Here is a 57,273-nt window from a genome sequence, read left to right on the forward strand (position 1 = left end):
GATGATCTGTTCTTCGCTGTATCTCGTTCGCTTCATTGTCCGTCCCTTCGTTGGGTCGGACTCTAATTCCAAATGGAGGAAAAATCCCGTGGCAGGTCAGGCCTATGCCGCGCGTGGCGTGCACGGGCAGACGATCTATGTCGATCCGACGGCCGAGATGGTGCTGGTCCGGCTGGCATCCTATCCGCGCGCCCAGAACGGGTTCATCGACCCGACCTCGCTGCCTGCGTATCAGGCGCTTGCGGAGTTCCTGATGTCTAGGGAACGCTGACCACCGGCGGGACGTCTGCCGCGGGCCGTGCGCCGGTACGGCGCCGCACGACCGGCCCGGCCTGAAACCCGCGGCATTTGCCGGGGACAAGGGGGCGATTCATTGCTACCGTGGCGGGTGTTCTGACCCGGAATCGAGATCCAGATGCCCAATTTCGCAAGCTTGCCGCCCGACCCGACCGTTGCGGATTTCAGGTTCGATCCGCCGCGGTTCCAAGCCCCGGCGGTCGCCGATTTCCTTTCCGGGACGTACGGAATCGACGGGCAGCTCACGCCGCTTTCCGGCGAGCGCGATCAGAATTTCCGGCTGGAGGCGGAGAGCGGCGTGGCCTACGTCGTCAAGATTTCCGGCCCGCGCGAAACCGGCGCCGCGGTCGACTTCCAGAACCGGGCGCTCGAACATATCCGGTGCGCCGATCCCGGGCTGGGCGTGCCGCGCGTGGTGCCTACGCATGCCGGGGCGCCGCGTGCCGCGATCGCCGAAGGGGACGGCCCCGCGCATCACCTCCGCCTTCTGACCCATGTGCCCGGCGTTCCCCTCGACAGTTTCGACGCGCCGTCAGAGGCGTCCCTGCGCGCCGTGGGCGTCCTGATGGGCCGGATGGACCGCACGCTCAAGACCATGCCGCCGCCCGTCCCGCGGGAGTTCCTGCCATGGGACGTGATGAACGGCCTTGCCGTCATGGACGGGTTCAGGGACCGGTATCTGCCGAGCACCCTGCGAGACATCTGCATGCCGTTCCTGCGCCGGTTTGCCTCAGAGACGCTGCCCCGGTTGCATGACCTGCCGGAACAGGTCATCCACAACGACCTTCACGCCGGAAACGTGCTATGCGATCCCGACGACCCGGAACGGCTGACCGGGTGCATCGACTTCGGAGACATGGTCTGCAGGCCCACGGTGATGGAGCTGTCCTCCGCCCTCGGGGAATTCGCGGGGATAATGCCCGATTTCCTTGCCGGTTGCCGGGCCATGCTGGGTGGCTACCGGTCCGAGGCCGAGTTTTCCGATACGCTTCTACCGCTGCTTTACGATGCGGCGCTGGCGCGGGCCGTCCTGTGTGCGCAGCTGGCCATGTTCCGGCGCGCCCATGCCAACAACGATCCCGCCATCGAGACGGTCCACTTGCCCGGCGCGGTCGACGCGGTGCGGGCGATTGCCGCGGTCGACCGGCGCGATTTTACCGACGCCCTTGCGGCGGCAACGTGAAACCGGGTTCTTTCAAATGCAGGGAGTGGACCATGCCGCGCCGAACACTTGAAGACCGAAGGGCCGGCGTATTGCCGCCCGACGCACCGCATTTCTTCGACGAGATCCTGCACGTCGTCAAAGGCGAGGGCATGTGGTTGTGGGACGCGGAGGGGCGGAAATACCTTGATTTCTACAACAATGTCGCCTCGGTGGGGCACTGCCATCCGCGCGTGGTCGAGGCGCTTGCCGCGCAGGCGGCGACGCTGAACATCAGCACGCGCTATCTCAACGAGCGTATCGTGGAATTCGCCGAGGCGCTGAAGGCGAAACTGCCCGGTCACCTCGATACCTGCTACTTCGCCTGCACGGGCACGGAGGCAAACGACCTTGCGATACAGGTGGCGCGTCACGTCACCGGCCGGCACGGGGTTCTGGCGGGAGAGTTCTGTTATCATGGCACCTCGACGCTCGTGCTGGCCCTGTCCACTGACAGCTACCCGCCCGCGGACCGCCCCGACTGGCTTGCCACTTTCGAGGTGCCGGATCTTTACCGCGGATCGTTCCGTGAGGACGATCCGCAGGCCGGCGAGAAGTATCTCGCGCAGGTCGTGGAACAACTCGACCGGCTGGAGGCCCGCGGGCACAGGCTGGCCGCCGCGCTGATCGACTGCTCTTTCGACAATATCGGCGTGGTGCGCCCGCCCGATGGCTTCATGAGCGCGCTTTTCGCCGAGGTGCGCCGCAGGGGAGGGCTCCTGATCGCGGACGAGGTGCAAGCCGGATATTGCCGGATGGGAACGCATTGGTGGGGGTTCCAGCATCACGGGATGGAGCCCGACATCGTCACATGCAGCAAACCCATGGGCGACGGACATCCGATTTCCGTCATGGTGGCACGTCGGGAGCTTGCCGAGAAATTCGGCGATACCTACAGCTATTTCAACACGACGGCCGGCAGCCCGGTCGCGGGCGCGGTCGGCAAGGCCGTTATTGATGTCTTCGACAAGGAAGGGCTGCTTGCCCGTGCGACCGACACGGGGGCCTACATGGCCGACCGCCTAGCCGAGCTCGCCGGGCGTCACGCCATCGTCGGCACGGCACGCGGGTACGGCATGTTCCAGGGGCTCGAGATCGTATCCGACGTGTCGGCCAGAACCCCGATCACCTCTGCACGGGCACGCCACCTCACCACCCTGATCGCGGCGGAGGGGCTGATCACCGGCACGTCCGGCATTCACGGCAACATCATCAAGATCCGCCCGCCGCTCATTGCCGAGCGCACGCATGTCGACCGGGCGGTCGCCGCGCTCGACCGGGCGCTCGCGCGGTTTGCGCGGGAACAAGCGGACGGATCCGCATAGCCTGCCATTGCCGCCCCGAAGGATAGCCCGATGAGGATCAGATCGATCACGCCCTTTCTCGTGGCCGCACGTCCCAGCCCCGACGGGTGGTCTCGCGGCCGCATGACGGTTTTCGTGAAACTCCAATCAGAGGCGGGTTTGGTCGGCTGGGGGGAGGCCTACGCGCTCGACCACAGGCAGCGCGCGATCCGAGAGATCATCGTGGCTTTGGGGGACGCGCTCAGGCAGATGGAGGAGGCAACCCCGCGCGGGTTCCTGCACCGGGTCGCCAAGCCGATGGACAGCAAGCATCCGGGCATAGATTATGCCTGCGCCACGAGCGCCATCGAGATGGCGCTGTGGGATCTGCTGGGCAAATCCACCGGCCAGCCGCTGCACGCGCTGCTCGGTGGTGCCCTGACAGAGCGGGTTCCGGTCTATGCCAACGCGTGGGACAACCCGGTGCAATCACCGGCGGCCGTGGCCGAACGCTGTGCAATGATGCGTGCACAGGGTTACAAGGCGGTCAAGATCTACCCGTTGCGGCAGCCGACGCTGGCGGAGGCCGAGGCCAGCGTGCGCCTGACGCGCGAGGCGGTCGGACCCGAGACGGACCTCCTCCTCGATTTTGCCATACAGACGGATCGGCGCCATGCCTTGCGCGCGGCGCGCATGTTCGAGCCCTACGATCCCTACTGGATCGAAGAGCCGGTCGCCGCGGATGACCTGGCCTCTATGGCCGAGTTTCGCGCAGCCACCCTCAGCCGTGTCACCACGGGCGAGCGGCAGGCGGGGCTGCGCCATTACCGCGATGTGCTGCTCGCACGTGCGGCCGACGTGCTGAACCCTGACATCGCCGGGGCCGGGGGGCTGCTGGCCATGCTCGAGATCGGTGCGATGGCCGATGCCCATGGCGTGCAACTTTCACCGCACAGCTGGAACAGCACGACGGTTGCCTTCATGTCGATGCTGCATGTCTGCGCGGTAATGCGCAACGCGGGGTATGCCGAACTTTTCCACGACTACCTGGATCTCGGGGCGCGGCTTGCCGAGTGTGACACCGTGATCGCCGACGGTCATGCGCGCCTGCCCCGCAAGCCCGGGCTGGGCGTGGAGATGAACGAGGCGGCGCTTGCCGCGCTGGCGCCCTGACCCCCGCCGCTCAGCCGCCGAGCTCGAGGTCATATTTCACCGTCTTGAAGGGCACGCCGTCCGGGTCGACGGTCGTATCGAATTCCTCGGCATAGCGTCGGCCCTCGTAGACGGCGGCGGCGATGGTGGCCGGCGCAAGGCAGTCGCCGATGCGGCGCACGGACTGGATACCCGCAGTGGCAAGATCCTCGCGCCGGGCCATCAGTTCATGGTAAAGCGCGTCATCGGGCAGCCGCATCGTCACCGTCACCAGCGCGCCGCCGCGCTGCACCGCTGCCCCGGTCACCATGTCGACGAGCTGGACGCCCTCATCGGTGGCCGAAACCAGCGCGTGGCGCGGCAGTATCTCCACCCCGAGACCGACCAGCCGACGCTCGATATGGCCCTGCTCCAGCGTGTATTCCGTCCAACTGCTCACGCACAGGCCGGGCGTTGCCAGTGTGACGGTGTAGCCGTCGCTGGCCAGCAGGTCGGCCATGACGGAGCCCATGTAGTAGTGATCGTCGTCGAAGATCACGACATGCCCCTTCGGCGGGCGTTTGCCATCCATGATGTCGTCTGGGCTCAGAACGTGCGCGCCCCCGGAAACGGCGACCGGGTCCCGCACGGCGCGGCCGACGCCATCGCGCCGCCAGGAGGCGCCCGTGGCGATCACGACATGATCGGCGCCGAATTCGAGCACATGGTCCGGCATGAGCCGGCTTTCGAGAAAGAGCTCCACGTTGACCATCTCCGCGATCCGGCCAAGCCGGTAGTCGCGGACGCGCGCCCATGCGCCCAGATTGGGCAGCGCGCTCTCGCGGGTCACCCGCCCGCCCGCCTCGGCCCCGGCCTCGGCGAGCGTGACGGTGTAGCCGCGCCGACCCAGCCAATGCGACGCCTCCAGCCCGGCCGGCCCGCTGCCCACCACGAGAATGTGCGCGTCAGACGCGTTCGGCGTTGCGGTTTCGGGGTGCCAGCCCTTGCGCCACTCCTCGCCGAAGCTGGGGTTCTGCGTGCAACGGCTCGGGGCCGAGACGTTGTTCCACGCGGCGCATATGTTGCAGCCGATACATTCGCGGATCTCTTCGATCCGTCCTTCTTCGATTTTCCTTGGCAGGAAGGGGTCCGCGATGGATGGGCGCGCGGCACCGATAAGATCAACGATGCCCCGCCGGATGGCCGAAACCATCGCATCCGGTGACGTGTAGCGACCCACGCTCGAGACGGGCTTCGACGTGACCTGCTTGACGAAGGCCACGTACTCTTCCTGGTAGCCCTCGGGGGCAAACCTGGAGGTCATGGAGTCATTTTCCCAGTTGGACACGTTCACGTCCCACATGTGCGGCAGCTCTGCCATCATCTCGATCGCGTCGCGGCCTTCGCCGGCCCATTCGAGCCCGTCGGGGCCCATCATCTCGTCCACGGCGAAGCGCGCGATCACGCCCATCGTGTCGCCCACCGCGTCAAGCGTGTCCTCCAGAAGCTCACGGTAGAAGCGCAGGCGGTTCTCCAGGCTGCCGCCGTATTCGTCGAGACGCTGGTTATGACGGCGCGACAGGAAATGCGAGGGCATGGCCCCGTCATGCCCGGCATAGACCACGACAAGGTCGAACCCGGCCTTCTTGGCGCGCAGCACGCCGTTGCGATGCCAGCGGCGATAGGCGCGGATGTCGTCGAGGTCCATCGCGCGCGCCTGCACCGGATGGTTGAGCCAAGTCACCGGGCGATGCATGGGACCGATCGGCACCTCTCGGCTGTAGAGATTGCCGGTGTCGTGACCGTTGTGCACCAGTTCCACCGCCGCAAGCCCGCCATGCGCGTGAACCGCGTCGCACATCCCGGCGAGGTAGGGGATGTCGTCGTCGCTCCACAGCTTGGTTTCGCAAAAGGGGGTGACATCCGCGCTCGGGTGGAAATCGCATTGCTCGGTCGAGACGATTCCCCAGCCACCCTCTGCCTTCATGCCACGCATGGCGGTCATGCTGTCGGGATACATCCGCCCCATGCCGTTGCAGTGCGGCACCTGGTAAAACCGGTTGGGCGCCATGACGGGGCCGATCTGCACGGGTTCGAACAGGATGTCGTAGCGGGGATCTCTTTTCATGCGGGTTCACTCCATCCCTGTTTCGTGCCGCTCTGCGGCCGGTGCCGGAAAACCGTTGCGCAAGTACGCTTCCGGCGCTTTTCCATGCCTGACACGGCGTCGGGCAGCGCGACCTTCGGTTCTTGGAGCGGTCGTGTCAAACTGCAACGGCCAACCGCCGCGCCGCGACCCGGCAAACAGGTATTTTTCGCACGTGCGGAAGAACCGGCGCCGCGCAGGGCCACGTGCAGGATCGTCGAGCGTTACTGCGGGTTTTGCAGGCAGGTAATGCGGCCGGGATCGCAACGGCCCTTCGCAAGATCGGACAGGGCCAGAATGTTGCCCTTCAGCCGCCCCCGGTGATCGACCCATTCAAGGGGGAACAGGCTGTACCGCAGGTTCGCGACGATGTTCCGGCTCATCCGGTTATACATCGCACCTGCAGTGATCGATCCCTTGCGCTTTAGGTAGACAAGATTGGCAACCTGCGAGTAACCGAATTTCACGCCCGGTGTCCGGCCCGTTTTCGTGCCCAGATGCACACCACGCAACTGCTCGGCACGCACGACCCGGCCGAACTTGCCGATCCGGACGGAAAAATCGACATCCTCGAACCATCCGTAGAGCGGCAATGCCTCGTCAAAGCGCAGACCGTGTTCCAGAGCCGGTTCCATCCGGATGGCCATGTTGCAGCCGTAGCCATTTCGTACGGGTATCACCGCGTTGCCCGCGGGCTGTCTCAAACCGGCCTCGAGCGCCGCCTGACCCTGGTCAAAGTCCATGCCCGGCCCGAGGATGCCATCCGCCAGAACCTTCCCCGTCGCCACGACGATATCCGGCTCGTCCCGCATCAGGATTTCGAGCTTTTCAAGGTAATCAGGCGAGAGCAGGAAATCATCGTCCATGAGCAACAGCACATCGGTTGGCGACAGCGTCTCGATTATGGTGTTGCGTTGTGCGCAAGACCCCTTTGGTCCGGTCAGGAAACGGACCGGAAACGGAAGGTCCGCATCGGGCAGGCTGCCGAAATCGGATGCCTGCGTCCCGCTCACGTAAACGAGGTCGGGCGGCCGGGTTTGCTTGGCGATGGCCCGGACGACCGGAGTGACGATGCTGCCGCGATCAACGGTGGCGATCCCGATTATCAACCGCGCCGGTTCGGGGCCGTTTTTCATGGAAAACCAGTTTCTACTCTCATCTCATCCAAGGCGACAAATTTTGTCCCAGTGGATTGCAAGAAGCCCTTCATCGGCGGACGCGAAGCGCGCACACGAATTGCCAGCGGGACAAGGCAGTGTAGATGGCGTTGACTTATCTGTCGGAATAGGAACCCATTTTTTCGACTCCGTCAAGCGCGCTCGCGGCCCGGGAAACGCCGCGTCAAGAGGAACTCGGTCAAGAAATCCCGCGTGCAGCAGTCTTGGACGACCCGGGCAAAGGCGGGTGGTCGGGCGGGGCGGCTATGCGCACCAATGAGACAGGTCACGGCCCAGAAGGTCGGACAGCCTGTCCACGTCGGAACGGAAAAAACCCTTGAGTTCGCTGACAAACCCGTCTGGCAGCGGTTTGCGTTTCTCGGCGACGGTGTTGTGCCGCATCACGAACTCGCCGACGCCGAACCTCTCGATTCCGAACGCCTTCTTGACGGCGTTGCGCGATCGTATGAGCCATGGCGGCTGGTTTATCAAGAACGTGCCCAGCGCGCGGAACCTGTGGCGTCGGCTTTGCAGCGCCGGTTGGAAGCTGTCGCGTCCATCGTCGGGGACGCCGAGAAATTCCAGCAGGTCGCGATACACCTTGCCGGTGTCACGTTTGAAGTCGTCGAATATCACGATCCTGACCTGATCACGCGGGAAAGTGTCTAGCAGCCGTTCGATCTGGCCGGAGTAAAGCGCGATATCGGCGTATTGCAGGAAGCGCGGCTCGCGACAATATCGCGGGATCTGCAGACCCTGGCGTCGGGTTGGTTGCAGCGCCCACGCCTTGACGAAATCGGGCTCGACCTCGTACCGCCTGTGGTACAGTTCCTGGTGCATCGAATAGACTTGGGAAACCGGGTTGCGCAGCATCACGATGATCCTTGCGCCCGCGTCGTAGCGATGGATGTTCCCGATAGCCTCTTTCGAGTAGAGATACCAGACCGAGCCATCGCCGATGGCGCGGTGCTGCGCGCCGGCAGGTGTGAACAGCGCGGCATAGTCCTCTTCGGACGTTGCAAGGCGTTGCCCCGGGAAATCCGTGCAGAAGAAACAGGGCTCCTTGGGTTTGCATACAAACACGTTGTCGTGTTCATCGAGATACTGGGCCATGGCGGTCGTACCGCTTTTCGGGGCGCCGACGATAAAGAAGTTGGGCTTTCTTTCCTGGGGCATCATGCACGAAATATCCTGTCGAGGAGCGCGTCGGGCAGAAACCGTGTCCTTCGGCTGAAACGCCGGGCATCCTTGCCGGCCAGGTATCGGCTTTTCGGCCTGGCGTCGGTCATGGCGCGCACGACCGCCGTTGCCACGATTCCGGGCGGGTCCTTGTGCAGTGGGCCGTGCCTGCCGTCGGCGTTCCTGTGAAAACGCTTGCCATAGATGCGCTGCGCATGATCGGGGAAGTCGCCCTCGAGCGCCTTCGCCTTGTTGTAGGATTTGTCCCAGATGGCTGTGTCCATGTTCCCCGGCTGGACCACCGAAACGGCGACCCCGGTTGGTTTCAATTCGCGCCTCAGCGCGTCGCTGAGCCCTTCAATGGCGAACTTCGATGCGCTGTAAGCCCCGAAATAAGGGAGCCCGACGAAGCCGCTGATCGAGCTTATATTGATGATCCTGCCTTTCGCCGCCCTCAGCTTGGGCAGAAACGCCTGGATCATCGCGACATGGCCGAACAGGTTGACCTCGAACTCCTGCCGGATGTCATCAAGCGGCAGGAATTCCACCGGCCCCAGAACGGCCGTGCCGGCGTTGTTCACGAGCCCGCGAATGTCCAGCCCTTCGCATCGCGAGACAAGGGCGGCTATCTGGTCGGGTCTGGTTATGTCCAGCATGACCGGGTGCAGCATGGAATTGCCCAAACCATTGAGTGCATCGGCGTCCGACTGCCCGCGGATTCCCGCGAGGACGTGAAAGCCTGCCTCGGTCAGGGCCGTGGCGCACTGCCGGCCGATCCCCTTGGACGCGCCGGACACGATGACGTAGTTGTTCCGGCCCGGTGTGGTCATGACGGCGCAGGCGCATGGGCGCTTGGCCCCTCGTCACGGAAGAACGCAGTGCCGTAACGCCGTGCGCGGTGCCGACGGAACGCGATATAGGGCTCGCTGCCCCAGTAGGTGCGCCACCAGTGCGGCGGGGTATGCACGCGGGATTCCTCGTAGATCCGCCGCAGGTCATGGGGGAAGGGGGTCAGGCCGTACTGCGCGGTGAGCTTGACACGCAGGTCCAGCTGCATCCCTTCGATCAGAAGCACGGCCCGCGGCGCCATCAGGCCGACGAGATTGTCGAAGGCTTTGGCCACGTCATCCGGGGCAAGGTGAAACAGCACGTTCTGCGCGACCACCAAAGGGGAACGGCCGAACTTCTGGCGCAAAAGGGCACCGTCGAGAAGGCTGGCCTGCGAAAAGCTGACATGCTGGCGGATCTCGGGGCGCACGACGTAGCGCCCGTCGGTGAAGTGGAACGTGTCGTCCAGGAACTCCCGCGACATGTAGATGCTGTGCAGCACCTCGTCGCGGGAATAGGTGCCGGATTGCGCGCGCGCGATCATCTCCTGATGCAGGTCCGAGGCGTGAATGTGAAAATCTAGCTCGGGCCGGTGCATGCGGAGCCATGATGCAATTGTGTAGCTTTCGGCGCCGTTCGAACAGGCAAGCAGGACGATGTCCAGCCGGCCCTCTGGTTCGATGAAATCCATGACCGGACCCGACAGCAGCGCCAATTGCGACGGGGCCCTGAGAAAACAGGTATAGGTATGATCGTCCCGCCGCGGCATTCTCCGCAATAGCCTGCGATGCCGGAGCAGCGCGTATGGCAAGAGCAGCTTGTCGTACAAGACCCTGGTTTTCAGCGTCTGCATCAGCCCGGGCGCGGGCGCGCGGCCGTGATCGGGCAGCGGTTTCGCCGTGTAGTCCTTGTAATCGGGTGTAGCGGGTAGCGCCTGCGGCTTTTCGGTCACCTTGTCGGCCGGCGCGCTACCGGCCGCATCCCGGTTCAGTTCGACGTCATCCTTCATGTTCCCTCTCCTCGGTTGGGAAACGCTCCCGCGTTGGCCGTAAAAACCGCGATGATACGCGCTCGCGGGATGCGGCGGCGCGGCACCCTTTGGTTATGCGGTGTGTGCAAGCTGCGAAACGACCCCGCGCAATGCCCGCAGCTGTGTCCCGTGGTAGAATCAGCATTTCAATTGAAACAGTTCCCTTTTGCGCGGGAGAGATTGAATGCGTTTTCAAAAGGTTATAGTCGGGCTCGCCGCCGTGGCGGCGCTCCTCGCTTTCCCACCCGCCGCGCGGGCGCAGGAGGGCGGACCGCGCGCCGTGCCGGAGGAGTTCCGTCTCTATGTCCAGACCCATTTCTCGCAGGGCTGGTCCCTGGGGCTGCTTGACCTCTTTCCGAGGATCAGCGCGCCGGGCTTTCGCGACGGCATCTACTGGCGATCGGTGGAGAAGGAACCGGGACAGTACGATCTGAGCCGCTTCGCCCCCTATTTCGAGGCGGCACGGCGGCAAGGTCTTGAGCCACTGGTGGTTTTCGCCGGCGCGCACCCCGCCTACGATGACGGCACCACGCCTTACACCGACGAAGGGCGTCGCGCCTTCGCGCGTTACGTGGCGGCCGTCGTCGCCGCGTACCCGGACGTGATCCGGCGACTGGAAATCGGCAACGAATACAACACGAACGGTTTTCTCTCCGGCCCCTTCGAGGATGATCCCGGCCGGTATTTCGGGCCGCTGGCCAAGGAGGTTGCAAAGGCGGTAAAGGCCGCGCAGCCCGACACCGAGATCATCTGCACCGGGGCCCATTCGGTCGCCACGGGTTATTTGCGCAAGGCGTTCGAAAGCGGGGCGCTGGAGCACTGTGACGCGATATCCTTCCATCCCTACCGGGATGCGCCCGAGAACGTCGATGTCGAGATTGCGCGCCTGCGCGCCCTGATGCGTGAATTCGGCGGCGAGAAGCCGCTTTACGTCACCGAATTCGGGGACTGGTTCGAAGATCCCCGCGACGCGCCGGATTTCATGCTGAAGATGGTCAGCATGATGGGCGCGGCGGGCGTTTCGGGCGCGTACTGGTACGCGCTTCTGGATGAAAAACACTGGCCCAACATGGGGCTGTTCACCAGCGACCTCGAGGAAAAGCCGGCCGCCGCCACCTTTCGGCTGCTGCAGAACGAATTGCTGCCACTGGGCCGCCCGGTGGCGCGTGGCAAACGGCGCGAGGACCATCTTTACGAATTCGGCCAAGGCGGGCGGGCCTTCGTGGCCTGGGGCGCACCGGGGGAATTGCATGTCGAGGGGCCGGCGGCGTTTTTCGACAGCAAGGGCCGGCGCATCGACCCGGTCCGGCAGCTTTCCGATACGCCGGTGGTGATCGTGGGGGAGGGGATCAAGGTGTCGATCCACCGTGACCGCCCCGTTCACAGCGCGTTCCTTGGATACGGGGCGGCGCCGTGGTCCTACTTCGCGGTTTCCCGGGATGCCGAGATATGGCCGTTCAAGGTGATGGACGGGAACTGGAATCCGTATCTGGGCCATCCCGATCTTGACCGCATGTCGGTGACGCCGGTCAAGGTTGTGACGGGCTACCCCTCGGGGCAGCCGGCACACGTGGTCGAACGGTTCACCGCGCCGCGAAGCGGGACGTATGAAATCCACGGCCGGTGGTTTCGTGAAAAACCGGACGCGGACGGGGCGGATATCCGGATAAGCCGCAATGGCGAGGTGCTGGCCACGGGCGTGGTGAGCGACGCGCCGTTCGAATGGAGGGTCAGCCGGTTGGAACTGGAGGCCGGTGACACACTCGATTTCGCTGTGGGTCCCAACCGCGATTGGGGCGGTGACTACGTGAGGCGGGAGATCACGGTGACAGGGCCGTAAACAAACCGGGACGCGCCAAGCAGGGCGCGGGCATCGGTCTCGGGTCTGATCACGGGCCGGGCGGTGCATCTTGCGGTCATTCCGTTTCGAAAAACCGCGGCTACCAGCGGTTCGAACGTGCCAGCTGGCTGAACCAGCTGGCGTTGTGGTCGCCTTCCGCCCAGAACGGGTGACGCGCGCGCACCGGATCGCGCGCCTGCAGGAACTGCAAAAGAAACCGGCTGCGATCAGGCCGTGTGTCAACGTCCAGCACCTCGACCTTGCCCGGGTCCGCGCTCATCACCGGGCCCCGCGCGCTGCGGGCGAGGCCCGAGACCTGCTGAATCGCGTCGCGGTAGATCGTGAAGGCCCGGCGGAGGGGAACCTCGAAATAGTGGCGCGGGCCGGTGTCGCGCTCGATGAACATGTAATACGGATGAATGCCCATGGTGACCTGTTCGCGCCAGTTGCGTGCCCAGATATCCGGGTGGTCATTGATCCGGGCCAGAAGCGGGGCCTGGCTGTTGAGCGTCGCCCCGGCATCGCGCAGGCGCCGGATGGCGCGTTGCGCGATCGAGTTGTCGAGCTCGCGCCAGTGATTGACATGCGCCATGACGGCGAAATTGCGCCCCTTTCGCGTGACCTTTTCGATCAGGCGCAGAAGCGCGTCGGCATCGGGGTCGGTCACGAATCGCTGTGGCCAGAAGGTCAGGCTCTTGGTGCCGACGCGGATCGACTGAACGGTGTCGAACTCGGGGGCAAGCAGCGGTTCGATATGCTCGGCCAGGTGGTGCGTGGCCATGATCATCGGGTCGCCGCCCGTGAACAGCACGTCGCTGATCTCGGGATGGGCGCGCAGGTAGCGGCGAAGCGCCTCAACCTCCTTGCTGGCGAATTTCAGTGCAGGGTCGCCGACGAACTGGGCCCACCTGAAACAGAAGGTGCAATAGGCATGGCAGGTCTGGCCGCGGGCAGGGAAATAGAGAACGGTTTCGCGATACTTGTGCTGAAAGCCCTCGACGGGCTCGCCGTCGAGGCTTGGAACATTATGTTCGCGCTGGCCGGAGGGGTGCGGATTGAGACGGGCACGTATCTGGTTCGCGGCAAGAGAGATCGCGCCGGCGGACGCACCGTTTTCGACCAACTGTTCGATCTGGCGGAAATCCTCGGGCAGGAGCATGTCGCGGGCAGGGAACACCAGCCGGAACACGGGATCGTCCGGCGCCGAGTCCCAGTCGATCAGATTGGACGTGACATGCGTGTTGACCCGGAACGGAAAGACCCTGGACACGACATTGAGAGCGTGGCGGGTTTGCTCGGGCAGGCGGTTGGCCTGGGGCAGACGGTGCAGCGCCTCGGCGCCTATGGCTTTGTAGCGATCAGCTATCGGGGTAATTTGCATGGCATGTATCCGGTGATGATCTGGAATACGCGCCCCGGACCTCGTGGGCGGTCCGCGGTGGGGTGACGCGGGAAGCCGGGCGAACGAAGGCGATCCGCCTCGGCGAACCGGGAAATGGCGCGCTTGCGCAGTCGGTTGAGGCGTGTTTCGACGCGAACATCTGCAGGTTTCCCGGGCCTGTCTGCGCAGGCCGATGCAGCCCAATAGGGCCTATAAAATAATTTAAAAACAAGGGCTTGCAATCTGGACAGGCAGAGGGTGGAGCACGTACCATTGGCTGTTGACCAACGCCACGGGCAAACGCGCCGTTGCTCGAAAGTCGTGAAAGGGTTGTGCCATGGACCGTGAAACTTTCGTCATGTTGCTGGGCAACTACCGGCCAACCGTGGCGGTGGCCCGGAGCCTGGCGTCGCTGGGATACAAGGTGATCGTGAGCCGCGATGCCGGGGGGTTGGCCGCGGTGTCGCGGTCCGTGGCCGAGGTCTGGGATGCGCCGAAGGCAGCAGGCGACCCGGGCTTCTTTGACTGCCTTGCCGATTATCTCGAACGGCGTCCCGAAATCGGGGTCGTTGTCCCGGTGGAAGAGAAATACGTGCTGGGACTGGCGCACAACCGCGCGAAACTGCCCGGGGACCGCGTCTACGCGACCCCAGCCGACGAAACGGTAAAGACCTGTCTCGACAAGGTCGCGATGCTGCGCGTTGCCGACAGGGCCGGGGTGCCGTCGGCCCCGGCCGAGGTGGTCGAAACGCCCGCGCAGATTTTCGACGCGGCGGCGCGGATCGGCTTCCCCGTCATCGTGCGGCCGCTCTCTTCCAGCCGGCCGGTCGCCGGGCGAAAGGCCTTCATCACCCGCAAGGAGGGGGAGCTGCGCGCCTCCCTTGCCGTTTGGCCGGAGGGACATGACCAGCTGATCGTGCAGCGCTTCGTTCAGGGGCCGCGCTACAACGTGGATTTCGCCGCCCGCAATGGGCGTGTCATCCGCTCGGTGGCGACGCGGATCCTGCGCACCGACGCGTTCGACGGCACGGGAATCGACGTGTGCGGAAAAACCCTGCCCATGCCCCGCGATCTGCGCGACTACGCCGCCCGGATGGCGGCCGAGCTGGATTACACGGGCGTTGGGCTGATCCAGTTCATGGTGGATCGTGACCGGGACGAGATCACTTTCGTAGAGCTCAATCCGCGTTTCAACGGGAACACCGCGGTGCCCGAGCGGGCCGGGCTGGAATTGTGCAGGCTGGCGATTGATCTGGCTGCCGACCCCGACCTTGCGCAAGACGTGTTCGAGGCGCAGGGCGGGTTGCGGCACGCCTGGTTCTACGGAGACCTCCAGGGCATTCGCAGCTCGCTTGGGCGCGGCATGATGCGCCCCGGCCAGGTGCCCGGTGCGCTCTGGCGGGCGGTCAGCGACGCGATGACGGCCGATTTCCATGTCATCTGGCAATGGAGCGATCCCCTGCCGGGTCTTAGCCAGTTTTCCAACACGTTCAGAAACGCGCTGCGCGGCAAGGCGTCCTGACGGGCGCTCGTTTCCGGCGCGCCCGCGACGGGCGGCGTTTGCGCCCAGGTTCCGGGTCCACCGGCATGATCGCGCCCGAGAATGCGGCGCAAAGGGGTAGAGGGATGACATTGCATACGACAGAAGGCAGGATATCCCCATGCGTGGTCCGACGGATGCGGGTTCACGCGATGGCCCTTTTTCGTCTTCAGGGCCGAGAATAACCGGCGGCTGAAGTGCGAGAACTACTGATCGAAGAAAGCGCATGTTTTTCCAGAAACAGATATCGGCCTGCACGCACTGGGTACGCGCCGCCCGGCCACAAAAGCTGCGTCTTGTCGTGGTGATCGCAACCGCAGCGTTCTGGCTGATGGTGGTTGCGGTCGTGCTGACACGGTGCTCCGACGAGGCCATCAGCATGCCCCTTCACGGGTCAGCATCACCTTGACGGTTTTCAGTATGATCGACAGATCGCGCCGGAACGGCCGGTTCCGGATATAGTCGACGTCCAAGGCGACCCGCTCTTCGTAGCTTACGCCGCTGCGGCCACTGACCTGCCACAGGCCGGTGATGCCCGGCTTGACCGACAGATAGTCCTGCAAGTTATCCCCGTAGTGGTGTGCTTCGTCGGTGACGATCGGACGGGGGCCGACAATCGCCATGTCGCCTTTGAGGACATTCAGGAATTGTGGCAACTCGTCGAAACTGGTTTTTCGCAGGAACAGCCCCAGGCAGGAAACGCGCGGGTCGTTTTCGAGCTTGTGCTGCGTTTCCCATTCGTGCCGTGCTGCCGGGTCGCTCTCGAGCAGCCGGGCAAGCCGCGCGTCGGCGTCTTTGGCCATCGTCCTGAACTTGAGGCATTTGAACGGAACACCGTTCCTGCCGATCCGTGTGTGACGGAACAGGATGGGTCTGCCTTCCCTGACGAGCAGGAGGATCGTGATGGTGAGCAGGAACGGCGCGAAGAATGTCAGCGCCAGCAGCGCGAACACCCTGTCGAAGCATGCCCTGGCATGGTCTTTCCAGCAAGTGGTGCGATGTGCGTCCGTTACGTATCGAATGGCGACGGATTTGCCATCGGGTCCCCCACCCGTATGTTCAATCGGATCAATTGTATCTTGAAGCCGCATAAAGTCCTACCTGCCCCGGCAGACATGGCCGAAGGTACGGGTGACCCCGATATCGCGCGTCGGGACCGCTTTTCGCGCCGCACCCCTTGCCGGCAATGACTGCCAGAGCCCCCCCTGTATTGCCGAAATGAAAATGATCTGCAGGTCCCGGCCGCGTCGCCGCAATGGGATCCGCAGGTCCGGCAGGAACACCCGCCCCGAAAGACTTGGACCCGGACAGATCCGACTTGGCGAAGTTCCGCGTGACGGGGCAAACCGTCCCCGTCGAGCGTCCGGCGGCGCGTCCGTTGTTGCCGGCCGACAGGCGCGCCGGGCTCGCGTCCCGCGGGGCCGCTGCTGCGGCGGTGCTGGATATCGCGATGCCAACACGATCCATGTCTTGCTCCGCTTTGATCGGGACGCAGGTCTTCGCCCGCCGCCCAAAAAGTTCGCCGGGGAAAACTCGGAATCCCGGATGAAAGCATCCAGGATCGTTCAGTGCCCCCGGAATCAATTCATTACGAATGCGCTCTGACGGCATTGACCGCCATCAATGACGCTCGCGCCGAATTGATGGACTGCTGGCGTGGAACGAATTCTTGCAGCGGTTCGAGATGGGTGGAATTCAGAGTTTCCGGTCTAGGGTGACGGTGTGGTTGTGTGTGCCTTGCTTGATGCTGGCCACGGCGCCGGCGCACGGGCAGGCAGAGTCGATCCCCGATACTTATGTCATCAATATCGGCGACGAGGTCGAGCTGGACATCCTCGACGATAACGAACCGCCGCAGCGCTTTACCGTTGGCAGGGATGGTGCCGTGCAGCTGCCCTATATCGGCGGTGTCGAGGTCGCAGCCCACCCCGTCGGCAAGGCGCGGGAGGTCATTCGGCAGACCTATGTCGAGCGTGAAATATTCGTGAATCCGACGGTGGATCTGTCGGTCGCCGGCTTCCGGCCGATCTCGGTGCTTGGCGATGTGCGCAATCCGGGCAATTTCGACTTTCAGCCGTTCATGACCGCCGAACAGGCGGTCGGGCTGGCCGGGGGGCCCGCGATATCGGCCAACAACGAGGAGGCCCGGGTGCTGGAACGGCGCAACCTCGAGGGGGAGCTGAGCAGCCTGGAATACGATCTGGCGGCCTCGGCCGCGCGATACGCCCGGGTCAAGGCACAGCTGGACGGTGACGCAACGGTTGAATGGGCTGATTTGCCTGTCGATCTGCGGCAGGTTGTGAACCGCGATCTCTTCGACGAGCAGAAGGTCACAGAAGACCAGATCATCGCCCTGGAAGCCGGCGATTCGGATACCCGCCGCGAATTGCTGCAGGACGCGGTGTCCGAAGCCGAGAAACGCGTCTCCCTGCTGGGTGAGCGCGAGACCGTGCAGACGGACATCCTGGAAACCGCGCGCAAGGAATTCGAGCGTGCCAAGGAGATGGTGGAACGCGGCCTGGTGCCGCGCTCCGGGCAGACCGAGGCCAGGCGCGCGGTGGGGCTGGCCGAGGACAACCTTCTGCGCCTGCGCGAGGAACGCTCCGGCGTGCTGGTGCAGCTTGCCAATCTGCGCAGCGACCTTTCGCAGTTCGACGCGAATCGGACGTCCGCCCTGCTGACCGAAAGGCAGCGTTACTGGAACGAGATCAACAAGCTGACCGGCAACCGTGCCTCGATAAAGGAGAGAATTCAGCTCCTCAGCCAATGGATGAACGCCGCGGCGGGGCTGCAGACCGAGTTGCTCGTTGAATACAAGGTGCGCCGCCGCAGTGAGAACGGCGTCGATACCGTCAAGTTGCAACCGTATGACGAGTTGCTGCCCGGCGATCTTCTGGTGATCGCGGTCATGCCGCTCGATGACACGGCCGCCCCGGCCAAGGGTGCCGCAGGGGAGAATGCCATCACCACCGACCCCGCGAAAGCGCCCGCCGCAAAGGATCAGGGATGAACCGTCCGAACGAGGATACATGGCCGCACGACAGTCACCTTGTGCCGCCCCAGCCCCCCGAGCGCCGCGACGGCGGTGGCGGGCCCGACATCGACCTGATGTACATTTTCAAGCTGTTGCGGGGCAACCTGAGGCTGATCGTGCTGGTGACGCTGCTCAGCATGGGCGCGATGTTCGCGTATCTGCAGTTCGTGCCCCCGGTCTATACCGCGCGGTCACAGGTCATCCTCGATACCCGCGAGGAGCGGGTCACGCCGGCCACGGCGGTGGTGTCCAACCTCGATGTCAGCAACTCGGTGATCGCGGGCGAGGTCGTGACGATCCAGTCGAATGTCCTGATCGGTGAGGTGGTCGATCAGCTCGGCTTGCTCGAGACGCCGGAATTCGATCCGCGGGTGGCCCGGCCCGAACCCCTTTTGGACCGGTTGAAGCGCATTGCGCGCGGTGATGATCCGCCGCACGTGGTTGCGTCCCGGCTGTCCGAATCGACCCTGCGCTCGATGGTGATCGACAGGGTTCGCAACAATCTGGAAGTCACGCAGCTCGGTATTTCCTACGCGATAGGAATCCAGTTCAGGAACCAGAACCCCGAGCTGGCGGCGATGGTCGCGAATGCCTTTGCCGACCGCTACATCGCGGCGCAGCTTGAAAGCAAGCTGTCGGCGACGATGCGTGCCAATGAATGGCTGGCCGACCGGCTCGACGAGATGAGCGCGCAGGTCGAGACCGCCGATGAGGCGGTGGTCGAATTCAAGTCAGAGATGATCGACGTCGCAAAAGGCAACGAGGACAGCATCAACCAGCTGCTGGCCGAACTGCACACGCGGCTCGTGGCCAGTTCGACCGATCGTGCGGACGCGGAAGTCCGCCTGGGCCAGGTCGAATCCCTGCTGGAGAGCGGCGGGCTGCGGGCCGTGGCCGACGTGGTCACCTCGCCGCTGCTGGAGGAGTTGCAGCGCCGCCGGGCCCAGCTGGCCTCGAACCGGGCGGAACTGGTGAGCACGCTGGGGCGCAAGCACCCGGAAATGGTATCCATTCTCGCGCAGATCAGAGACATCGACCGCAGCATAGACGCGGAGTTGCAGCGCCGGGTGGAGGCGATGCGCAGCGAGGTGACCGTGACACGCAACCGCGAAAGCGCGTTGCAGGAACAGATCGAGGTGGTGACGGACCGGGCCGATGCGCTGTCCAAGGCGTCGGTGCGGCTTGACCAGTTGCAGCGCACTGCAGAGGCCACGCGCGTCGTCTACGAGAGTTTCCTCTCGCGCTACAAGGAGACCAGTGCGCAGGCCGATTTCCAGACCTCCGAGGCGCGTGTCATCGGCCGCGCCGCCGTGCCCGTCGTGCCCTCCAGTCCGCGCAAGACGTTGATGCTGCTTGCCGCCATGGCCTTCGGGCTGTGCGCTGCCATCGCCTTCGTGTTCCTGCGCAACATGATCCGCGTTCCGGTCTCGACCGAGGCGGAACTGCGGGCGCTGACCAATCGGCCCAACCTGGGCCTTTTGCCTTACGTGCCGCATGTCGGGAGAGGTCTGCACTGGTTGAAGCGCGAGATCGCCGGAGAGACGCGGTCGACGTTCATGGAGCGGATCAAATCGATCCGTACCATTCTGTTCGACGCCTCCAACGGCAATACCCCGCGGATCGTGATGGTGACCTCGGCCGTGCCCAACGAGGGCAAGACGACGCTGAGCGTTGCGTTGGCGAACGTGCTGGCCAGGAACAAGTCCTCGGTTCTTCTGCTGGACGCCGATCTGCGCCATCCCGAACTGCGGGAGCTCCTGAACCTGCCGCAAGAGGGCGGCTGCCTCGTTGACTATTTCGAAGGCAACGGGAGCATCAAGAACCTGACCCAGAGATCGGAAAGCTTTGGGATCGACGTGGTTTCGCCGGCGCGGGCCTGTGACAAGGCGGCCGACCTGCTGGCCGATGCCCGGTTTGCCAACCTTCTGGCGCGGCTGGCGAACCGCTACCGCACGATTGTCGTGAACGCCCCGCCGGTGCTGTATCTCTCGGATGCGGTTCTGATGGGAAAACAGGCGGATGCGGTTCTGTTCACGGTCCAGTGCGGACGTACCTCGGCCAAGCAGGTGCGCAATTCCGTCAAGCGGCTGGAGACCGCCGGGGTGAAGGTCAAGGGGACCGTTCTGACCAAGGTGCGCCGGGTCGACACCGTCGCCCACGAGGCGGAAATGTATGCTTATGGCTACTAGGAAGGGCGCGTGCATGCGGGTTGCCATCGTGCATTACTGGCTGGTGGCCATGCGCGGCGGCGAAAAGGTCGTCGAAGAGCTGTTGCGGCTGTATCCCGATGCGGATCTTTTCACGCATGTCGCCGATCCCGCAAACCTCTCGCCGTTCCTGGCCGGCCGGGATATCCGGGAGACGTTCATCGCGCGCCTGCCCGGGGCGCGGCGGCACTATCAGAAATACCTTGGCTTCATGCCGCGCGCGCTGGAGGAGCTGGACCTGTCCGGCTACGATCTGGTGATCTCGTCCGAAAGCGGGCCGGCCAAGGGCGTGATCGTGCCGCCCCATGCACGGCATATCTGTTACGTGCATTCACCCATGCGGTATATCTGGGATCATTATCACGGCTACTCGGACCAGCTGGGCCGGATCGGCCGGTGGTATTTCTCGCGCCTCGCCCACGACCTGCGGATCTGGGACGTGACGGCGGCGGCGCGCGTGGACCGGTTTCTGGCCAATTCCAGCTTTGTCGCTCAGAGGTTGCAACGTTACTACAACCGCACGTCCGACATCGTGCACCCGCCCGTGGACCTCGATACCTTTCGCCTGCCCGCGGAAGAGCGCGCGCGCGAGCACTACCTTTTCGTTTCCCAGCTCGTCCCCTACAAGCGCGCCGATCTCGTGATCGAGGCGTTCCGCGGACTGGACTGCAAGCTGAAAATCGTGGGCGACGGCGACCAACGCGGCCGCCTCTTGCAAGACCTGCCGCCGAACGTCGAGCTACTGGGCCGCGTGCCGGAGGGGCAGCTTCTGGACCTCTACCAGCGTGCCAAGGCGCTTGTCTTTCCCGCGGAAGAGGATTTCGGCATCGTTCCCGTCGAGGCGATGGCCTGTGGAACGCCCGTGCTGGCCTATGGCCGCGGCGGAGCATGCGACAGCGTCGTTGACGGCAAGACCGGACTTTTCTTTGACCGGCAGAGCGCGGCGGATATCCGGGAGGCGGTCCGCGCGTTCGAGCGGCGCGCATCCGAGTTCAACGCCGCGGCGATACACGCGCATGCGCAACGGTTCGCGGCCGGGCGGTTCAGACAGGAGTTCGCCGCCATCGCCGAAGAGGTGATGCACGGCAACGCCCCGGCTCCCCCGATGCGCATGCATGCACTGAACTGAAACGGGAGAGGCCCGCGACGGCAGTCGGGCGTATCGAAGGGAGGGCCGGCGGGCAGGACAATGACGGTTTATCCGGTATCCGCGGTTTTCATGCTGCTGTGGCTGTGGGTCACGCTGAAGGACCCCGACAAGGGTTTGACCGTCGCCTTGGCTGCGTTTCCCTTTGGTATGCTGGCCGCCGTCAATGCCGGTGGATTGTCGATCCTCATGGCGCACGCGCTGGCGGCGATGACGCTGGCGGTCTTTGCGCTGCGCCGCGTGAGCGGCCGTCTGGCGCCGATGCGGATGCCGCCGGCGGGCATCTACCTGTGGTTTTTCGGGCTCTATGCCCTGTTCTCCGCGATTATCCTCGTGCGGCTTTTCTCCGGCACCTTCCTTGTGTTTCCCATGTCGTTCGACCTGAAGGGGGTGGCGGTCAGCACCGCCTTCTACTCGACGATGAAGCCGCTGGCCGTATCGAACTCGAACCTATCCCAGGCCGGGTACATACTGTTGTCCTGTATCTTCTTCCTGGTGGTGGCCGACGTGCTCAGCCGGCGCGGACCGGCCATTGTCGAGGCCGGGCTCGTCTGGGCGGCGGGATTGAATGTCGTGCTCGGTTTCGTGGACATGCTGGGCGCCGACGATCTGCTTTCCGTGATCCGCACGGCGCATTACAGCCTGAACAACCACCATGTCTTTTTCGGTTTTCCGCGCGTGATCGGCGGTTTCGCCGAGGCGTCGGAATTCGGCGCTTTCTCGGCGACGATGTTCGCCTATTTCGGGCTTTCGTTCCTGATCGGACGCAAACGACTGCACGGGCAACTCGCGCTCGGCAACCTTGCCTGCGCGGCGCTGTCGTTTTCCAGCACCGGCTACGCCTCGGTCTTTGCGGCGGTGATTGTGATCCTTCTGTCAAGCCGGCGGTTTCTTGGCCGCGGCATATCCTGGGCGTTCGGGCACGGGGTGATCTTTGTTCCTGCCATCGTCGGTATCGGGCTCAGCGTGGCGCTGATCACGACGCCGCTGCTGGATCTGGTGGGCGATGTGACGGAATTCCTGTTCGTCGAAAAGGCGATGTCGAGCTCGGGGCTGGAACGGATGGCATGGGCGCGTTCGGCGTTGAACGCAGTCTTCCAGACATGGGGGCTGGGCGCGGGGGTCGGATCGCTTCGGGCCAACGGGTTGATCGCGGTGTTGCTGGGAAGCGTCGGTATTCCCGGTACGGTGGCTTTCATCGCGTTCGTATGGACTGCATTCCGCCCGATCGGTTCTGTCGATGATGCGAACGCTATGCGCTACTTTCATGCCGCGCGCGCCGCTGCGTTGACACTTCTATCCGCCAAGCTGGTTTCGGGGACGACGCCGGACCCCACGCTTGTGCTGATGGCGGTTGCCGCCGTGGCCACGCATGCGCGCCTGCGGAGCGTCTCGTCAACACGTGCGGCGGCGGCCCCGGATGCGTTGATTTACAAAGGATAACAGGCCGTAACCCCATACGCCGCGCCCGATGCCGCCGCGTGATCAGAAACGGATCAGATCATTGATGCGATTATTGCGATCCACAAACCCGCACAGGCGAGGATCACACCAGAGCGAAGCACATTGCCGGGACAACGGGCCACCCGGTCCCGGCAAGTTCGGCCAGCGTCGAAATTCCTTGAAGGTAATGCCATGATGATGCTCGATTATCTGCCCGGGTTTCTGATAATGAATCGCGGCGATTTCGTCAACGATCCGCGATGCGCGCTCTTCGGCCGTGGCTGCATCGAACCCGTCCCGAACACGCGCGCCCTGCGAGATGCGATGTCACCATGCGCCGCGTCGATTCCGGGGAGATCCGGCACATGACCCGGCAAGCCGCCGCCGGCCAGCAGGGTGAGAGCCCGGTCGCTGTCAGCATAGTCGTCGGCCAGGATCACCTTCGCTGGCGGTCGCTGGAGCATCTTCTCGATGGGCTGACCGGCCCGCTGACCCTGTCAGAGCTGCTGGTGTCACGATCGCGGCCGGACCGGGGGGCCATGAGCGGGCTGCTTGCAGCGGAGCGGGCGATGTTTGCGCCTGCCCGCGCCGGAAAGGTGCCGAACGGGTTGAGGAAAATGCCGAAATCCGCCGACGGCATCGCCGCCTGCGACGTCATCATCGACTTTCGCCCGGGCCCCGTGCCGGGCGATCTGGCGGCACGGGCCCGGCACGGGGTCTGGCAGTTTTCCTGCCACGATACCGGCACCGTGGCGGCTGCGGTCATGCGCGGTGATAGCGCGCTTGGCTGCCGGATCCTGTGCCGGACGGCCCGCTCGCCCGTTCCGGGGATCCTGTCTCGGTGCGTGGTGGGCACCAAGCTGGCGGTGGTCCCGACCCAGGCCTTTGCCAGCGAGAAATCCGCACAGTTGATGCTGCGCGAATTGCGGCGGCTGGCCCTTTGCGGGGCACTGCCGGAACAGGAACCGGCCTGCAATGCGGCCACCGGGGACCGCGACGTGGCCGGACGCGCGATATTGGCCGGATATCTGCGCCGGGTCGCCGGGCGTGTTGCGGCAAAGGCGGTATCGCGCGTTCATCCCACCCGAGTGCCGGATCATCCTTTCGAATTGCGCATCGGCAGGGGCGATTACCTTGACGTCGATCCGGGGCGGGCAACGCCGGTCCCGCAGTCGCCCGACATGTTCTGTGCCGATCCTTTCCTGATCGAACACCGCGAGCAGGTGTATTGCTTTTACGAGGAATATCCTTTCGGCACGGGCCGCGGGCATATCGCGGTGGGGCGTATCGCGGCCGGCGGCTTGGAACGGATCGGCCCGGCGCTGGTGGCCGGGCATCACTTGTCGTTTCCCTACGTGTTCGAAGACGGGGGCGAGGTATTCATGGTGCCCGAGACGTTGCAGGCCGGTCGGATCGAGGTCTGGCGGTCCGTCGGCTTCCCGACCAAGTGGGATTTGCATGCCACCGCGCTTGCGGGCGTGCCGCTGGCCGATCCGGTTCTGGTCCGTCACGGCGGGAAATGGTGGCTCTTTGCCAATAGCAGCCATGACGGTTTCGGCGATTTCAGCAGCGAGCTTTGCCTTTTTCGTACCGACGGGCCCGGCTTGGGGCGGATCGAGGCGCACCCGTTGAACCCGGTTGCGATCGGCTCGGATGTGGCGCGCGGCGGCGGGCGCGTGTTCGAACGTGGCGGGCGGCTGTATCGCTACTCGCAGGACAACAGCGGGGGCATTTACGGCTATGGTCTGAACCTGATGGAAATCACCGAGTTGTCCGATACTGGCTATGCCGAGCGGCGCGTCGCGCATTTCACCCCAGGGGGAATCGCGGGGGCGATCGGGTGCCATCATGCCGATGCGGCGGCGGGGTGTTTCGTGGTCGATGTCAGACGGCAGTAGACATGCCCGGCAAGCGCTGGCGTCCCGCGTTCGTGATGCCGGCAATGGAAGCACGCGTTTGCGATACGACCGTCGCATGGCGGGCGGGGTCGATTCCCGTGCCGAGCGCCTCTTCCAGCAGGACGGCGACCTTGTCATGCGTGTGCTCCGCGGCCGGTAGGAAGAACCGTTCCAGCCCGACGGAATGAAGAAAGCTCTCCAGCTTTCGGTCCCAGCCCAACCCGACAACGGGGCGCTTGAAGGCATAAGCCAGAATGCAGGCATGTAACCGGTGCGCAACGACCGCGTCGAGCCGTGCCACGATGGCGGCCAGCCCGGCCGGCGTGTCGGGTGGCGTCTCCGCGCGGATTTCGCCGCGGAACATGGCCGCTGCGATGTCAGGGTGGGCCCGGACGGCGTCGAGCGCGGCGCGGTCCTCGGCGGCCCCGTTGCAGAACAGCGCAACGCGGTGCCCGCGCGCGGCAAGGCCCAAGGCGGTGACGGCGAAGCTGTCGCTGCGGCGAATGGCATTCTTCCGGCCCTCGGCGTGATAGGACAGGATGGCAGGATCGGTGACGCAAAGCCCTATCCAGCCGGTTCCTTGGTGCGTTGGATGGTAGACGTCCGCCGCGATCAGGGCCGGGTCCCGTGTCAGGCGCGGCGCCGGGCCGGTATCGCCCATCTGTTCCGTCCACGCGCGGATCGAGGCGTCATCGCGCAGCCCCACGGCTTGCAGGTCGCAATCCAGCAGCGTGCGGAAAAGCCTGGCGCCACGCGGGGTCCAGTTGCGTGCCACGCCGGCGCCGTGAACGACCGTCGGGCAGGCCAGTTCCCGCAGTATCCGCGCGATACGGTCGATCTTGAGGCAGAAATTCAGATCGGCATCGGAAAAGATCTGCCCGCCGCCGATCACGGCGAGGTCGGCCCCTTTCGCCGTGTCTCGCCAGAGTGGCTCGAAGCCGTCGAGCATCCGGCCCAGCCGGTGGACGACCAGCGCCTGCGCAGCCGGACGTGGCAGCAGGCGCAGCACCGCCAGCGCAGCCGCGCGGTTGCGCACCGTGACGGCGCCGAAGCCGGTGCGGCCCGAAATGTCGACGTGATGCACGTCGACACCGGGGCTTGCGGTCTTGAGCCCGGCACGCAGGCAATCGGCGATCACGCCGTCGCCGGTATTTGGACTGTAGGGCAGCCCGAAGATGACGATCTTGCGCACGCACCCTCCCGTTCGACGTGTCGGCCCGGGAACGCGTGTTCGGCGGCCGGTCCCGACCGACACGATAGCGGAGATTCCGGCAGGTAATCCATGACGGTCGACAACGCCGCTCTGGTGACGCTGCTAGAATACGCCGGCAAAGACCGTGGAACGAGACGGGAATGGCTCTGTCGCACGTCGTCATCATCAACGATTCGAGCCGGGCGCGGGGCGGTGCGACAGGGCTTGCGGTGCTCGGCGCGCTCGGGCTGCGCGAGCGGGGGCTACAGGTCACTTTCGTTTGCGGCGATGGGGGGGATGTTCCCGAACTGGAGGCGCAAGGCGTCGAGGTCATTGCAGCAGGGTCGGGCCGGTTGTTGCAGCGAAGCCGGGGGCACGCCATGCGCCGCGGCATCTACGACCCCGAGATGCGCGGTTTCGTGGAAGATGCGGTCAGGCGTACCGACGGTCCCGGAACGGTCTATCACCTGCACGGCTGGGCGCAGATCCTGTCGCCCTCGGTGTTCGATGCCCTGGCGCCGGTCGCCGGCAAGACAGTCGTCCACGCGCATGACATGTTTCTTGCATGCCCCAACGGCGTCTACATGGATTACCGGCGCAACGAAACTTGCCCGCGCGTACCGCTTTCAGCAGCCTGCCTGCTGACGAATTGCGACAAGCGGAGCTATGGCCACAAGCTGTGGCGGTCGTTGCGCCAGCGCGCGCTATTCCGGGCTTTCGGTGGCGGTCGCGGATGGGGGCGGATACTGGCGATCCATCCCGGCATGGTGCCCCGCCTGGCACGCGCCGGTTACACGTCGCCGCCCCTGAGCGTGCTGCGCAATCCGGCGACGCCCTTTAGTGATGAACGGGTGCAGGCAGAACGCAATCGGAGTCTCGTCTATGTGGGGCGCCTGGAGGCGGACAAGGGGGTGACCGATCTGGCCCGCGCCGCCAGCCGGGTTGGGGCCGAGCTGGTCTTTGTCGGTGACGGCGTGTTGCGTGATCGGCTTGAGGCAGAGTTCCCCGGCATTCGGATCACGGGCTGGCTGTCGCGGGCGGAAATCGGTCAATGGGTTTCGCAGGCCAGATCATTGGTGATGCCCTCGCATCATCCCGAGCCCTTCGCGCTGGTTCTGGCCGAGGCGGCGGCCAGCGGGTTGCCCGTGGCGGTTGCGAAAACGGCGCTGATGGCAGAGGAAATCGTCGCGGCCGGGCTCGGGGTCGCGTTCGACGTGTTCGACACGGGCGATTTCGATGCCGCGTTGCGACGGCTTGTCGACATGAACGAGACGGATGCCGAAGCGATGAGCCGGCGGGGCTGGTCGGGAGAGATCAGGCTGGCGCTGACGAGATCGGAATGGCTCGACCAGCTGGTCGAGAGCTATGACACGGTGCTTTCGCAAGACTGATGTTGAGCCTGGCCGGCAGGGTCAGGGTATCGGCCAGCGCAAGACCCGTTTGGAAAGCGCAAGGGCCACGCCCCCGCACCACAACAGGAACAGCCCCGACAGCGTCAGAAAGAAGCCGTCGGCCGGATCCGGACCCGCCCGCAGCGGTTGGGTCATCCAAACGAATGCAGCGCAGAGCGCGGTGAGCGTGATGGCCGGCACGAATGTCAGCATCATTTCGCGCGCGGTCAGCGCGAGGACGCGTTGCGTGACGACGATCGAGATCGCGGCCATGACCAATGCCGCCATCAGATGGGCGGTCGCGGCATGTTCCGCCCCGTAGCGGCCGTAGAACAGCAATGCCAAGCCGACCAGTGCAAAACCGAAAAGCCGTATTTTGACCAGCAACTTCTGCTGGTCAAAATTCGTCAGGGTCGGTTCGAGTTGCGTCGAGATCAGCCGCATGGCGCGTCCAACGCTCATGATCGAGATGACGACCGCGGCAGGAAGCCATGTCTCGTCAAGAACGACGGCCACCAGTTCCTCCGACAGGAGGGCGACACAAATCAGGAGCGGCCAGCCGGCAGCCGTCCCGAAGGCGACGTTCACACGCCAGTAGAGGCCGATCTGCCGCCGGTGTCCGACCTTTTCGAGCCGTGAGAACCGCGACCACGACAGCATCGTCAACGGTTGCTGCACAAGATCGGAGGCGGTTTGGGAAATCCGCGCCCCGCCACGATAGGCGCCGACAACCGAGGGGCTGAGGAACGCCCCGAGGATCAGATCGCCCCCGTAATTCACGAGCATCGCGGAACCGGACGTGACCCAGAGCGAAAGCGCCGTGTGCGCCCCCCGGCGCAGAACGTCGATATCCAGCCCGGGGCGGGGCATGCGCCGGACGACGGAGGAGGACAGGATCAGCTTGAGACCGTTGGCGGCATAGCGCGCCAGCACCAGCGACAACGGGCCGATACCCCCCAGCAATCCAGCGATCAGCGCCGCGGTTGCGCTCACCTCGGCCACGCCGGTAATGACATTGGCCGTTCGCATGCGCGCCTCGCGCAGCAGGTGCGCTTCGTTCCACGCATTGACCGCTTCGATCAGCGGGACAGCCGCGAGCGCGAGGAACATGTGCGAGGTCAGCGCCTGTCGGTCGCCGATCAGGATGCCAACGCACAGCATAAGGCCGGCCGCCACCAGCGCGACGGCCAACATGATGCCGAAGATCGTGTCACGGTCCTCGTCCGGTGTCCGGCTGCGCAGGAAGATATGGTAGAACCCGGTGAAAATGAAAGCATGGAAGATCGACGCAACCGCCCACGCCAACGCGTAGGAGCCGAACTCCGCCAGTCCCAGATACCGCGACGCGATCATGATCTGCGCCAGCGCGAACACCTGTACAACCAGCCGGGACGCCATCCCGATGACGAACGGAGAGGTCAGGGACGCCGGTAACACCTAGTGCTCCGCGGAAATGAATTTCCGGATCGCGCCGTGCCGTGCGTGCCGGAAGCCGGTTTCTGGATTGACCCGCGATTCTTGTTGCCAGCGTTGTAAACCGCTTTCATCATAAAGACGTTTTGATCTTTCTATAAGATGGTCCAAATTGGGACACGATATCATTTCCATAAGAGAATTGTCCGCTGATCTGGTCAAGGTCTGGGATGATCTTCAGGATGGGCAATGCAACCTTTCAAGCCCGTTCTTCGGCAGTGCATTCGCGCGCGCTGTCGGGCGCCGGCGCGATGATCTCCGCGTGGCGGTGCTGCGGGGTGATGATGGTGTTTGCGGGTTCCTGCCGTTCCATATCAAAACGGGCGGGTGTGCAGCCCCGGTCGGTGGGCAGATCTGTGATTACCAGGGAATCATCGGCACGGCCCCTGATGCCGGACGGCGCGGGGAAAGGTTGCTGCGCGGCTGCGGGTTGAGCGCGTACGATTTCAACCACGGTCTGGCCGGCGACCCGCTGATGTCGGCAAATGCCTTTGCGTTTTCTGTGTCCCGTCGCGCGGATCTGCGCGACGGCCTCGAAAGCTGGACGCGGGATGTTTCGGCCAACAGCAAACAGCTTGCGACCGTGCGGCGCAAGATGCGCAAGATCGAGCGCGAGATCGGCCCCTTGCGGCTGGAGCGACACGACGCCAGCGATTCCGCCTGGAGCCTTTTCAGACGATGGAAGGACGATTCGCTGCGCCAGCAGGGGGCGCCAGGGTTCCTTGAACCGGAATGGGTAAACGCGCTGATCCATGATTTGCGCGACCAGGATGAGCCGCGGTTCGGGGGAATGTTCTCGACGCTTTATGCCGGGGACCGGATGATCGCGGCGCATTTCGGGCTGCGTTCGCATCGTGCATGGCATTGGTGGTTCCCTTCCTATGATCCCGCGCTTGGCAACATGTCGCCGGGGATGGTTCTGCTGCTCCTTTGCATCGAGGAAGCGGCGAATATGGGACTTGAAGAAATTGATTTCGGACGCGGTGAACAACGCTACAAGCAACAGTTCGGCAACCGGTCCCGAGAGCTTTGCGAAGGGTCGCTGGAACGGCCGGCCACGCCCTGCGGCGCAATCCGGGCATGTCGCAAATCCATGCAGCGATTGGCCAACCGGACCCTGCCGGGACATGCCGGCGACATCTTCCGGCGCGGGTGCACCAAGGTCCTGCGCGCGGGGTTGCTGTGACGTTCATGGCGATGTGGCCGCGCGAAGGCGCCGGCGCCCGATCTCGCAGCCATCATAGGCCAGCTTGCCGAGACCGGCCAAAGTGAACGGATATATGCGCAGCGCGGCGATTTCGGTGGCCCGGTCTGTCCACCCCTTGGTCCAGTCGGCCTCTTTCCCGCAGAATTCGAAGGCGTCGTAGCCTTTTTCGGCGCTGTGGCGCACAAGTTCCAGGCGCAGCGCCTCGCCCGGCGAAAACTCGGCGAACGCGTCGTCATAGCCAAGTTTTATCGACCAGAAGCGGTTTTGCCAGACCACGGCGTATTCCACCGCTGCATCGGCGCCGCCGATGGTCAGGAAACACAACCGCAATTGTCCCTTCGCAGCCATGCGGCGGCCAAAGTCGCGAAAGAACACGGCCTGTCTTTCATCGTGCATCAGCGCCGATCCGGCACGACCTTTCCAGCTTCTGGCCTCGATCGCGATGGCGCGGTCGAACTGTCGGTCAAGGTCGACCTCCGACGGTGCGGCGATTTCCACCGCGATCGGGCCGAATCGTTCCGCCTTGCGCCATTTCCGGCGGAACCGTTGGCGCCGTTTGGCGCCGAAGTGGCGCAGCGGGTCCTGCCAGGAGTCGTCCAGTGGCAGACAGGGCGCGGCGCGCTGGGGCAGCGCCCGCGCCACGGTCATCCCGCGCTGGCCCTGCACCCGCCGCAGTTTCGCTGCAAAGTCCAGCCCGTTGGGATAATGGCCAAGTTCGACGGCCACGCCAAGGCGGGTCAGCCCTCGGGCCAGTTCTTCCAGCGCGTCCGAGTCCCGCCAGAGCAGTTCGACGGATTCCCCGATGTCGATCGACCCGAGAAGGCGAAGACCGCCCGCCCGCGCGCGCCCCAGCAGCGCCAGCCCGCGCGGGTCCGCCAGCCCCCCGGGCAGAAGCGCGAGCGTGTGCTGGCCCTGTCCATATGTTTCCGCCGCGGCGCTGAGCCAGTCATGTGTCTGCATGAGGCTGCGCTGGGGCAGGGCGCCGGAAGTCCATGCACTTGCCGGTATCGTGCCGAACTCGACGAGATCCGGAGCCCTCCTCAGCGACATGGGCACTCCCGGGGGGGCTTGCGTGTCGTCATTGTCGCGTGTTCCGCGCCATCAAGACATTCCCGCCGCGTCCGGATGAAGGGGCGGATGCGGGCGACCGGCCGGTGCAGGCTCTTACCCCCGGCCGAGAGGTCACGCGCCGCCCGGCGATTGCAACCGGCATGGGCGCCCAAGGGCACTTTCGACGAGGGCGCCATCAGGTCCGGTCGACAAGCTTGTTGCGTACCAACTGCCCAAAGGCCCGAAGCTTGGCCTGTTTGTCGGCCTTGTCGCCGTCCTGGAGCAGGCGTTTGATGCGGCACTGGTCAATGTTGAAATAATTCGCGATCTCCTTGCTGCTCAGTCCGAGACATGACCAGCTCTTGACCACGCGCGCGGGGTCCGGCCCCAGCGGATCGCCGATTTCGCGCTGCTCCCCGCATGGGGCGTTGATTGATCCCGGAACGGCGTTCCACGGGATGCTCTCCGGAGCAAACCATGCCTCGGGGTCCGCATGTCCCGAAAGCTTGTCTCCTGACTTCTTCATCTTGCGTGGATCTCCAACAGCGATTCCTCACGACACGCTACCAACGCGCCCGCCCGGCGCATTGTCGGGCATCAATGCCAACGGTATCCTGCAGTACGTCGCGCAGACGGCCGGGCGGTTCGCGTCGAACGGGACGCGTCGGGCTGGATGGGCTGCCCTGCCGGGGCGGGAATCGTTGACGGGCGTCATCGCGGGAACGTGCCGATCCTGATCCAATCCGCGACGGGAGCACCTGAGCCGACCGCATGTCCCTGAACGCGGCAGCTACTCGGCGTGGGAGCTGCCGGAACAATTCCTTTTGATAACCGGAGGGAATGGAATATTCCTAGGATGGGACGGCCTGACCAGCAGAGCCTTTGGTGGGGTTTGGGGAGAATGAGACCGGAAAGGGATACCCGCGAGGAGGTCGCGGAGCTGCGCCGGCGGGAGGCGCTGTACCTTGCAAGCCTGGAAGCGCTGGAAGAGGGCGCCTGTCTCTTCGAGAGGTTGCCGACCCGTCCCGACGGCCTGCGTGACTACGGATACATATGGATGAATTCGGCCATGCAGCGCATGTTCGGTATCGCCGATCTGAGCGGGCAGTCCATACGCGACAATTTTCCCGATGAAAGCGAGGCATGGTACGACGACTACGACGGTGTCCTCGACACCGGCGAACCGGTCAGGATCATTCGCGAGTCCGAGCCTCAGGGGATGGTGATCGAAATGTCCGTCACCCGCCTCGAGGCGTCCGGGGTCGCGGTTCTCATGGCGGTCATCCGTGACGTGACGGCGCGCGTTCGGGCCGAGGAGGCGCTGCGCGAAAGCGAAGAGCGTTTTCGCGCGCTGGTCACGGCAACGTCCGACATCGTCTACCGCATGAGTCCCGACTGGACGGAGTTGCGTCACCTCGAGGGGTGGGGTTTTCTGCGGGACGCGCTGGAGCCCACGCGCGCGTGGCTGTCCGACTACATCGACGCCGACGATCAGCCCTGCGTGATGAAAGCCATCCAGCAGGCAATAGACACCAAGAGCGTTTTCCAGCTCGAACACCGCGTCAAGCGACCGGACGGCACGCTGGGGTGGGTCTTTTCGCGCGCGGTGCCGCTGATGGACGACGCGGGAGAAATCGTGGAATGGTTCGGGGCGGCCAGTGACGTGACCGAGCGGCGCCGCGCCTTGGAGGCGCTTTCGCGCACCCAGCAGCTAGAAACGGTTGCCCGTCTTTCGGGAACCGTCGCGCATGATTTCAACAATCTCTTGCTTGTGATCATGTCGAACGTTGAGATGGCTGCCCTGCAGGCTGTGACACCGTCCCAGCGTGAATACCTCAACGTGTCCCGCCAGATCGTGGAAGTCGGCGGCAAGATGAGCAAGCGGCTGCTCAGCTGGTCGATGCACAACGAGCCCGTATCGCAGCAACTGGACCTGAACGTACCGGCAAGGGAGATGGTTGACATACTCGGCCGGACGCTTGCGCGCGGATACACGTTGAACCTGGAGCTATCATCGGAGCCGGCCATGACGCGCGCCGATCCTGCCGATGTCGATGCGGTCCTGTTGAACCTTGCCATGAACGCGCGCGACGCGACGCCCGAGGGTGGGCGGATAACGATCGGCACCGAGATCGTGCAGGTTCCGGGCAGGCTTGATCTCTACGTGCGTCTGACTGTCAGCGATACCGGAGCCGGCATGCCGCAAGACGTTTGCGCACATGCCGCAGAAGCCTTTTTCACGACGCGGCCACAGGGAACCGGTCTCGGGCTTTATTCCGTGAACGAAACCGCCTGCAAGAGCGGCGGGTTCCTCGAGCTGGACAGCACGCCGGGGCAGGGAACAACCGTACATGTCTACTTTCCGTTCGCGGGCAGCGGCGCCGCGGGCCGGTTGGCTGACGATGCGCAAGGCGTGACCATTTTGCTCGTGGAGGATCAGGACAGCGTCAGGCAAGCGATGCGCCAGCAGATCGAGGCCTTGGGATACGAGGTGGTGGACGCTTCGGATGCGGCGGAGGCGCTGGAGATCTTGGAACAGACCGCCAACGTCGGCCTCGTTTTCAGCGACATAATGATGCCCGGTGAAATGGATGGTCGCGATCTTGCGCGTCATGTCAGGATGACGTGGCCGGGGATCGCCGTGCTCTTGGCGACCGGTAACGACCCTGCCGCGGATGAGGTGCTCAGGGACGAAACCGCGGCGGGTGTCACGGTCATCCACAAACCCTTCCGCATGGCAGAACTGGACAGCGCGCTGCGGGATGCGCTTTCGGCTGTGTCGCCCCCGGAGGAGCCCTTGCATTAGCGCCCGTGCCAGATCGCGCGCTGGAGGGGGTTGTTTGCAAGGTCTGGCAGGGGGTTTGTCATGGGGCGCTGCAACGGGTCGGCGACCGGCTGTCGCGGTGTCCGTTGACAATCCGACGCGCGGCAAAGGCGACGCAGCGGATTTGCAACGGCGTGCCGCCCCGCTTTCGGCGGGGCGGCTGCATTGTCACTTGGAGCCGGCCTTGCGTTCCTGCTCAGGCTTGCCGGGTTTCGCCGTCGCCGGGGCGGGTTGGCCGCCCGGCTTGGCGGGCTTGGGTTTCGATTTGGGGTCTGCCATCGTGGCCTCCATGATGATCGGGCGATTGCCCGCGATCATTTGGCCACCCCGTTCGGCTACCCGGGTTGACGGTCGTCATCAGTTGCAGCGTATTCCCGTTCGGGCTGTCTGCGTCCGGCGAAAACCCGCCGTGACCGGCGGATTTCCGCACGATCTGATGCACCGGGAAATGCAGAACGGATTGTCCCCGCGGGTTGCAGGGTCGCTGTAATTCAGAACCTTGCTGACGTGCCTCTCTTCGCATCGCGCGTGGAGCCGGAGCTTGACGGTATTCACGACCTCGATCGCATCCGGAGCGGGGAGACGGATCGCCCCCCGGTCGGACAACTGGTGCAGTCCCCGGGAGAGCGTTTCCACGGACATGTCCAGCAACGAGGCGAGATCGCGGCGCGTCAGTTCGATACGGACGACCTCGGTCCGGCCGTCCCGGGGGGCGGCCAACTGCTGAAGCACCCAGAACGCAATACGCTGAAGCGTGTTGCGCCCCCGCATCGAGGCCGCCCAGAGCCTGTGATCTTCAAGCTGCCGTGCCGTAACTTGCAGGTACGCCCGATAGACACGTGGCTGATCCTGCATGATGGTGTCCAGCGTCTTGCGGTTGATCCAGCAAATCCTGGCCGCCGTTGCCGCTTCCCACGAAAAGGTGTTTTCGGGTTTGCAGATATCGCCGACGATCTGTCCCGGTTTGAGAATCTGCAGCAGGTGGTACTCTCCCTCCAGCGTGAGCAGGCTGACCTTGACCAGCCCCGAGGCGATGATGCCGACCCGGTCAGAGGCATCCCCCTGGAGTGCGAGTTCATCGCCCCTGTCGTAATGGGTTTGCTGGCTTCGCTCCGCCACCACGGCGGAGCTGTCGCAGCCGAGCAAGCCGCAAACCCCGCCGTTGCGCGCGGCGCACGCGTAACAGGTTGCAGGCAAAGGTGTTCGCGCTTTCATGGAATGTGCCATATCTTCCCCCCAAGGTTGCAATGGCCACGGCCCGGGGCCATGATGGCCACAGTATTCGTGCATTGTACCTGAACCAATTCTACAAACATGCGGCCCCGAGGTGCGGCTGAAAATTGTATAAATTTGTGCGCGCGGGTTTTTCCCCCGGGGCGTTGCGAAGATAAGAACGATCATGACCGATACGCCGAAAGATGAGGGGCGGGGCGCCCCGGAAACCATTGACCCACGTCTCGCGAGCTTCGTGTCCGGGGCGCCCGTCGCCGTGGCCATGTTCGATCGCCGAATGCGGTATGCCGCTTGGTCCGGGTTCTGGGCCGAGCACTACGGCATCGGGGACCGCGATCTCTACGGGCAATACCATTACGATATCTTGCCCGGTCTCCAAGAGACGTTGCTGACGGCACATCAGCGCGCGCTCGCGGGGGAACACGTGTCGTGCCAAGAGGGCCGGGTCGAGACCTGGGACGGCCGAGAGGTCTGGGAACGCTGGCACATCAAACCCATCAGCGCGTCGGAGGGCGGTATCATCGGGACCGCCCTGTTTGCCGAGGATATCACCGAACGCAAACAGGCAGAGGCGCGGCTTCACGAAAGCGAGACGCGGTTGCGGCTGGTGATCGATGCCCTGGGGATCGGGATCGTCGAAAAGGATTACGGAACCGGCGAGACCGTCGTCAGCCCGACCTTTCGAAAGATGATCGGCCTGGAAGGCGACGCATTGCCGGGGGATCTCGAAGGCTGGGCCGAGGTGTTGAACCCTGCCAATCCCGAGGGGTTCCGCGACGCACGGCGCCACGCGCTCGATCCCGGCGGCAACGGCCTGTTCAGGGCCGATTTGCAGCCCGTCGTCAATGGCAGGAAACGCGAAATGTCGTTGATCGGCCGGGTCCTGTTCGCCGGCGAGGATGACCGGAAAACCGCTTCGCGGTTCGTGGGCATCCTGATCGACCAGACCGAGCGCAACGACCTGCAAGTTTCGCTGGCGCGATCGCAGCGGCTCGAGGCGGTTGGCCGCATCTCCGGCATTATCGCGCATGATTTCAACAACCTGCTTTCCGTGATCCTCGCCAATCTGGAACTGGCCGCGCTGAACGTGTCCGACAAGACGACGTGCGAGCATTTGCGGGCCGCCATTGATGCGGCCGAAATGGGGGGTGGTTTCAACAAGAAGCTGCTTGCGCTCTCGGGCAGCAAGGAAACACAGCCCGTGCAAATCGCGCTGGACGACCACATCCTGAGGACATGGGCCATGCTCGAACGGCTGCTGAACGAACATGTGTCCTTGCACTTCGAGCCGTCCGCGGGGGATCTTTGCGTTAGAATCGACCCGGCCGAGCTGGACGGCGCGATCCTGAACCTCGTGGTGAATGCGCGTGATGCGCAGCCCGAGGGGGGCGGCGAGATCACCATTGCCACGCGGCAAGTCGAGATCGACGAGGACGCGGCCAAGACCTATGAGGATGGCAAGCCGGGGAAATTTCTGGAACTCAGCGTCTCCGACACTGGCACCGGCATGTCGCACGAGGAGATTGCCAGGGCGAAAGAGCCCTTCTTTACCAGCAAGCCCCGGGAGATGGGGGTTGGTCTGGGCCTGACGAGTGTTGCCGCGACGGTAGCGCACGTGGACGGGTTCATCTCGATCGATTCCGGAAAGGGCAGGGGCACGACGGTTTCACTGTTCCTGCCGATCGACGAATGTGCCGCGGTTCAGCTCGCGACGCCGGACGAGACGCCGTTCGGGAACGGCGAACTGGTTCTGGTGGTCGAGGATGATGCCCTTGTGCGCGAGGCGACGTTGAAGCGCCTCGAGGCGTTGGGATATGCGGTCATGGAGGCACCCGACGGTGCAAGTGCGCTCAGTGCGCTTTCCGAGAGCGAGGCGATCGATCTGGTTTTCGCCGATGTGGTCCTGCCGGGAGATATCTCTGGCGACGACATCGCCGCGCATGTGAGGTCGCATTGTCCGCAGGTCGGGGTCTTGTTGACATCGGGCCATACATCGAAGCCCAAGATGCCTGGAACCCCGGACTCCGGGCGCCACGAACTGCTGAAAAAACCTTATCCCTTGTCGGTGCTGGCGCGTGCCGTGGAACGGACGCTCAATTCTCGTGGTGGTTGGTCGTGACCTCCCCGCTGAAGACATATCCGACCCCGCGGACCGAGCGGATCAGCGTGGGGGCCTCTCCCGGCGGTTCGATCTTGCGCCGCAGCCGCGCGACATGGCCGTCGATGGTCCGGTCATAGGGGGACCAGTCCCGCCCGCGTAACGCGTTGGAGATCTCGTCGCGGCTGAGAATCCGGCCGGGATGCCGCACGAAGAGTTCCAACAGCTTGATTTCCATCTCCGTCAGGTCCAGTGGCGTTCCATCCAGATGCCGGACGATCTTTTGCCTGAGATCCAGCTCGCTGTGATCAAAGAGGACCTTGGCCGGCGGGTCGACGTGCTTCTGGTACCGCTCCAGCGTCTTCCTGATCCTGAAAGCCACTTCCTTGATATGGAAGGGTTTGACGATGTAGTCATCCGCCCCGTATTCGAGCCCGCGAACGCGATCATACGGCGCGCTCCGGCCGGATATCATGACAACCGGCACGTTGCGCTGGCCGCGCAGTTCGCACGCCAAGTCCAGACCGTCCTCACCAACAAGGTTGAGATCCAGCGTGACGATGGAAACATCGTGGTCACGGAAACATGCGAACATCGTTGTACGGTCCCAGGCTTCGAATACCACGTATCCTTCTGCGGACAGGCCGGATTTCAGCGTTTTTCTGACATCGGATTCGTCTTCGACGACAAGAACGGAGTATTTCGTCATGGCAACCAAGCAACAAATGTCTGGCGAGGTTAACAAAACAACCTGGCAAAGTATATCCGGTTTGCGTCTCGCGAGGTGCAAGGCGTTCGCGCCGTGCCGTTGATCCTCGACATTGCGGGGCACGCGCGGGAGCCGCACAAACATCATGACAAACGAATGAATTCACGGCGCGTCACGAGGGGGTCGAATGGATCGCGTTTCGTCATGGCGGCATGATCGGTTGGGCGGGGCGGGGTTTCCGTGACACCGCCCGTCAAGGATCATGAGACACCGGATTGAGATCGCACACCGCACGTCCGGCGGCCGGGTGCGCCTTGCCGTTCCCTTGATCAGAGGAAACGCCCGGCTGGCAAAGCATCTCGCGGACGCGCTTGTGCGTGACGAACGTATCTCGAAGGCCGAGTCGCGGGCGGTGTCGGGAAGTGTGATCCTGCATCTGCGCGCGGATATCGAAGACCGGGCGCTCAAGACGCGCGTCGCGGCGGCGCTGGACGGGGCACCTCTCCGGCGGCCGCCGGGATCGCCTGCACAGGCCGGGCTGAAATCTGACGGCGGGGCGTGGCACGCGAGGAGCGTCGCCGAGGTTGCGCGCCTTTTGGAGACAGACATCGATAACGGCCTTTCCGGGGCGGCCGCACGGGCGCGGCTTGCCCGTCATGGCGCAAATGTACTGCCGCAGGACAGGGGCGTGTCACGCATGCAGTTGGTCCTCAAGCAGTTCGAAAGCCTGCCCGTGGCATTGCTTGGGGCCTCGGCCGCGGTTTCGCTGGCCACGGGCGGTGTGGCGGACGCGGTGGCGACGTTGGCCGTGGTCGGCGTCAACGCCGCGTTCGGCTATGCGACCGAGGGGCAGGCAGAGGTCGCGATACAAAAACTCATGGACAGGTCAGCTCAGCCGGTGCCGGTGCGGCGCGGCGGCCGGGACATGCGCGTACCGGCGGCGGAAATCGTGCCGGGCGACCTGCTCGTGATCCAGCCCGGTATCCCGGTTGCCGCGGATGCACGCCTGGTAACGGCCGAAAGGCTTCGTGCCGACGAATCCGCCCTGACAGGTGAAACCTACCCGGTGAAGAAGAGCCCGCAGGCCGAGATCGGCCGCGATGCTACGGTCGGGGAGCGGCCGACGATGCTTCACGCCGGCACGCTGGTGTCCGAAGGCTGCGGCACCGCGCTGGTGACGGCAACGGCCGGTCATACGGCCTCGGCGCGGGCCGCGCTTCTGAGCCGGTCGGCCACGCGGCCCCGTGCACCGGTCGAGCGGGAACTGGACCGCCTCGGCGATCAACTGGTTGCCGTCTCGCTGGCCGCCTGCGGCTTGTTCTTCGTCATCGGTCGGGTGCGCGGGTTGCCCCTTCGCGAAATCCTCAAGGACGCGCTTGCGCTCGCCGTGGCGGCGGTGCCCGAGGGGCTGCCGGTTGTGGCCACGACCACGATGTCGCTCGGCATCCGGCGGATGGAGCGGCGCGGCATCCTGATCCGGCGCATGGACACGGTCGAGACGCTTGGCAGCGTGCAGACCCTCTGTCTCGACAAGACCGGCACGCTGACGCAGAACCGCATGCTGGTGAGCGCCGCAATGAGCGGACTGGAAGGCGAGGGGGCGGCGCCGGCCGCGGAAACCCTGCGGCGTCTGGCGGAGGCTGCCGCCCTTAACAACGATGTCCAAACCGGGGGCAATTCCGGCCTGGGCGCGTCGCAAACCGAGGTTGCCTTGCTCGATTTCGCCACCCGGAACGGCGTGGATGTCGATGGCCTGCGGTCCGCTTTTCCCCGGCTCGCCACGGTGCAACGGGCCCCCGGCCAGCCGTGGATGGCGACGATGCACGATCGCAAAACACCCGCCACGACGGTAAAGGGGGCCCCCGATATCCTGCTGGCCGCCTGTTCCCACGTGCTTGAGGGAACCGGCCCGCGGCCGCTGTCCGACACCGACCGTAACCGGGTATTGCGGGCCAACGACGCGCTTGCCGCGCGGCCTGCACGGGTTCTCGGCTTTGCCCAGTCCGGGGCTTTGCCGGACGGCGGGGCGCTGCATGACCTGACATGGCTTGGCCTCGTGGCCTTCGTTGACCCGCTGCGAGACGGTGCCAGGGACTTCATCGCAGGCATGCACAAGGCCGGCCTGCGGACGATCATGATGACCGGTGACCAGGCCGCCACCGCCGCCGCCACGGCGCGGGAGCTCGATCTTGGCGGGGGTGGCCCGCTGCGCATTGTCGACAGCCCCGAGCTTTCCGGTCTGGATTCGGAGCTGATCGGGGGTCTTGCCCGCAATACCCATGTCTTTTCACGGGTCAGCGCCCAGAACAAGCTGGCGATCGTGCAGGCCCTGCAAAGAGGCGGCGATGTCGTGGCGATGACGGGCGACGGTGTCAATGACGGGCCGGCGCTGAAGGCGGCGGATGTGGGCATCGCCATGGGGGCCAGCGGATCGGATCTTGCCCGCGACGTGGCCAATGTCGTGATCCGGGACGATGATCTGAACACGCTGGCCGAGGCCATCGCTCAGGGCCGCGGCGTCTATCGCAACATCCGCCGCGCGCTGGAGTTCCTGATTACCACCAACCTGTCCGAGATCCTTGTCGGAACCGTCGAGGCGATCCATGGTCCCAGCGAGCTGGAAACGCCGATGGAGCTGCTCTGGATCAACCTCGTGAGCGACGTGCTCCCCGGGTTGGGACTGGCGCTGGCCGATCCGGACCCGGACGCCATGGAACGCCCCCCGAGGCCGCGGGGCGAAGCGATCATTCCGCCCTCCGATCTTCGCCGCATGCTGCAGGACAGCGCGACGATCGCGGCCGCGAGCCTTGCGGTGCATTTCATCGGGCTGTCACGCCACGGCCCCGGGCCACGCACACGTGCGATGACGTATCTGTCCCTTTCTCTTGGGCAGCTTCTTTACACGCTGACCTGCCAGCGCGGCGACGTGCGCAAGCTCGATCCAAAGCGAATTCTGGAAAACCGAAAACTCGATGCAGCGGTGCTGGCCTCCGGCTGCATGGCGGTGTTGCCTTTCTTTTTGCCCGCCTTGCGCCGCATGCTGGGGATTGCGCCGCTGGGACCGGCCGGCATTGCGGTGGGGATGGCCGGGGCGGTCGCACCGGCTGCCGCGGTTCTGGCCCGCCGCGGCGTGGTGATCGAATTCGAGGAAGTGGAGGGAAAACCATGCGCAACTTCGTGATGACGTCGGAGTCGGTCTCCGTCGGGCATCCCGACAAGCTCTGCGACCAGATTTCGGATGCGATTGTCGATGCCGTGCTCGCCTCCGGCGCGCGGTCCCGCATCAACGCCGAATGTGCCCTTGCCACGGGGGTGATCTTCCTGTCGATCCATGCAGGGGAGGAGCTGGCGATTGACCCGGCGGCGATCGCGCGCCGGGTGTTTGCGGAAGCCGGGTACGGCGCAAGCGGTTCCGGGGCGGGACCCACTGTCATGCTGGACGTGTCGGTGCCCGGCGGACGCGGCCAGGATGGGCTTGCCCCCGCCCTTGCCAACCAGATGGTCACGGCTTTCGGCTATGCCTGCGATGCAACGCCCGAGCAATTGCCCCTGCCCATCGCGCTGGCGCACCGGTTGTGCAGGGCTATCGACCGGGCGCGGCGCCGTGGGTGCCTGACGTGGATTTCGCCCGATGCCCAGGCCCAGGCCGCGGTGCGTTTCGCCGACCGCCGGGTGGTCGCGCTCGACGCCATCGCCCTGCGCTTCGGAAAGCGTGAGCAAGTTGGCGAGGATCTTGCCCGCGCCACCCTGACCGAGGACGTGATCGCTCCGACCCTCGCCTGCCTTGACACCGAGCTGCAGGATTGCCCGCGCATTATCACCCTCGGCGCCGAGGGCGAGGCCGGTCCTCTGGCGCATGCCGGCCTGACCGGGCGCAAATCGGCGGATGATGCCTATGGCAGTTTCATCCGGCGCGCGGGCCCCGCTCTCAGCGGCAAGGATCCCGCGCGCATCGACCGGATCGCAAGCTACGCCGCCCGCCACGCGGCCTGCAACGTGCTGGCGGCCGGGCTGGCACGGGAAATCGAGGTTCAGTTGTCGTATCTCATGGGTGACGAAGGGCCGGTGAGCGTCGAGGTCGATACGTTCGGGTCAGGGGCGGCAAGCGACGCAACGATTTCGGCCCGCCTGCGGGAAAAACTCGATTTCCGCGTCGCCGCCATTGCCGAGCGCATGGATTTGTGGAACCTGCCGGCCATGCGGGGCGGTCGGTTCTACCGGGATCTTGCCGTCTATGGCCAGATGGGGCGTCAAGACCTGTCGCCCCCGTGGGAGGACACGTCGGTGGCGACTGATCTGGCCTAGTCTGCCGTCTCGTAAATCTTCTGGAAATCCAGAAGCGGCAGCGCGCTCATCAGAAGCGTGGTGGCGGGGCCGGCGAGACGGCCGCGCGTCATCTGCACCAGCGCGGCGATGATCAGGACTGTGGCGAGCGCGCTTCGAAGGTCGAACGCGCCGCCCGTTTGCCGCTTTACCGCCCCGTCGACCCGCAAAAGGCCAGATTGCAGCGTCTGGCCGACAGGTGGCGGTGCCGACATGCTCAGAATGCGCGCGATGCCCTGTTCCTCGATTGCGGCGATGACCGCATCCATGGGTATGGCCGACTCGATGATGAGGCTGCACGTGTTGGGGCGAACGCGTGCGCGCCGCACCCCGCCAATCCCGGCCATTTCGTTGGCCAGCTGCGTGATCCCCTCGCGGTCAAGCGGTGTTTCAAGCCGGAACCGTCCGCGCAGGCGCGTTTTGTGGCGTGTCCGCAGCTTTACCGCGTCGTCCATGTTCGCTCCCCTCAGGACGGGTCGCGTGCCGCGGACTCTTGTCCGAAACCGGCGGTCTCATCCTCGGTTTCGGCGGCGCGCTCGGCCTCCATTTCTTCACGGATTTCCGCCGCGAGATCCTCCAACGTCTCAAAGGATTCGGCACCGGCCTTGCGGAACTCGTCGAAGGCGACGGCGCCCGTCTTCATCGCCGCCCGGGCCAAGGGGCGGCCGGCACGGGCCAATCCCGCCGCTGCACCCGGTATCAGCATGACTGCCCCGACAGCAACGAGCGCACCCAGCGCGAATGACTTGTTCATCTTGCAACCTCCCACCCGCATGCAAAAACAGACTCCGGTTCGCCCCCGAGACAGCAGGTTCTGCCGGCGCCGGGGTCTTAACCGACATCACCACGCCAACGCTGTCGCCGCTATAATCTCGATCAATTGCACCGTGGGCGCGTTCCGGGTTCGCGCCGTAGCCTTGGTCATGGCTGCGACGCCGGGAACGGGTATCCGGGCTGCGCGCCGTCCCTTGGCCGCGCGTCACTTGATGCCCGCGCGCAGGAATGCCTGCACGAATTGCCGCTGGAAAACCAGAAACGCGGCAAGCAATGGCAGGATCACCATCACGGTGGCCGCCGAAATCACCGAGATCTCCACCCCGTTCTCCGGCGCGCGGGAACGGCACATTTTTCCGCATCGCGGCCAGGGGCGGGCAACGTGAAACCCGCCTCAAGACGAGTTCCTTTGACACCGCCCTGAAAAGAGACGAGTCATTGAGGCGGAGCCAAGAGAGAGCAGGTCGATCAGCCGCCGTGGTCAGCCGTTTCCATACCCGTTGGTTGACCCGGTTTCGCGGACACAAAAGGATGGAACATGGCCAAAGTATTCTCGGGTGTCTGGGCGCTACTGCTTGGCATCGTGTTCATCATGCTGGGCAACGGGATGCATTTCACGTTGATCGGCCTGCGTGGCGGGATCGAGGGCTTTTCCTCGACCGAGCTTGCCATCGTGACCTCGGGATATTTCATCGGGTTCCTTTCAGGGGCGCGGCTGTCGCCCGGCATGATCCGCCGGGTGGGGCATGTGCGGGTCTTCGCGGCGCTGGGGAGTTTCATGTCCGCGGGCCTGATCGCGCTTCCGCTTCTGACTGATCCATGGTTGTGGACGATCTTGCGGATCATCGTGGGGTTCTGCATGTCGGGGATCTACGTGGCCGCCGAAAGCTGGCTGAACGATGCGTCGACCAACGAGACCCGTGGAAAGGTCCTGTCGGCCTACATGATCGCCCAGACCCTTGGCATCATCGGGGCGCAATACCTGTTGACGTTGGGGGATGCAGGGACCTCGGCGCTGTTCATCGGCGCGTCGATCCTTGTGTCGATCTCCTTCGCGCCGATCCTCTTGACGGTAACGCCGGTCCCGGCGGCCGAGGTGGCGCGGCCGATGCCGTTGCGCGATCTGTTCACCGGCTCGCCCTTGGGCACGGTCGGTATTTTCCTGCTTGGGGGCGTCTATGCCACCCAGTCCGGCATGGGCGCCGTCTTCGGCACGCAGATCGGGATGAGCGCCGACCGGATCTCGCTCTTCGTGGCCATGTTGTTCGCCGGGGCGTTGGTGCTGCAATATCCCATCGGGTTCCTGTCCGACCGGATGGACCGGCGCAAGCTGATCTTCGGGGCGGCCACGATCGGTGCGGCATTCTGCGCGCTGGGCTGGGCCGTGGAGGGCGGTGAGTTGTTCCTGATGGTCGCGGCATTCTTTGCCGGTGGCGTGACCACCCCGCTTTATGCGCTGTTTCTGGCCTACACCAACGATTTCCTGTCGGCCGAAGACATGCCGGCGGCGTCGGGCGGGCTGGTTTTCACCTTCGGTCTGGGGGCGATCGCGGGGCCGATGGTGACCGGTTGGGCGATGGAGGGCTTTGGGCCGTTCGCCTTCTGGCTGGTGCTCGGCGGAACCTTCGGTGCGATCGGGCTTTACGCGCTCTACCGCATGACACAACGAGAGGTGCTGCCCGTCGATGAGACCGAAAGCTACCTGTCCGTGGTTCCCACGGCCTCGCCCGTGGCGGTGGAGGCCGCCGGCGCCTGGGCCGCCGAACAGGCCGAGGCCGAGTCCGATGCGCGGGGACAGTCCTAGACACGGGCCGCTCCACCGTCGCAGCACGGCTGGTTGTCGCGACGAAGGGCAAGCAAGCCGCGCCTTGCCTGCCGTATGATCGCGGCATGGCGCGACGACTACAACCATCACCGCCCGCACTCGAGTCTCGACGGGCTTACCTGCGCGAAAGTATCACCAATGGTCAGAAGAGGACCAAACCCAGAACAGGGCTAACTTATAGGCGCGGACTCCACGGGGAGAAGGTCAACATCGATGCCTCGTTCGTGAAGCCAGTCTTCCACGTTCCGCAATGAAAGCGGAAAACGAATGTAGAGCATCACCGCCAGCCGAATGATTTCCGGACTGGTTCGAAAGTAGCGGAACAGGTTGGCCTTGGTCTTTGGAAAAGACTATTGGGCGTCGCCGACCATCGCAAGCTCATCGCCCTGACAAAGCCAGATGCCAGGCTCCCGCAGGCTGAAATCCTGACAAAGTCGTTTTGAAATATTACAAAGAGTCTCGTTTTGCCATGCGGTCTGGTTAGGACGGGACGTATCCCGCCTCAAGCCAAGGTTCCTTTGACAGTGCCCTTTTTCGCACTTACTGGATTACAGTGCGGCCCCCAGGGTTTTACTCGATCTGCGAGAGGGCAGCCTTTGCAGCATTATCTACGTGATCTCTGCTGAGTTTCTCGGCGAGATCGCAATCCCGGGCAGAGAGTGCCTCAACGAGTGCGGAAAGTTCCTTGAGCGAAGTCCGCCGTCGCTCGGAGCTTGAAAGGGAGAGAACCCGCAACTGCGAAACACGAATATGTATGCTGCGAAGCATCCGCTCCGCTTCGGGATTGTCCGCGCCCTCCATCAGTATGTCATAGAACCTTGTCTTAGCATCGATCGGACTGAGCGACGTATCCTTTGAGTAGGCGAGTTTCACATCTTCGAAGGCCGTGCGGCAGGCAGCGAGTTGCTCGTTTCTCGCGTTTTCACAGAAAAGCCGGCTGATCAGCCCCTCGAGGGAGGCCCTGACGTCGAAGATATCCTTGGCAATCTTAGCGTCGAGTTGGGATATAATGAGGCCTCGGTTTGGCAGATTGGTCACGAGCCCTTCATTCTCCAGCTCCCGCAGCGCCTCGCGGAGCGACGTCCGCGACACGCCGATACGTTCGCACAGGACACGCTCGACAAGTCGCTCGCCCGGCTGGAGTTCTCCATGCGCGATCGCAGTCCGGAGCGTGTCCGCGACTTGTTGTCTGAGCGTCGGCGATGCGTTGACCCTGAGGCTTTCCATTCTCGTGCGCCCTTCCTCTTTATTCCTTGCGGTCGGCTCAGGCAGTCACAATTAGTGACCGGCCGAATTGAAGCCTCGCGGCACGTAGGCTGCGTTTATCTCCGACAGTTCGTCTGCAGACAATGCCAGATCGAGCGCACCAACAGCGTCATCCACGTGCTGTACCGATGTTGCGCCGAATATCGGGGAAGTCATACCGGGTCGCGACAGAGTCCATGCCAAGGCCACCTGTGAAGGACTGCAGCCATGCCGCTCAGCAATCTTGGCCAGCTTGGCCTGAACAGTGAAATCGCCTTCGCGGTAGTAGTATTTTCGGGTGTAATCGTCGGTCTTGGTGCGCGAGGTTGCGTTCTTTCCATCCTGCCGGTCGGCAGAGAGAAAACCTCGAGCCATTGGGCTGAACGGGATTAGGGCCACCTCGTCGTGTAAACAATACGGCACTAATTCGCGCTCGCATTCGCGGTGGGCGGGGTTGTACTCGCATTGCATGGAGATGAACTTTGCGGAGTGGCGGCGCTTTGCTCTGGCCCGGCAGACGGACAGGGTCCAGGCCGGCATGGTTGTCACGCCCACGTAGCGGGCCTTGCCGGCCTGTACAATGGCACCCATCGTATCCACGAGCTCCTCCAGATCGGTGTCTGGATCCCAGATATGCGTTTGGAAAAGGTCGACGTGATCCGTGCCCAGCCGGGCGAGGGACTGGTCAATCGCATTAAAGAGGTGTTTGCGGGAATATCCCCGGCCGTTGGGATGGGGTGCCATCGGGTTGCCGGCCTTCGTCGCTAGTACGAAACTGTCGCGCGGATACTTGTCCACGAGGAGCTTGCCCAAGATACGCTCGCTTTCTCCCGCGGAATAGAAGTCACAGGTGTCAAAAAAATTGATGCCATGCTCAATCGCGCGGTCAATGATGGGCTCGGATGCTGTTTCGTCCAGTACCCATTCACGCCAAGTCGTCGAGCCGAAACCCATTGCGCCGAGGCAAAGGCGGGAGACTTTTACGTTACTACGACCCAATCTGACGTATTCCATTCCTAACCCTCTTTTTCGTCGTGCTGATCTTTGTTGTTGATTGTTCTAAGAACTTCGACGGCAAACGATGCAGAACGTTCCACGTACCCGCGAATGAGTTTTTCGGCGCGGTCCGCATCTCGCGTTTTCAGCGCTGCCCTGATCTCGCGTAACAATCGGATCGACTCCACCCGACGTTCAGCCGATGCGACCCGGGAGGTGATCGTGCGCAGGTAGGTGACCCTCGTACGTAATAAGGAAGCCATCTGGCCTGTCACGTCGTTTCTCGCGCCCCGAGTGATGACCTGAAAGACGTGGTCAAGATCGCGAGCGTGCTCGCGCGCATGTTCCGGATGGTCAGTTCGCTCGGCCTGATCCACCGCATAGTCCAGAGCAGCCAAATCCGAATCGTCGGCACGGGCGACGAACATCCTCGCCATCGCTGACTCGAGTATTGCACGGGCCTCGTAGATGGCGCGTGCCTCGCTCTCGGAGAGCCGGGTGACATACATGCCGCGGCTTTGAACCCGCGTTACGAGACCCTCGGCCTGCAGCTTGCCGAGAGCCTCGCGGATGATTGTGCGGCTCACCCCTGTCCGATCCGCCAGCGTGCGCTCGACGAGTTTTTCGCCAGGTTTAAACACTTCGTTCAGGATTGCCTCGCGCAATACATTTTCGGCTTGTTCGCTAAGGCTGGGCGTTTGCCCCAAAGACCAGTCGACAGTTTCGCTTCGCTTTTCCATTGGCGGTCCTTTTTGACCGGGCTGCGGCTCTCGTGGGGCCGCCCCGAAGAGGTTTACCCAATTCGGATCGTCCTCACACTACCAAGCGGCAAGATCGGTTGACCATAGTATTGTATGTTGGTATACCAAGATTCGGTCGATGTGCCAACCTGCAATGGGTCCCAGCATGAGAACAGAAGACGGCACCATAAATTTCCAGGTCAGAGGGCAAGGTGCGCCGGTTGTGCTGATCCACGGGGTTGGCGCCAATCTCGGAAGCTGGGACGCGGTGACTGCTGAGCTCGAAGACAGCTTCAAGATCATCCGGCCGGACCTGCGGGGGCATGGAAAATCCGCACCGATCGAGGGATCATACTCAGTCGAGAAGTTCGCCGCTGACATTATCGCGGTGATGGATGCCGCGGGCGTAAAGCGGGCCCATCTTGTGGGGTTTTCGCTGGGTGGCCTGATTGCCCAGAAGCTCGCGACGGATTACGCGAACCGGTTCGACCGCATCGTTATCCTATCTGCTGTGGCCGGACGCACTGAAGAGGAGCAGGCCAAGGTAGTGGCGCGGCTAGACATGATACGCGAGGGCGGCATGGATGCCGTCACTGGCGCTGCTGCCGAACGGTGGTTCACCGAGGATTTCGCCCGTCGTCATCCAGAGATTATCGAAAAACGGATCGCTGAACTGAAATCCGTCCATCTGGATTCATACCTTGAAGCGTATCGGGTCTTCGGTACGACGGAGCTGATTGACACGCTGCACCGGATCGAGCGCCCTGTACTCGTAATGACGGGCGAGTTCGACCAGGGTTCGAACACGCGTATGGCCCAAGACATGCACAAGCTCATTCCAGGGTCGGAGCTTATCATTCTTCCAGATCTGAAACACAGCGTGCTGGTCGAGGCGTCGGACGTGGTCGCTGAGCACGTGCGCGAGTTTCTTCAGCGCAGCCAGTGGGGCCGAAAGAGGGGCAATGGACAAACAGCTATTTGATCGGGGGCTGGAGCGGCGCAAGGCTACGCTGGGGGCCGAATATGTGGACCGGTCGCTCGGCAATGCGACCGAGTTTTCGGCTGACTTCCAGTCAATCGTAACCGAGTATTGCTGGGGCCTCGGCTGGGGCGACGATACGCTCGATGCTCGCACTCGGAGCATGCTCAACATCGTGATGATCGCGGCGCTGAACCGCATGCATGAATGGGAGTTGCACCTGCGCGGTGCCTTGCGAAACGGGGTGAGCCGGGAGGAGCTCAAAGCTCTGATCACGCATCTGACGATCTATTGCGGCATTCCTGCCGGTGTCGAATGCCATCGCATCGCCAATCGGGTCTTTGCGGAGATGGCTGAAGCGGAGGGCGAGGCGTGAACGATCCGGTTGTTCGCAAGGTGGTGGATTGCGTGGAAGATACCCTGGTGGAGGGAGGACGGGTCGCCCCGAAGCCCCTTAGGATGGTCGCCTGTGCCGCCGTAATCAAGAACCCGTGGGCGGGCATGGATTTTGTCGAGGATCTGCAGCCGCAGATTATGGCCCACGCAAAGGTGCTGTCGGATATTCTTGTGCCGCGCGTCCTTGGGCAGATCGGAGGGCCGGGCGCCATCGAGGCCTTTGGAAAATGCGCAATCACAGGCACTTCGGGGGAGATCGAACACGCAGCTGGACTCATCCATACCCTGCATTTCGGCAATGCTTTCCGGATCGCCGCGGAAGCCGATTCCTTCCTGCCTTTTACAAATAAGCGTGCAGGGGCTGGTACGGCGATCACAATACCGATGACCAATAAGAGTGCGGAAAGCAAAAGCAGCCGTGCCCATTTCTTGACGGTAGAGTTCTCGATCCCGGATGCGCCTGCTCATGACGAGATCGTCGTCGCCATCGGCGCGGCCAGCGGCGGGCGCCCCCATCATAGGATCGGGGGCAGGTTCAACGACATGAAGCTGATGGGAGTCGATCAGGCCGGACGACCCCTGCAACCGTCAGAAGGCTATCCCTCAAATGGCCAATAACCGGCGAAAATGTCGACAAATAGAATGAAAACCAACAGGAGGAAAGGAAATGAACAGAAGGCAACTATTGTCCGCGGTTAGCGGAATTGTCCTCGCAGCCGGCCTCGCGACCGGTAGTTATGCAGAAGAAGGTACGCCGGTTTCCGGCGGCACCTTGGACGTGGGCTTTATCAGTGACCTGCGCACCATGAACCCACTGGAATCGACCCAGTGGACGGAACGGCAGGTGTTGTTTCTCATGTTCGACCGCCTCGTCGATCTCAACCCGGATTTCTCACTGAAGCCGGGTCTCGCTGAGAGCTGGGAGTTCGATAATGACGGCAAGCGAGTTATCCTGAACTTGCGCAGCGGCGTCCAGTTCCATGACGGCACGCCTTTCAACGCGGAAGCCGTGAAATGGAACCTCGACACCCGGCTCGATCCGGAAGGTAACTCTTCCCAGCGTCGGCAGCTCGAAGGTGTGATCGAGAGCGTTGAGGTGGTCGATGACTTGACCGTCGCAATCAATCTTTCCTCACCCTACCCACCGCTTCTCTCGCTTTTCGCGGATCGCGCGGGCCTCATGGCCTCTCCCGCTGCGGCGGAAAAATACGGCGAGGATATTGGCTCGCACCCGGTCGGCACCGGACCCTTCAAAATGGATGAATGGACGCGGGGCGCGACTCTCACGGTGAGCCGCTATGAGGATTTCTGGCAGGACGACATGCCATATCTCGACGCGGTTACGTTCCACGACATTCCGTCGAACGTGGTTGGCATTCAGCGGATGACGATTGGGGAGCTGGATTACATCGGTCAGCTGACACCTCTCGATACCAAACTCGCCGAGGCCAGCCCGGACATCAAACTGGTGCCGTCGGCTGGCGGTCTTTGGTACTCGCTTCAGTGGAAGTGGGATTCCGAGCCCTACAACAATCCCGATCTGCGCCGCGCCGTGGCACATGCACTGAACCGCGACCGTATCAACGAAATACTCTGGGAAGGCCAGGGCTCGGTCTCGGACGGGTTCGTCCCGGAAGGCCTGTGGTGGACGCCCACCGATCTGAAGCACTACGAGTATGATCCAGAAAAAGCACGCCAGATCCTCGAGGAGGCCGATCTTGTCGGCACCGAGCTTCAGCTCGCTGCTCCCAGCGGTGACGCACTGCGCCGTCTAGCCGAGCTCGCGCACGAAGACCTCAACGCCGTTGGACTCGACGTTAAGCTGGAGCCGGTTCCGCAGAGCGAGTACTATGCCAAGACGGTGGCGGGCGAGATCCGCTTCACGCCGATGCGCTGGACGCAGCGAGCCGACCCGGACGGATTGATCCAGTACCTCTTCGCCTCCGATGGCACCGCCAACAGCTCGAAATACAATAACGAGCAGGTTGACGAGTGGATTTACGAGGCGCGTGTGCTCACCGACCAGGAGAAGCGCAAGGAACTTTATAACAAGGTACAACGCCAGATTTCGGAAGATCTGCCGTACATGCCGATTGGTTTCTCGCGCGAATTCAGCGCCCTGCGAGCCGATGTGCACGGTTACACACCGATGCCAGACCTGATCCCGCGCTTCCGGTATTTCTGGAAGGAAGAGTGAACTGACGGTGGGGCCGTCGACGAGACGGCCCCCAGACTTCCCGAGGTTTCGCCCTGCGCGGAGCTGCAATTCGAGGCAAATTCTTCAGGATATCCATGACCAAGAGTTACCAGATGTACATCGCCGGCGCCTTCTGCGACGCGGGCGATGGTCAGCGTTTCGACTCTGTCAATCCGGCCACGGAAGAGATCTGGGCGAGTTTTCCGGAAGCCACCGCCGAAGACGTGGACCGCGCCGTCAAAGCCGCGCATAGGGCCTTCACGGATGGGCCGTGGTCACGTACAAGTGCGCGTGAGCGGGGCAGGCTGCTGAAACGGATAGCACGTGAACTGGAGAACGCCGGCCCCGAACTTTCCGTAGCGGAAACTACCGATACCGGAAAACTCCTGCGCGAGACGAGGTGGCAGGCTGGCAACCTTGCCGAAATCTATGATTATTACGGTGGGCTGGCGGACAAGATCGAGGGCAGCCTGCCGCCGGTCGGGCCCGACCAGCCACTTTCGATGATCGTGCGAGAGCCTCTCGGCGTGGTAGGCGCGATCGTGCCTTGGAACTCACAGCTTCACCTCGCTGCCTTCAAGATTGCGCCGGCGCTCGCAGCCGGAAACACCATCGTCCTCAAGCCCTCTGAAGAGGCCTCCGCGGCGATCGTGGAATTCGCCCGTGTTATGCATGCGGCGGGGCTGCCCGAAGGCGTGTTCAACGTTGTCACCGGTGGCGGAAAGCCTTGCGCGCAGACGCTCGTGTCACATCCACTGGTGCGCCGTGTCAGCTTCACAGGTGGCGTTGAGACCGCCCGCAAGGTCATCTCTGCGTCGGCCGAGAATATCGCCATGCTCTCGCTTGAGCTCGGCGGCAAATCGCCCGTTGTCGTTTACGATGACGCGGACATGGACAACGTGATCAACGGCGTCACCTCGGCCATCTTCGCAGCCAGCGGCCAGAGCTGCGCTGCTGGTTCCCGACTGTTGTTGCAAGAGGGAGTGTATGACGAGGTGATCGAGCGGCTCGTCGCCCGCGCGGGCGAGATCGTGGTGGGCGACCCTATGGTTGATGAAACGCATATGGGCCCGCTGGCAACGTGCCGCCAACGCGACCGGATTGAGCGGCTTCTGTCCGAATCCGTGGATGCCGGGGCGAAGGTGCTGACCGGCGGCGGAAGGGCAGGGCGCGACAAGGGTTGGTTCTTCGAACCCACCATCGTTGCCTGTGACAGTCAGGATTACCCCATGGTGCGCAACGAACTTTTCGGTCCTGTCCTGAGCGTCCTGCGCTTCAAAGAAGAGGAGGAGGCTATTCGGCTGGCGCGCGACAGCGACTACGCCTTTGCCGGCGGTGTCTTCAGCCGGGATTTCGGTAAAGCATATCGCACGGCGCGAGCGGTTCCGGCCGGACGCTTCTGGATCAATACCTACCGCGTGACAAATTACGCGATGCCCTTCGGAGGCTCAGGGCACAGCGGTTATGGCCGGGAAGGCGGGATCGAGGCCATCCACGACTACACTCAGACCAAGGCGATCTTTGCGGACCTCTCGGGTGCGCCAGTTGCCGATCCCTTCGTGATGCGGTGAGGCCGATATGCTTGCGCTCATCGCTTCCCGCATAGCCATAATGATCCCGAACGTGATTATCCTTACGTTCCTGCTTTTCGCGGCCACCACATCGTTCTTGGGAACACCCGCGGCCATCATGCTGGGTGAGGACGCATCGCCCGAGAGCATCGCGCAACTCAACGCGAAACTTGGCTTCGACGAGCCGTTACTGGCGCGGTATTGGAATTGGATTACCGATGCGCTTTCTGGGGATTTTGGGCGCAGCTACTCAACCCAGCAATCCGTGGCCGAGATGATTGCCAATTCGCTTCCACTGACGCTGGAGCTGGCGCTCTGGGCCATCTTGTTCGCCTTCTTCGGCGCGGCGCTCATCAACTCGGTCACATTTCTCAAGCGGTTGGTGGACCGGGCGGTAGCGGCGGTCAGCGTTGTGGGGATCACAGTGCCCAACTTCTTTCTTGGGCTGTTGCTGATCTATGTGTTTTCGGTTCAGTTGAGGCTTCTACCGACCACGGGCTGGTCTCCATGGGAGGATGGTGCGCTCAAGCACTTACTCCACATGATCCTGCCTGTCGTAACTCTGACGACCTTCTATTTCAGTTCGTTCAGTCTCGTTTACAAGGCAGAGTACAAGTCGGTGGAGAACAACCTCTTCATTCGTGCCGCCCGGGCCAAGGGTCTGAGCGAAAGCCGGATTTCCTACCGCCACATCCTGCCCAACAGTGTCCTGCCGCTGGTCACATATGCCGGGCTGTCGCTCGGACAACTGGTGGGCGGTGCCGTGGTAACGGAGACTGTCTTCTCGATGCCGGGCATGGGCCGACTCCTTGTAAACGCCATATCAGCGCGAGACTTCCCGGTGATGCTCGCGGTAGGCATGGTCATCATCGTAGGTGTGATGTTGCTCAACCTTCTGGCCGATCTGACCTACTCACTCATCAACCCGCTAGTGCGGACAGGCAAATAGGAGAAGACGATGAAAAAACGGCTTTCTCTACGTCTGATCCTCGGACTGGTTTTGCTGGCGTTGGTGACGGCCTCTGCGCTCCTCGCGCCTTGGGTCGCGCCCTATTCTCCGATCCAGACGACGACATCCGTTTTGTCTGTTCCCAGCGTGGAACACATTCTCGGAACGGACCAGCTTGGGCGCGATGTATTCTCCCGCATAATTTGGGGGACGCGCGTTTCGCTGCAGGTGGGCGTGGCCGCCGCGGTGGTGGCCGTACTGATCGGTGCGCCGATCGGCCTTGCGGCGGGTTTCTTCCGCGGGCGGATAGACTTCTTCCTGGTGCAGGTTATCGACATTTTTATCGCACTACCTGCGCTCGTCTTGGCGCTTATCATCACGGCTATGCTCGGCCCGTCCGTAACCAATCTTTCGGTTACGCTTGGCGTCGTTATGGCACCAACGGTTGCGCGACTTATCCGCGGGCAGGTTTTTGTCGTACGAGAGACGCAATATGTCGAGGCCGCACGCGCAACGGGGACCAGTTCCTCCTGGATCATTCGCAAACACATCATGCCGAATACGATGCGCGTTGTCTGGGCGCAATTTGCCATCAACGTGTCACTGGCGATTTTCACCTCGGCGAGCCTGAGCTTCCTTGGGCTAGGGGTGCCGCCTCCGGCGCCGGACTGGGGAGGCATGGTACGAGACGGCTCCATGTTTCTGCCAATTCGCCCGGCCATCAGTCTCGCGCCTGGTGTCGCCGTCGCTCTTACGGTCCTGACCTTCTATCTAATCGGGTCGAGCATGAATGAAGACGAATGACCTAAGGAACTTCGAGAGGAACTTGACGATGTCCAAAGCCGCATCAGAAATGGAGCTCCCGCCGTTCCTCGAGGAGCGCCTGTTGGAAGCTTCGGAAGGGAAGAAGGGTACTGCTCGAGTGAAAGCGCTGATGCGGCCGGCGGATGAGCTCATGCGCGTTGATTCCCTCAAGTGCTTCAAGGCATCGCGGCTGAGTTTCGCCGACATGTTCAGCCGCCGGATGGTGGAGCGCAACTGGCGTATCAGGCTCGTCAGAGGCGAGGTCGACGATGATGGCGCTGGCAAGTTTGTCTACGACATCGAGGCCGAGGGGCGTCGGATGACGTACATTGCACGGGCCTACCCATGGGACGGAATTGAGAAGGTCGGCCGCCGCGCGGACGGTGCTTTGCGTGACATGTTCGGAGCCCTTTTCGTCGGCGAGGCGAGCGAAGAACGGATCGAGAGAGAGTTCGCGACGTTTGACGTCAAATCCGAAGGCGAAATGCGCACCACGGCCGAGGTTATTGGCTGGACACCCGCCAACCGCAGTAGCCGTCATTTCGATGCCGTGGTTGACGCCCTAGCAGCGGGTGAGCAACCGGAGGTAGGCCTTGCCTACTTGATGCGCAATGGCGGTTTCCAGTCCAGTGGGCGCAACGGCTCGGTCTCATTCCACGGCATCCCGCGTGACCATCCACTGAGCCATCCATTTTACGCCGATATGTTTGCGATTTACCTCGTGCGCGTCTTCTCGATCGACCTGGTCAACGCCATCGCACGGTACCGTAACGCCGATTCTGCACAGCTGGATCGCTCGATTGCGCGAAACCTCGGTATCGGGAATTCCTCCGGGCAGGGCATGTGTGTCGCCCTGCAACGATGGCCGCACTGGGTAGCGACATGGGTCGTTTTGCGCGAACTTGCCCTCGCATTTGCAAAAAGCCGGGCCATCACCTCCGACGCCCGGAGCAGGATGCATCAGGCTATTGCGCACACGATTGCGATCTACAAGGCGAGCGATCCACAGGTCGAGGATTACGTCACGCCCAACGAGGAAATCATTGCCAATCTCGAGACCGTAGACAAATGGTTGGACGGCGCCCGTGCCGACAGCTGGAACGAAATCGCGGAAAAGGTCGCGGACACTTTCGACGGCGAGACGCGCGAGCAGTTCAACAGCCTGTTGATCGACCTTGAGCCCGAGTTCTGCGATGCCATTGCTCCGTGGCTGCGTACCGGTTCAATAAGGAAGCGGAACTTTGACCCGCGCATGACCGTTTCTGGTCTGCGTGACATTCTCCGCCGAAATTACACTTGGGCGCTAAACTACGACCGGACGCTCGTCTCCACGCACCAGTGCTTTTGGTACCATTCTGAGGACAATGGCGAACAACGGCGCGGCGAGCGGGTCATCGATCCGCATGAGGAGTTCGAATCTTTCATCGATCACATCGGTCTCGTACAGCGGCTCGCCTCCGTCCTGACCACCTATGAGGATGACGCGAAGGCCGGGGAGGTCGTGCTGGATCATCCGGATTTACATTACGCGATATCGCGCATCCAGTATCTCGACGGCATTCCATACGCCGAGATCCGCGATAGCGTCGCACACAGGGATTTCATCCCTGCGGATCTAATCAAGTTCTATCACGCCTGCCTCGGGATGCGCGGCGCCACGCCGCTGAGCATACGTTATGTTCGCGGCACGTTCTTTCAGGCTGAGCCGCTTCCGCAGGATCTCTCGGAGACGACGACACCGAATGTAACGCAGGTACCGACGGAAAAAGAGGTGCAGGTTTGACGCTCACTGTCGCAATCGGGGAACTCACGCGCGTTCTGCCTTGGTCTTTTCGTGCCCTTGGATATCCGTTCGGAACCGCCGACCGGGGCGCGCGGCTCGTGGCCACGGCCGCCGCGCTCGACCCGGCGGTTCTGGACCGGATTGCCGAAGCAGGTCAGCGGCCAGAGGAGGGCTTGAGGGTTTTTCGCAAGCCCAATGGCCTGAAGGTCGAGGCGAACCGATGCTCGCTCTTCGAGACCGGCGCGGTCTCGATGGACTATCTCGCGGCGCAAGCGAGCGAAGCCGATGCGGTCTTTGCGGAAGTAATCGACGCGACCGAAACGGAAGTCCTGCCAGCGGTTCTGGTGACAGGTGCAGAATACGGGCTGACCGCCGTGGCCTTCTGGGCTGGCTCCAATGGCGCGGGGTGGATGGTTGCCGCGCCAAGTCCCAACGGAACCCGGTTGCACGAAGGGAGTGACCTTGAGGCGTTGGTAAACGGCGTGGGCCATGCCGGGCTCGCCGATTGCATCCGTCAGGCGGATATGGCAGATGGCCTTGTCCTCGTCGCGACGGAGCAACCGGTCAACGTAGCCTTCGGTACGCCCGGTGCTGACGTCTCCGAGGCTGTCGCGGCGGCGAATTTCGGGGGGATTCCAGTCTCTGACAAAACCCTGAAGACACTCTATGCGCTTGAAATGATCACTTGGGCGCCCACCTCCGAGCGCTCGCGTGCGCAGGCTGGTTTTACTCCGAAACCTGCGGTGACCTCATGAACGATACGTCTAAAGAT

The 57,273-nt window shown here is 63.4% G+C and carries 47 protein-coding genes and 4 pseudogenes (1 of these 51 only partly in view); 30 read left to right on the top strand and 21 right to left on the bottom strand.

Annotated elements, in window-relative coordinates:
- From ACH13J_RS09975 to ACH13J_RS09990, 4 genes and pseudogenes are all read left to right on the top strand, one after another.
- A pseudogene (locus ACH13J_RS09975) lies at positions 1-271 on the top strand (hypothetical protein); the annotation flags it as partial.
- Positions 272-415: 144 nt separating this feature from the next.
- Positions 416-1,480, top strand: coding sequence for a phosphotransferase (locus tag ACH13J_RS09980; RefSeq protein ID WP_397543184.1), 1,065 nt, complete (start codon positions 416-418; stop codon positions 1,478-1,480).
- Positions 1,481-1,512: 32 nt separating this feature from the next.
- Complete coding sequence (locus tag ACH13J_RS09985; RefSeq protein ID WP_397543185.1) at positions 1,513-2,823, top strand: aminotransferase class III-fold pyridoxal phosphate-dependent enzyme; 1,311 nt, start codon at positions 1,513-1,515, stop codon at positions 2,821-2,823.
- Between the two features lie 30 nt (positions 2,824-2,853).
- A complete protein-coding gene (locus ACH13J_RS09990) occupies positions 2,854-3,954 on the top strand; it encodes an enolase C-terminal domain-like protein (RefSeq protein WP_397543186.1) in 1,101 nt (366 codons plus the stop codon).
- 10 nt (positions 3,955-3,964) lie between these two features.
- Here the strand turns inward: ACH13J_RS09990 and ACH13J_RS09995 are convergent, their stop codons facing one another.
- From ACH13J_RS09995 to ACH13J_RS10015, 5 genes are all read right to left on the bottom strand, one after another.
- Complete coding sequence (locus tag ACH13J_RS09995; protein ID WP_397543187.1) at positions 3,965-6,040, bottom strand: oxidoreductase; 2,076 nt, start codon at positions 6,038-6,040, stop codon at positions 3,965-3,967.
- Positions 6,041-6,282: 242 nt separating this feature from the next.
- Complete coding sequence (locus tag ACH13J_RS10000) at positions 6,283-7,194, bottom strand: glycosyltransferase (protein ID WP_397543188.1); 912 nt, start codon at positions 7,192-7,194, stop codon at positions 6,283-6,285.
- A gap of 285 nt (positions 7,195-7,479) precedes the next feature.
- Positions 7,480-8,394, bottom strand: coding sequence for a sulfotransferase (locus ACH13J_RS10005; protein ID WP_397543189.1), 915 nt, complete (start codon positions 8,392-8,394; stop codon positions 7,480-7,482).
- The gene (locus ACH13J_RS10010; protein WP_397543190.1) at positions 8,391-9,224 is read right to left on the bottom strand and encodes an SDR family NAD(P)-dependent oxidoreductase; all 834 of its coding nucleotides are present in this window, start codon (positions 9,222-9,224) and stop codon (positions 8,391-8,393) included. The genes ACH13J_RS10005 and ACH13J_RS10010 overlap by 4 nt, the downstream gene beginning before the upstream one ends.
- Positions 9,221-10,231: a CheR family methyltransferase gene (locus ACH13J_RS10015; RefSeq protein WP_397543191.1), complete on the bottom strand. Its 1,011-nt coding sequence runs from the start codon at positions 10,229-10,231 to the stop codon at positions 9,221-9,223. The genes ACH13J_RS10010 and ACH13J_RS10015 overlap by 4 nt, the downstream gene beginning before the upstream one ends.
- Positions 10,232-10,436: 205 nt before the next feature.
- Here ACH13J_RS10015 and ACH13J_RS10020 point away from each other — a divergent pair, with 205 nt between their 5' ends.
- Positions 10,437-12,092, top strand: a complete 1,656-nt coding sequence (locus tag ACH13J_RS10020; RefSeq protein WP_397543192.1) for a hypothetical protein — start codon at positions 10,437-10,439, stop codon at positions 12,090-12,092.
- A gap of 100 nt (positions 12,093-12,192) precedes the next feature.
- Here ACH13J_RS10020 and ACH13J_RS10025 read toward each other — a convergent pair whose 3' ends face one another.
- Positions 12,193-13,473: a KamA family radical SAM protein gene (locus ACH13J_RS10025; RefSeq protein ID WP_397543193.1), complete on the bottom strand. Its 1,281-nt coding sequence runs from the start codon at positions 13,471-13,473 to the stop codon at positions 12,193-12,195.
- Positions 13,474-13,810: 337 nt separating this feature from the next.
- Here ACH13J_RS10025 and ACH13J_RS10030 point away from each other — a divergent pair, with 337 nt between their 5' ends.
- Complete coding sequence (locus ACH13J_RS10030; protein WP_397543194.1) at positions 13,811-14,995, top strand: ATP-binding protein; 1,185 nt, start codon at positions 13,811-13,813, stop codon at positions 14,993-14,995.
- 392 nt (positions 14,996-15,387) lie between these two features.
- On the opposite strand, the gene ACH13J_RS10035 is transcribed toward ACH13J_RS10030, so the two are convergent.
- A complete protein-coding gene (locus ACH13J_RS10035) occupies positions 15,388-16,104 on the bottom strand; it encodes a sugar transferase (RefSeq protein WP_397543195.1) in 717 nt (238 codons plus the stop codon).
- Positions 16,105-16,757: 653 nt separating this feature from the next.
- On the opposite strand from ACH13J_RS10035, the gene ACH13J_RS10040 reads away from it, so the two are divergent.
- The 6 genes from ACH13J_RS10040 (at position 16,758) to ACH13J_RS10065 (ending at position 24,742) form a co-directional block, all read left to right on the top strand.
- The gene (locus tag ACH13J_RS10040; protein WP_397543196.1) at positions 16,758-18,023 is read left to right on the top strand and encodes a polysaccharide biosynthesis/export family protein; all 1,266 of its coding nucleotides are present in this window, start codon (positions 16,758-16,760) and stop codon (positions 18,021-18,023) included.
- Entirely contained in the window at positions 18,020-20,236 is a 2,217-nt protein-coding gene (locus ACH13J_RS10045) for a GNVR domain-containing protein (RefSeq protein WP_397543197.1), read from the top strand. Before ACH13J_RS10040 ends, ACH13J_RS10045 begins: the two co-directional genes overlap by 4 nt.
- Before the next feature lie 13 nt (positions 20,237-20,249).
- Positions 20,250-21,383 (top strand): glycosyltransferase, encoded by a 1,134-nt coding sequence (locus tag ACH13J_RS10050; RefSeq protein ID WP_397543198.1) that lies wholly within the window; start codon positions 20,250-20,252, stop codon positions 21,381-21,383.
- Positions 21,384-21,443: 60 nt separating this feature from the next.
- Complete coding sequence (locus ACH13J_RS10055) at positions 21,444-22,844, top strand: hypothetical protein (RefSeq protein ID WP_397543199.1); 1,401 nt, start codon at positions 21,444-21,446, stop codon at positions 22,842-22,844.
- A 192-nt stretch (positions 22,845-23,036) separates the two neighbouring features.
- Entirely contained in the window at positions 23,037-23,213 is a 177-nt protein-coding gene (locus ACH13J_RS10060) for a hypothetical protein (protein WP_397543200.1), read from the top strand.
- Complete coding sequence (locus tag ACH13J_RS10065) at positions 23,210-24,742, top strand: glucosamine inositolphosphorylceramide transferase family protein (protein WP_397543201.1); 1,533 nt, start codon at positions 23,210-23,212, stop codon at positions 24,740-24,742. Before ACH13J_RS10060 ends, ACH13J_RS10065 begins: the two co-directional genes overlap by 4 nt.
- Here the strand turns inward: ACH13J_RS10065 and ACH13J_RS10070 are convergent.
- A complete protein-coding gene (locus tag ACH13J_RS10070; RefSeq protein WP_397543202.1) occupies positions 24,729-25,934 on the bottom strand; it encodes a polysaccharide pyruvyl transferase family protein in 1,206 nt (401 codons plus the stop codon). The genes ACH13J_RS10065 and ACH13J_RS10070 overlap by 14 nt on opposite strands.
- Positions 25,935-26,095: 161 nt before the next feature.
- On the opposite strand from ACH13J_RS10070, the gene ACH13J_RS10075 reads away from it, so the two are divergent.
- Complete coding sequence (locus ACH13J_RS10075; RefSeq protein WP_397543203.1) at positions 26,096-27,325, top strand: glycosyltransferase; 1,230 nt, start codon at positions 26,096-26,098, stop codon at positions 27,323-27,325.
- A gap of 21 nt (positions 27,326-27,346) precedes the next feature.
- Here the strand turns inward: ACH13J_RS10075 and ACH13J_RS10080 are convergent, their stop codons facing one another.
- Positions 27,347-28,762 carry an oligosaccharide flippase family protein gene (locus ACH13J_RS10080; protein WP_397543204.1) on the bottom strand — a complete coding sequence of 472 codons (1,416 nt, stop codon included), beginning with the start codon at positions 28,760-28,762 and terminating at the stop codon, positions 27,347-27,349.
- Positions 28,763-28,910: 148 nt separating this feature from the next.
- On the opposite strand from ACH13J_RS10080, the gene ACH13J_RS10085 reads away from it, so the two are divergent.
- Positions 28,911-29,984: a GNAT family N-acetyltransferase gene (locus ACH13J_RS10085; protein WP_397543205.1), complete on the top strand. Its 1,074-nt coding sequence runs from the start codon at positions 28,911-28,913 to the stop codon at positions 29,982-29,984.
- Positions 29,985-29,987: 3 nt separating this feature from the next.
- Here the strand turns inward: ACH13J_RS10085 and ACH13J_RS10090 are convergent, their stop codons facing one another.
- Positions 29,988-31,055, bottom strand: coding sequence for a GNAT family N-acetyltransferase (locus tag ACH13J_RS10090; protein WP_397543206.1), 1,068 nt, complete (start codon positions 31,053-31,055; stop codon positions 29,988-29,990).
- Positions 31,056-31,251: 196 nt separating this feature from the next.
- On the bottom strand, positions 31,252-31,581 hold the full coding sequence (locus tag ACH13J_RS10095; protein ID WP_397543207.1) for a hypothetical protein: 330 nt from the start codon (positions 31,579-31,581) through the stop codon (positions 31,252-31,254).
- Between the two features lie 375 nt (positions 31,582-31,956).
- Between ACH13J_RS10095 and ACH13J_RS10100 the strand changes: the two genes are divergently transcribed.
- Entirely contained in the window at positions 31,957-33,861 is a 1,905-nt protein-coding gene (locus ACH13J_RS10100; RefSeq protein WP_397543208.1) for a hybrid sensor histidine kinase/response regulator, read from the top strand.
- A 186-nt stretch (positions 33,862-34,047) separates the two neighbouring features.
- On the opposite strand, the gene ACH13J_RS10105 is transcribed toward ACH13J_RS10100, so the two are convergent.
- Both ACH13J_RS10105 and ACH13J_RS10110 read right to left on the bottom strand, forming a co-directional pair.
- Positions 34,048-34,197 (bottom strand): hypothetical protein, encoded by a 150-nt coding sequence (locus tag ACH13J_RS10105; RefSeq protein ID WP_397543209.1) that lies wholly within the window; start codon positions 34,195-34,197, stop codon positions 34,048-34,050.
- 39 nt (positions 34,198-34,236) lie between these two features.
- Positions 34,237-35,094, bottom strand: coding sequence for a helix-turn-helix domain-containing protein (locus tag ACH13J_RS10110; RefSeq protein ID WP_397543210.1), 858 nt, complete (start codon positions 35,092-35,094; stop codon positions 34,237-34,239).
- Positions 35,095-35,278: 184 nt separating this feature from the next.
- Here ACH13J_RS10110 and ACH13J_RS10115 point away from each other — a divergent pair, with 184 nt between their 5' ends.
- The gene (locus ACH13J_RS10115) at positions 35,279-37,231 is read left to right on the top strand and encodes a PAS domain S-box protein (RefSeq protein WP_397543211.1); all 1,953 of its coding nucleotides are present in this window, start codon (positions 35,279-35,281) and stop codon (positions 37,229-37,231) included.
- Here the strand turns inward: ACH13J_RS10115 and ACH13J_RS10120 are convergent.
- Positions 37,206-37,919 carry a winged helix-turn-helix domain-containing protein gene (locus ACH13J_RS10120; RefSeq protein WP_397543212.1) on the bottom strand — a complete coding sequence of 238 codons (714 nt, stop codon included), beginning with the start codon at positions 37,917-37,919 and terminating at the stop codon, positions 37,206-37,208. The genes ACH13J_RS10115 and ACH13J_RS10120 overlap by 26 nt on opposite strands.
- Before the next feature lie 262 nt (positions 37,920-38,181).
- Here ACH13J_RS10120 and ACH13J_RS10125 point away from each other — a divergent pair, with 262 nt between their 5' ends.
- Both ACH13J_RS10125 and ACH13J_RS10130 read left to right on the top strand, forming a co-directional pair.
- Positions 38,182-41,100 carry an HAD-IC family P-type ATPase gene (locus ACH13J_RS10125; protein ID WP_397543213.1) on the top strand — a complete coding sequence of 973 codons (2,919 nt, stop codon included), beginning with the start codon at positions 38,182-38,184 and terminating at the stop codon, positions 41,098-41,100.
- On the top strand, positions 41,085-42,224 hold the full coding sequence (locus ACH13J_RS10130) for a methionine adenosyltransferase domain-containing protein (RefSeq protein ID WP_397543214.1): 1,140 nt from the start codon (positions 41,085-41,087) through the stop codon (positions 42,222-42,224). The genes ACH13J_RS10125 and ACH13J_RS10130 overlap by 16 nt, the downstream gene beginning before the upstream one ends.
- On the opposite strand, the gene ACH13J_RS10135 is transcribed toward ACH13J_RS10130, so the two are convergent.
- The 3 genes and pseudogenes from ACH13J_RS10135 to ACH13J_RS10145 all read right to left on the bottom strand — a co-directional run.
- Positions 42,221-42,697, bottom strand: a complete 477-nt coding sequence (locus tag ACH13J_RS10135; RefSeq protein ID WP_397543215.1) for an HMA2 domain-containing protein — start codon at positions 42,695-42,697, stop codon at positions 42,221-42,223. The two genes, ACH13J_RS10130 and ACH13J_RS10135, sit on opposite strands and share 4 nt — an antisense overlap.
- Positions 42,698-42,708: 11 nt before the next feature.
- Positions 42,709-42,996: a DUF5132 domain-containing protein gene (locus tag ACH13J_RS10140; protein ID WP_397543216.1), complete on the bottom strand. Its 288-nt coding sequence runs from the start codon at positions 42,994-42,996 to the stop codon at positions 42,709-42,711.
- Positions 42,997-43,221: 225 nt separating this feature from the next.
- A pseudogene (locus ACH13J_RS10145) lies at positions 43,222-43,353 on the bottom strand (carbohydrate ABC transporter permease); the annotation flags it as partial.
- Positions 43,354-43,554: 201 nt separating this feature from the next.
- On the opposite strand from ACH13J_RS10145, the gene ACH13J_RS10150 reads away from it, so the two are divergent.
- Both ACH13J_RS10150 and ACH13J_RS10155 read left to right on the top strand, forming a co-directional pair.
- Complete coding sequence (locus ACH13J_RS10150) at positions 43,555-44,820, top strand: MFS transporter (RefSeq protein WP_397543217.1); 1,266 nt, start codon at positions 43,555-43,557, stop codon at positions 44,818-44,820.
- Between the two features lie 60 nt (positions 44,821-44,880).
- Positions 44,881-45,022 (top strand): annotated as a pseudogene (locus ACH13J_RS10155) (integrase core domain-containing protein); the annotation flags it as partial.
- A gap of 10 nt (positions 45,023-45,032) precedes the next feature.
- On the opposite strand, the pseudogene ACH13J_RS10160 reads toward ACH13J_RS10155, so the two are convergent.
- The 4 genes and pseudogenes from ACH13J_RS10160 to ACH13J_RS10175 all read right to left on the bottom strand — a co-directional run.
- Positions 45,033-45,167, bottom strand: a pseudogene (locus ACH13J_RS10160) (IS6 family transposase); the annotation flags it as partial.
- A 244-nt stretch (positions 45,168-45,411) separates the two neighbouring features.
- The gene (locus ACH13J_RS10165; protein ID WP_397543218.1) at positions 45,412-46,068 is read right to left on the bottom strand and encodes an FCD domain-containing protein; all 657 of its coding nucleotides are present in this window, start codon (positions 46,066-46,068) and stop codon (positions 45,412-45,414) included.
- A gap of 51 nt (positions 46,069-46,119) precedes the next feature.
- Positions 46,120-47,100: an aldo/keto reductase gene (locus tag ACH13J_RS10170; RefSeq protein WP_397543219.1), complete on the bottom strand. Its 981-nt coding sequence runs from the start codon at positions 47,098-47,100 to the stop codon at positions 46,120-46,122.
- A 2-nt stretch (positions 47,101-47,102) separates the two neighbouring features.
- Positions 47,103-47,822, bottom strand: coding sequence for a GntR family transcriptional regulator (locus tag ACH13J_RS10175; RefSeq protein ID WP_397543220.1), 720 nt, complete (start codon positions 47,820-47,822; stop codon positions 47,103-47,105).
- 166 nt (positions 47,823-47,988) lie between these two features.
- On the opposite strand from ACH13J_RS10175, the gene ACH13J_RS10180 reads away from it, so the two are divergent.
- The 10 genes from ACH13J_RS10180 to ACH13J_RS10225 all read left to right on the top strand — a co-directional run.
- Complete coding sequence (locus tag ACH13J_RS10180; RefSeq protein WP_397543221.1) at positions 47,989-48,804, top strand: alpha/beta fold hydrolase; 816 nt, start codon at positions 47,989-47,991, stop codon at positions 48,802-48,804.
- Positions 48,785-49,177, top strand: a complete 393-nt coding sequence (locus tag ACH13J_RS10185) for a carboxymuconolactone decarboxylase family protein (RefSeq protein WP_397543222.1) — start codon at positions 48,785-48,787, stop codon at positions 49,175-49,177. The genes ACH13J_RS10180 and ACH13J_RS10185 overlap by 20 nt, the downstream gene beginning before the upstream one ends.
- Positions 49,174-49,815 carry an amino acid synthesis family protein gene (locus ACH13J_RS10190; protein WP_397543223.1) on the top strand — a complete coding sequence of 214 codons (642 nt, stop codon included), beginning with the start codon at positions 49,174-49,176 and terminating at the stop codon, positions 49,813-49,815. Before ACH13J_RS10185 ends, ACH13J_RS10190 begins: the two co-directional genes overlap by 4 nt.
- 49 nt (positions 49,816-49,864) lie before the next feature.
- Positions 49,865-51,394 (top strand): ABC transporter substrate-binding protein, encoded by a 1,530-nt coding sequence (locus ACH13J_RS10195; RefSeq protein ID WP_397543224.1) that lies wholly within the window; start codon positions 49,865-49,867, stop codon positions 51,392-51,394.
- Positions 51,395-51,489: 95 nt separating this feature from the next.
- Positions 51,490-52,965, top strand: a complete 1,476-nt coding sequence (locus ACH13J_RS10200) for an aldehyde dehydrogenase (protein WP_397543225.1) — start codon at positions 51,490-51,492, stop codon at positions 52,963-52,965.
- A gap of 7 nt (positions 52,966-52,972) precedes the next feature.
- Complete coding sequence (locus tag ACH13J_RS10205) at positions 52,973-53,914, top strand: ABC transporter permease subunit (RefSeq protein ID WP_397543226.1); 942 nt, start codon at positions 52,973-52,975, stop codon at positions 53,912-53,914.
- A gap of 9 nt (positions 53,915-53,923) precedes the next feature.
- Positions 53,924-54,718: an ABC transporter permease subunit gene (locus ACH13J_RS10210; protein ID WP_397543227.1), complete on the top strand. Its 795-nt coding sequence runs from the start codon at positions 53,924-53,926 to the stop codon at positions 54,716-54,718.
- 28 nt (positions 54,719-54,746) lie between these two features.
- On the top strand, positions 54,747-56,501 hold the full coding sequence (locus tag ACH13J_RS10215) for a hypothetical protein (protein WP_397543228.1): 1,755 nt from the start codon (positions 54,747-54,749) through the stop codon (positions 56,499-56,501).
- Positions 56,498-57,256, top strand: coding sequence for a hypothetical protein (locus tag ACH13J_RS10220; protein ID WP_397543229.1), 759 nt, complete (start codon positions 56,498-56,500; stop codon positions 57,254-57,256). The genes ACH13J_RS10215 and ACH13J_RS10220 overlap by 4 nt, the downstream gene beginning before the upstream one ends.
- Positions 57,253-57,273 carry the 5' portion of a dipeptide ABC transporter ATP-binding protein gene (locus ACH13J_RS10225; protein WP_397543230.1) on the top strand. It continues 1,719 nt past the right edge of the window, so 21 of the gene's 1,740 nt are visible here — the first part of the coding sequence; the start codon lies at positions 57,253-57,255; the stop codon falls past the right edge of the window. The genes ACH13J_RS10220 and ACH13J_RS10225 overlap by 4 nt, the downstream gene beginning before the upstream one ends.

This window comes from Roseovarius salis (assembly GCF_044472985.1).
Lineage (GTDB): Bacteria > Pseudomonadota > Alphaproteobacteria > Rhodobacterales > Rhodobacteraceae > Roseovarius > Roseovarius salis.

Excerpts from the sequence above, each read along its gene's own strand:
- ACH13J_RS09980 (WP_397543184.1), top strand. The coding sequence starts at position 416 with ATGCCCAATTTCGCAAGCTTGCCGCCCGACCCGACCGTTGCGGATTTC.
- ACH13J_RS09985 (WP_397543185.1), top strand. The coding sequence starts at position 1,513 with ATGCCGCGCCGAACACTTGAAGACCGAAGGGCCGGCGTATTGCCGCCC.
- ACH13J_RS09990 (WP_397543186.1), top strand. The coding sequence starts at position 2,854 with ATGAGGATCAGATCGATCACGCCCTTTCTCGTGGCCGCACGTCCCAGC.
- ACH13J_RS09995 (WP_397543187.1), bottom strand. The coding sequence starts at position 6,040 with ATGAAAAGAGATCCCCGCTACGACATCCTGTTCGAACCCGTGCAGATC.
- ACH13J_RS10000 (WP_397543188.1), bottom strand. The coding sequence starts at position 7,194 with ATGAAAAACGGCCCCGAACCGGCGCGGTTGATAATCGGGATCGCCACC.
- ACH13J_RS10005 (WP_397543189.1), bottom strand. The coding sequence starts at position 8,394 with ATGATGCCCCAGGAAAGAAAGCCCAACTTCTTTATCGTCGGCGCCCCG.
- ACH13J_RS10010 (WP_397543190.1), bottom strand. The coding sequence starts at position 9,224 with ATGACCACACCGGGCCGGAACAACTACGTCATCGTGTCCGGCGCGTCC.
- ACH13J_RS10015 (WP_397543191.1), bottom strand. The coding sequence starts at position 10,231 with ATGAAGGATGACGTCGAACTGAACCGGGATGCGGCCGGTAGCGCGCCG.
- ACH13J_RS10020 (WP_397543192.1), top strand. The coding sequence starts at position 10,437 with ATGCGTTTTCAAAAGGTTATAGTCGGGCTCGCCGCCGTGGCGGCGCTC.
- ACH13J_RS10025 (WP_397543193.1), bottom strand. The coding sequence starts at position 13,473 with ATGCAAATTACCCCGATAGCTGATCGCTACAAAGCCATAGGCGCCGAG.
- ACH13J_RS10030 (WP_397543194.1), top strand. The coding sequence starts at position 13,811 with ATGGACCGTGAAACTTTCGTCATGTTGCTGGGCAACTACCGGCCAACC.
- ACH13J_RS10035 (WP_397543195.1), bottom strand. The coding sequence starts at position 16,104 with ATGCGGCTTCAAGATACAATTGATCCGATTGAACATACGGGTGGGGGA.
- ACH13J_RS10040 (WP_397543196.1), top strand. The coding sequence starts at position 16,758 with ATGCTGGCCACGGCGCCGGCGCACGGGCAGGCAGAGTCGATCCCCGAT.
- ACH13J_RS10045 (WP_397543197.1), top strand. The coding sequence starts at position 18,020 with ATGAACCGTCCGAACGAGGATACATGGCCGCACGACAGTCACCTTGTG.
- ACH13J_RS10050 (WP_397543198.1), top strand. The coding sequence starts at position 20,250 with ATGCGGGTTGCCATCGTGCATTACTGGCTGGTGGCCATGCGCGGCGGC.
- ACH13J_RS10055 (WP_397543199.1), top strand. The coding sequence starts at position 21,444 with ATGACGGTTTATCCGGTATCCGCGGTTTTCATGCTGCTGTGGCTGTGG.
- ACH13J_RS10060 (WP_397543200.1), top strand. The coding sequence starts at position 23,037 with ATGATGATGCTCGATTATCTGCCCGGGTTTCTGATAATGAATCGCGGC.
- ACH13J_RS10065 (WP_397543201.1), top strand. The coding sequence starts at position 23,210 with ATGACCCGGCAAGCCGCCGCCGGCCAGCAGGGTGAGAGCCCGGTCGCT.
- ACH13J_RS10075 (WP_397543203.1), top strand. The coding sequence starts at position 26,096 with ATGGCTCTGTCGCACGTCGTCATCATCAACGATTCGAGCCGGGCGCGG.
- ACH13J_RS10090 (WP_397543206.1), bottom strand. The coding sequence starts at position 31,055 with ATGTCGCTGAGGAGGGCTCCGGATCTCGTCGAGTTCGGCACGATACCG.
- ACH13J_RS10095 (WP_397543207.1), bottom strand. The coding sequence starts at position 31,581 with ATGAAGAAGTCAGGAGACAAGCTTTCGGGACATGCGGACCCCGAGGCA.
- ACH13J_RS10100 (WP_397543208.1), top strand. The coding sequence starts at position 31,957 with ATGAGACCGGAAAGGGATACCCGCGAGGAGGTCGCGGAGCTGCGCCGG.
- ACH13J_RS10105 (WP_397543209.1), bottom strand. The coding sequence starts at position 34,197 with ATGATCGCGGGCAATCGCCCGATCATCATGGAGGCCACGATGGCAGAC.
- ACH13J_RS10110 (WP_397543210.1), bottom strand. The coding sequence starts at position 35,094 with ATGAAAGCGCGAACACCTTTGCCTGCAACCTGTTACGCGTGCGCCGCG.
- ACH13J_RS10115 (WP_397543211.1), top strand. The coding sequence starts at position 35,279 with ATGACCGATACGCCGAAAGATGAGGGGCGGGGCGCCCCGGAAACCATT.
- ACH13J_RS10120 (WP_397543212.1), bottom strand. The coding sequence starts at position 37,919 with ATGACGAAATACTCCGTTCTTGTCGTCGAAGACGAATCCGATGTCAGA.
- ACH13J_RS10125 (WP_397543213.1), top strand. The coding sequence starts at position 38,182 with ATGAGACACCGGATTGAGATCGCACACCGCACGTCCGGCGGCCGGGTG.
- ACH13J_RS10130 (WP_397543214.1), top strand. The coding sequence starts at position 41,085 with ATGCGCAACTTCGTGATGACGTCGGAGTCGGTCTCCGTCGGGCATCCC.
- ACH13J_RS10135 (WP_397543215.1), bottom strand. The coding sequence starts at position 42,697 with ATGGACGACGCGGTAAAGCTGCGGACACGCCACAAAACGCGCCTGCGC.
- ACH13J_RS10140 (WP_397543216.1), bottom strand. The coding sequence starts at position 42,996 with ATGAACAAGTCATTCGCGCTGGGTGCGCTCGTTGCTGTCGGGGCAGTC.
- ACH13J_RS10150 (WP_397543217.1), top strand. The coding sequence starts at position 43,555 with ATGGCCAAAGTATTCTCGGGTGTCTGGGCGCTACTGCTTGGCATCGTG.
- ACH13J_RS10165 (WP_397543218.1), bottom strand. The coding sequence starts at position 46,068 with ATGGAAAGCCTCAGGGTCAACGCATCGCCGACGCTCAGACAACAAGTC.
- ACH13J_RS10170 (WP_397543219.1), bottom strand. The coding sequence starts at position 47,100 with ATGGAATACGTCAGATTGGGTCGTAGTAACGTAAAAGTCTCCCGCCTT.
- ACH13J_RS10175 (WP_397543220.1), bottom strand. The coding sequence starts at position 47,822 with ATGGAAAAGCGAAGCGAAACTGTCGACTGGTCTTTGGGGCAAACGCCC.
- ACH13J_RS10180 (WP_397543221.1), top strand. The coding sequence starts at position 47,989 with ATGAGAACAGAAGACGGCACCATAAATTTCCAGGTCAGAGGGCAAGGT.
- ACH13J_RS10185 (WP_397543222.1), top strand. The coding sequence starts at position 48,785 with ATGGACAAACAGCTATTTGATCGGGGGCTGGAGCGGCGCAAGGCTACG.
- ACH13J_RS10195 (WP_397543224.1), top strand. The coding sequence starts at position 49,865 with ATGAACAGAAGGCAACTATTGTCCGCGGTTAGCGGAATTGTCCTCGCA.
- ACH13J_RS10200 (WP_397543225.1), top strand. The coding sequence starts at position 51,490 with ATGACCAAGAGTTACCAGATGTACATCGCCGGCGCCTTCTGCGACGCG.
- ACH13J_RS10205 (WP_397543226.1), top strand. The coding sequence starts at position 52,973 with ATGCTTGCGCTCATCGCTTCCCGCATAGCCATAATGATCCCGAACGTG.
- ACH13J_RS10210 (WP_397543227.1), top strand. The coding sequence starts at position 53,924 with ATGAAAAAACGGCTTTCTCTACGTCTGATCCTCGGACTGGTTTTGCTG.
- ACH13J_RS10215 (WP_397543228.1), top strand. The coding sequence starts at position 54,747 with ATGTCCAAAGCCGCATCAGAAATGGAGCTCCCGCCGTTCCTCGAGGAG.